Genomic DNA, 48,347 nt, shown 5'->3' on the forward strand with positions numbered 1-48,347 from the left:
CGTCAAATACTACCTCTGCCACAATCAGAGCGTGGAGATTTCACGGACAAACCACAGGCACCGACCTTGCAGGATGAACGCCATGACAGGTACCTTTGCAACACAATTCCTATCAAAGCCCGATGGGGTGGTACATGGCAGACAGCATGGTACAGCAGTATGACTGAACGTTACAAGTGGAGAAAAGGCTATAAGAGGTTTTTGCAGTCAAAGGAGAAAAGAGTCCACAAAGTGCAGTATCTACAGGACAAAAACACTTTAGTTTACCTTGGTTAGCTTTTATATATATGCTAACCTAAAGTAAACTGTATATATGTCTGTTTGAAGCTCGAAAACCGTACGGGTCAGCTTACGTCAGAAACAGAAGCACAGAACCATATAAGAGGTTCAAGAAGTCTTTCTTCCTTTGACTGCAAAATATTATCTTTGCACGAATCATAATGGTCCTGTAGGATTTAATATAATTTAACGCTCTTTGTTGAATGCAAGGAAGGAACAGCTTCAATATACTGAATATCAGTAGTATATCATTGTATTGACCCTTAATCTGTAGAAAAGGATGTTATCATACAAAGTAATGTCCATTTGTACTTTTTCTATATGGTTTTATACTTACATTTGCATATCATTTGTACCTTGCTAACAGTAACTAATTGATTATCAATATACTTTATATTTGAGGAAGTGAAGTAAAGATCGCTGAATATACAATAAATCAAAATAAGAGAGCTGTAGATTAAATGTTTACAGCTCTCTTTTGTTTTATATGTAATGTGATTTATTTGAACCCGGACTTTATTACAGTATTTCTCTAATCTTCTCGCGGTTACCCACAATCCAAACGAGATCTCCTAATTGGAAAGCCGTATCTTTATCCAGAGGGATCAATTCATTATTCCGTTCAATAGCCACAACGATACCGTCGTACTTTTCTCCCAAATGAGACTGTGCAATGGTTTTATTTAAGAAACGGAATTCATCATCTACAGTGAAAGAGTGGAGCGTCATCTTTTTATCTACTGCATCCGTATCTATTGTGTTTTTTACATCTTCAATTCTATTTCTGAACTCCTGCAATTGCATATCCGTACCGACTACAGTCAGTTTATCCTGCGGATAAATAGGTTCAGAACTTTTCGGAATGTATATATTCAAATCACCACGCGTGATTGCAACCACATTCACTCCAAAATTTTGCCTGAATGAAAGTTCTCCTAAAGACTTGCCGATGTAATCGGAATAAGGCGATACCACGACAGACGTCAAATCAAGGTCCTTGTCATTGAACTCGCTATTGAAACTTGTTTTTAGCGGGTGTCGTTTTTTAGCAACCTCTTCCCGTCGGTTAAGATTGGCTAGGAATCTCGTTTCCAATCGTGAATATTGCGTGAGGTCTTCCCTAAGAATAAGAATCAATGCCACAACAGCTATGGCAATAATCACACTTATTCCCCAGTTCAGCTTGAAATAGCTGATAACTACGCTAGTGATAAAGAAAAGAGCAACAGATACCCGGCCTAGAACGAGAGAAACCAGTCGTCCGTGATTGTAATTCTCATCTCTCCATAGCTTCAGGAATAATTCGGAAGAGTTGTATTTGTTGGAGATGAGTGCCCACAAAAAAGGAGTCATAAGCAAAAGGGTACCCAGACACATCACCAGATTAATCCATAGGGTAACAGGAGCAAACATTTCACTGATGGCGGGATAAATGATTTGTATAGACAGCAGCCAGATAGCAGTGAGCAATACGCTATAAATAATAACCCTGCCAATCATGTTTTTTAGTAATTTCTTCCAGTCACTATCGTGGTTCATGGTTTTCTTGCCGGAAGCATAACGATCTAATGTCTCCTGTACTTTAGTAGGCAATATTTTGTAAAGCCATTCGGCAAAAGGGTTGGCTAAACGGATAAAATAAGGAGTCGTGAAAGTGGTGATAACAGATACAGCCACAATAATAGGTGAAATAAACGGATCGAGCACTTTGAGCGAAACACCCAGTCCGGCAATGATGAAAGCAAACTCTCCAATTTGTGCCAGGCTGAATCCGGATTTGATAGAAGTGTTCAGTGGCTCTCCGGATAAGAGTACGCCAAATGAAGAGAAAATGGCTTTACCGATAATGGTAACCAGAGTAATGATGATAACAGGCCAGGCATATTCTACCAATACAGCCGGATTCACCAGCATACCGACTGATACGAAAAAAATAGCTCCGAAGAGGTCTTTTACCGGTTGTATGATATGTTCGATGTGTTCGGCTTCGATGGTTTCGGCAAGGATAGATCCCATGATAAATGCACCTAACGCCGTTGAAAAGCCTGTATAGGTGGCCAATACCACCATTCCCAGACAAAGACCGATCGAAACAATCAAAAGCGTCTCATTATTCATCAGCTTCTTTGCTTTTTTAAGAAAAGCCGGAATAACGAAAATACCGATGAGAAACCACAGGATTAAAAAGAAAACGACTTTGAGAACACTAATCAATAAATCTTCACCCACAAAGTCCTGACTTACCGCCATTGTAGAAAGAAGTACCATCATTAAAATGGCAATTAGGTCTTCCACTACCAGAGTTCCGAATACGATACCCGTGAAACGCTGGTTGCGTAACCCCAAATCATCAAAGGCCTTGATGATAATTGTGGTAGACGACATGGACAACATTCCCCCAAGAAAGATGGAATTCATCGTGCCCCATTCTAATAATTGTCCTACCAGAAAACCTATGAGCAACATACTGACGACTTCGGTGGTGGCCGTAATAAAAGCTGTGGAACCTACATTCATGAGCTTTTTAAAACTAAACTCCAGTCCAAGTGCAAAGAGCAGGAATATAACACCTATTTCCGCCCATATATTGATATTTTCGATATCTCCCACGGTGGGGAAAATATTTATATAAGGCCCCGCTAGTAATCCGGCAATGATGTAACCTAAGACTAAAGGTTGTTTCATCCATTTGAACAGCAAGGTTATTACACTGGCCGATATTAATATCAGCGCAAGGTCGGCAATCAAAGTTGGAAAATGTGACATTTAGTGATGGATTTATTCATTTTTATATTCCTGATAGTTAGACAGAAAAGAGACAAGGGACATGGATGTTCAGCTCTTTTCTTTTGCGAGAGTGTCGGCAGTCAATTATTCATTATATTGTTTTCCTCTACAAAAAGAGGGAAACAATATAATAGATAGCTGCTGCCAAGAGTCCACTGACCGGAATTGTAAGAATCCAGGCAGTCATGAGGCTTTTTGTTATTCCCCAGCGAACGGCAGAGAGGCGTTTGGTTGCACCTACTCCGATGATTGCACCTGTGATAGTATGCGTAGTACTAACGGGGATTTTCAGCATTTCCGTAATGTAGAGAGTGAAAGCACCGGCTGTTTCGGCAATTACTCCTTCCAATGGGGTTACTTTGGTGATTTTGGTTCCCATTGTCTTTACTATTTTCCAACCTCCGGACATGGTGCCGAGTGAGATGGCGGTGAAACACGAAAAAGCAACCCAGTCGGGAAGATCATTGATGCTGTTGATACCCATGCCCAATCCCATAGAATGGGCAGCTATCATGGCAGCGGCAATGATACCCATTACTTTTTGTGAATCATTCAAACCATGTCCGACGCTAAAGAGGGCGGAAGAAACGAGCTGCAACCTCTTAAACCAGACTTCAGCTGTATGAGGATGTGCGCGCCGGCAGATATATAGCACAAACAGAGTGAAACCGAAAGCAATCACCATTCCGATAAAAGGAGCCAGAAAGATGAAAGCTGCAATTTTAAGAATGATATTAAGTTGAATTGCTTCAAACCCGTTTGCCATAATGGCAGCTCCTGCAAATCCTCCGATAAGCGTATGTGAGGATGAAGACGGGATACCTTTCCACCATGTTACCAGGTTCCAGGTGATGGCTGCTATTACTCCTGCCAATATAATAGGTAAAGTGATATATTGTTCTACCACCGTTTTGGATACTGTGTTGGCAATACCGAATCCGCCTATTATGTATTTGGCAATGAAAAAAGCAACGAAATTGAAGAAAGCAGCCCATAGTACAGCTTGAAAGGGCGTAAGCACCCTGGTAGATACGATTGTAGCTATTGAGTTTGCTGCATCGTGAAAGCCGTTGATATAATCGAATATCAGAGCCAGAATAATGATAGTCACTAATAATTCCATGTGTTCCGGCTTACTTTATGCGTACTTTACAATCAGGTTTTTCAGAATCTTGCCTACGTGCTCTGCGGCATCGGTCGTTTTCTCCAGTTCATGCATGATTTCTTTAATTTTGATAAGTTCAATGCAATCCTTTTCTTCTTCAAATAGCTTGGTGATAAAGAATTCATATACGTCATCTGCCTGATTCTCGATTTCATGTAATCTTGAGCAATATTCCCGGAGAAGAGTCGGTTTCTTACGGAATATTTCAAGTTCGTCCATGGCTTTACAGATGTAGGTCGCTTCTTCCTGAATCAAACGGCTCAATTCTTTGCCGTTCTCCGAGATAGGACGGGGATTGTAAATAGAGATTCGTTTGGCACAACTATTTATTCCATCGATGACATCATCCATGCAGGAAGCTAAGTCATGAATATCTTCACGGTCGAAAGGAGTGATGAATGTAGTGCCCAATTCATCAAAAATCCGATGCGTCAGTTTGTCCCCTTCACGTTCCAGCTCTTTGATTTTCTTATAGTAGTCTGCACGTTCTGTAGGTGAGTCATGTTGCAAGCTTTCTGTTAAAACAACGGATGCTTCACAAAGCACTTCTGAAAGTTGTTTCAGCAATGGGAAAAATTTGGGCTCCTTTGGAGTAAACCGGCTAAAAAAAGAATTTTTCATAAGTGTAAAAACTTTAAATTGTTTTTTCTTCTCTATTTATATTAGTAACAAATGAATACAGATTATAGTTTGGCGTTTTAAGACTTTAGTTTGGCTCGTACTACCTCTATGATTGCAGGCAATATAGAGATGAATATGATGGCAACGATCAGCAGTTTCAAGTTCTCTTGTACAAACGGAAGGTCTCCGAAGAAATAACCGGCGTAGCAGAATATGCCAACCCAAGCCGCACCACCCGCTAAATTATACATCATAAAATAGTAATAGTTCATCTTTCCCATTCCTGCTACGAAGGGAGCAAACGTGCGTACTATCGGGACGAATCTGGCAAGAATAATTGTTTTCCCACCATATTTCTTATAAAACTCGTGTGTCTTCTCCAGATGGCTTTGTTTGAATATCTTGGAATTGGGATTATTAAAAAGCTTTCGACCGAAGAAATGTCCGATCATGTAATTGCAGGAATCGCCTAATACGGCAGCGGCAAATAAAATGATAACGAGTATATGCACACTGATAGGCATGTCAGGTAAGGCAGAAATAGCTCCTGCAACGAAGAGCAGAGAATCACCTGGAAGAAAAGGAGTGACCACTAATCCGGTTTCACAGAAGATTATAAAAAACAAAATGGCATACGTCCAGGCATGATAATCACGCACAATCATAACCATATATTGATCGATATGAAGGATGAAATCCAATAAAAAGTCCATTTTATATACTTTGGTTGTTATGGTAAAAAAAGAATGTTATTGGCTTCCAGACCATAGTGAATACTCTTTTCACTCAAATGGAGGATGCAAACCGAAAGTGAGGCATCAAAGACTGGAATAGTCTTATGCCGGAAAAATATAAAATGGCTAAATGAGTATGTGGCCTAATGAATAGATATGATATCTATCAGAATATTTAAAAAGATTGGTATAATATGAAAAACCTGTCCATTGGTTTTGAGGAAGCTGGATCTTCAGAGAGCTTAGTATACGGATAGTGACAGAAGGAATATTGAATCGTAGTATCTTTAAAGGAGAGAGGTGGCGGAAGGAGAATGGATTTAAAACGCCATTATCGTTATTGTAATCTTGCTTTCCGGTGTATTCTTTTGTTTTGACTAGTTTCTGTTCTTTATCCAGCTGTATGATGCTGGTTTTGGAGGTGTATGAATTGGTATAGGTTTGTATGCTGGTACTACCGGTTTCTAACCGGTATGCCTCCTGTGCTTCATCGGAAATCAGATGGAATCCCCAATTCAGAAATACGCCTAATAGTATACAGAATATGTACTTCATCATAACGGTCGCAAAGGTAGAAACTATTTTTATATGAAATACATATTCACAAGCATAATTAACAATTATATCAGTGACTACCGAGAATTATTCTTTGAGGCAACTCATCGTAAATTTCATCGGAGTATAGGTTATCCCGTTGGTACATTGTTTCCCGGCAATCTTGTCGAAACCCAAACTTTGATAAAAAGGAATAGCGTACGTGGATGAATTAACTGTCATTTCATTTACCGGACAGTGATTGATCGCAAAATTGAATAATTGTCTGCCGATACCTTTACGGTGGTATTCATTCCTGATAAAAAACAAGGATAGATGTTTTCCTTCATTCTTTGTCCCCATGATGCCGACCAGATTCTTATCCTCAAAAGCACCGTAAATCACTAATTCATTCATCAGTTGCTCGCTGGAGATAAAGCTTTTGAATAAATTCAAACCTTCTTCATCGAAGTCTTCCGCTCCACATTGTATATATACCTCCAATGCTAACGATGCAGCCAGGGCGTATTCGGTCTTGTCTAATTTGCGTATCATGGCGATTGCTTTTATCATTAATTTGCCGGGAAAATTACTATTAATTTCCGGATATGGTATTGAAATCTGATTTCTTTTTCTTTTTTTTGTAAAAGCTGTAGGGTATTTCCGGTTTGAGCGCTCTTATTAGTAGAAACGCAATTTATTTACCTTTAAAAAGCATCAGTATGAAGAATGTAGAAAAACACTTGGTTGGATGGCTATCAGTTTGTTTGCTGCTTTGTAGCTTTCCAGTGTGGGCGCAAGGAGATGCCGGAGATTATCTTACGATCGTTGGTATGGTGAAAGACAAGCAAAATAAAAAAGCTCTGGAGAACGTAAATGTATCGGTGCATGGTAGCAATATCGGTACTGTGACGAATGCGGAAGGAGAATTTGCTTTGAAGATTAAAAAAACGGAAACCCCGCGTGAACTGGACATTTCACATATCGGCTATGTAAATACTCATATCTCTTTGGAGAAAGAAACAGCCGCTATGTTGACAGTTTGGCTGACGCCTCATTCCAATCTGTTGAATGAAGTGGTGGTATTTGCCGAAAATCCACGTATAATTGTAGAGAAAGCAATCAATAAGATCCCTTTAAATTATAGTGATAAGCGTGATATGCTGACAGGATTTTACCGGGAAACCGTACAGAAAGGGCGTCGATATATCGGTATATCGGAGGCAGTGCTCGATGTATCCAAAACAGCCTATACCAATAGAAATATAAACTATGACAAAGTGCGGGTGGAGAAGGGACGTCGCCTGCTTAGTCAGAAAGCGAGTGACACATTAGCTGTCAAAGTTGTGGGTGGTCCTAATCTGGGCGTCACTTTGGATGTCGTGAAGAACAAGGGAGCGTTACTCGATTTTGAAGAATTGAATAATTACGAATTCTGGATGACAGAATCCATGCTTATAGATAATCGTATGCAGTATGTTATTAATTTCCGCCCGAAAGTCATTCTTATGTACGCTTTATTATACGGTAAATTGTATATCGATCGTGAACGGTTGTCATTCACCCGTATAGAAATGAGTCTGGATATGCAGAATAAATCGAGGCGACCACCGCAATTCTGTATAAGAAACCTCTCGGTTTAAGATTCAAACCGCAAGAACTCTCTTACCTGGTCACTTATAAAGATGTAGATGGAAAAACGTATCTGAACTATATTCGTAATACGATCCGTTTTAAATGTGACTGGAAGCGGAAGTTATTTTCCACAAGCTATACGGTAGCTTCCGAAATGGTAGTGACCGATAGAAAAGAAGGAGTATTGGAGAATATACCCAACAAAGAAGCTTTCAGCCTGAATCAAATATTTTATGATAAAGTAGACGAATACTGGAATCCTGACTTTTGGGGAAACTACAATATCATCGAACCTACGGAATCTTTGGAGCACGCAGTGGATAAATTGAAAAAGCAATCGAATTGAAACAGGGATAGTTTTCTTATATTTGAAGTCAATCATAAAGAAAAGCAAGTATGCTGGATGAACTGCTCATACTAAAAAAGATAAAGGAAGGTGACATAAAAGCGTTTGAGGAACTCTTTCGCCGTTACTATTTTCCTCTTTGCTGTTATGCGGCAGGCATTACCGGGCAGATGGCGGTAGCGGAAGAGATTGTAGAAGAGCTTTTCTATGTACTTTGGAAAGAAAGGGTGCGCTTACAGATTTTCCAGTCCGTTAAAAGCTATCTGTACAGGGCGACTCGCAATCAATCTTTGCAGTATTGTGAACACGAAGAAGTTAGGAATAGATACCGTGAAGCAGTATTGAACACTTCCAATCCGGAGCAGTCGACAGATCCTCATCAACAGATGGAGTATGAGGAATTACAGAAATTCATAAATAACACTCTTGAAAAGCTGCCAGTCCGCAGACGACAGATTTTTGAGATGCATCGTTTGGAGGGGCGGAAATATGTGGAGATAGCGACACAGCTTTCTCTTTCAGTAAAAACAGTAGAAGCTGAAATGACAAAAGCCCTCCGGACATTACGAGAAGAAGTTGAAACTTATATTCACATGAAGTGATGAAAACAGAAATTTATAAAATAAAGACAGATCAGGCATGGAACCGATTGTATAATCGCCTGGACAATGACCGTTTACTTGCGAAAGTTGATGAGAGAAGTCCTATACGCAAACATTCACTATGGATCAGATACGGAGCAGTTGCCGCCGTTTTGATAGGCTTCGTCTGGGGAGCTTTGTATTGGATGACCGGTTCTGAAAGAGAACCGGCACAGAATTTTCTTACACAGGAAAATCAAGGCATTTCCACTTTGGCAACGACTCTTGAAGACGGTTCTGTGGTACTTTTGGCAAAGGAAACCTCCTTATTATATCCGGAGCACTTTATTGCTGATAAACGGGAAGTGAGTTTGCAGGGAAATGCTTTCTTCGACGTAGCAAAGAAGCAGGGACAACCCTTTTGGATTGATACGGAACAAGCTAAAATTGAAGTTTTGGGAACCGCTTTCAGTGTACAGAGCGATGAACATGCTCCGTTCCGCTTATCTGTACAAAGAGGGATTGTGAAAGTTACTCTAAAAAAAGGAAATCAGGAATGTTATGTAAAAGCGGGAGAGGCAGTAGTGGTGCAATCGCAACGATTAGTCGTTCTCGATGCGGATAAAGAGAATGAAGAATGGGGGAGCTTCTTTAAACACATACGTTTTAAAGATGAATCTTTGGCGAACATTCTGAAAGTGATGAACCTGAATTCGGATAGTTTGCAGATTCAAGTGGCTTCACCTGCATTGGGGGAACGCAGACTGACGGTTGAATTTTCTGATGAGTTTTCTGAAGTCGTAGCTACTCTGATAGCTAGCGCACTCGGTCTGCAATGTGTCCGGCAAGGTGATATTCTTTTGTTATCAGAATAAAACTCATTTCAACTTGAGAAAATGAAACAGGCTTATCGCTATCTATCCATTCTATTCATACTCTTTTTCGTAGTCGATACGATGAGAGCGGATGGGGGCGATGTATTGGAACGGATAGTTCGGCTTCCAAAGACAAAAGGCACTGTTTATTCATTATTAGGTAATGTCTCCCAACAGTCGGGATATATGTTTATTTATGACAGTAAAGTTATTGATAATGATGCTGTCGTGAAGATAAAGGGAGGAGAACGATCTATTCGCCAAGCGGTGTACGATATAGTGGGAGATACCGGTTTGGAGTTTCAGGTGATTGGTACTCATATTCTGATTACTCTCCCTTCGGAGAAAAAGATTCATATACAACAGGATTCCATTCCGAAGCAGCCTATTAACTTTTCCATTACCGGCACTTTGCTGGATAAGGAGACGGGTGTGCCCATCTCTTCAGCTACTGTTGGAGTGAGGGGGACATCTATCGGCAGCATAACAAATCAGAATGGAGATTTTAAACTGTCCTTACCCGATTCTTTAAAAAACGATTCGATTACCTTTTCTCATATAGGTTATCTTTCACAAGATATAGAGTTTGCTTTGTTGATTGGACGGCACAATATACTTAGTCTCGAACCTAAAGTGGTTCCTTTGCAGGAAGTAGTGATTCGTCGAAGTGAACCAAAGAAACTTTTGCGGGAAATGATTGAACGGAGGGAACAGAACTATTCGCATACTCCCGTGTATCTGACTACCTTTTATCGTGAAGGAGTTCAGTTGAAAAATAAATTTCAAAACTTGTCGGAAGCAGTGTTCAAGGTTTATAAGACATCCTCACATTCAGCAGTGCCAGATCAAGTGAAGCTGTTGAAAATGAGTCGACTAAGCAATGTGGAAGCGAAAGATAGCTTATTGGTAAAAGTAAAGTCGGGAATCCAGGCTTGTATCCAGATGGATATTATAAAAGATATGCCCGAATTCCTGACTCCCAGTATCGAGAATAGCATTTATACCTATACTTCGGAGGGCGTGACATTTTTAGAAGACCGGTTTGTAAATGTGGTGCATTTTGAACAGAAAAAAGGAATCAGTGAACCTCTTTTTTGCGGAGAACTATTCCTTGATTCTGAAACGAGCGCCTTATTGCAAGCCCGTCTGGAAGTTCATCCTGTATATGTGAAAAATGCGGCAGGTATGTTCGTCGAAAGGCGCGCACGCAACGTACGGATGATTCCTCAAAAAGTGGTATATACCATTTCTTATAAACCGTGGCAAGGAACTTATTACATACATCATATCCGGGGCGATCTTCATTTCAAAGTGAAACGTACAAAAATGCTGTTTGGCAGTCGCGATCTTCATATCTGGTTTGAGATGATTACTTGCAAGGTGGAAACCGGACAGGTAGTCGCGTTTCCCCGTACAGAAAGATTGCCTACTCGTACAATCTTCTCCGACACATATTTCAAATACGATGAGAACTTTTGGAAAGACTTCAATGTGATCCCATTGGAAGAAGAAATCAGCAAACTAATAGAAAAAATCTCTTTGAAGATAGAAGAAATAGGTGATTGATTTGTTTTGCCATTCAACGGGATTGCTGTACCTTTGCACCCGGTTTAAAAGATTGTATGTTATGGAATTACCGAAAGATCCGATGATGTTGTTCAGCGTCATCAATATGAAGTTGCGCGATTGCTATTCTTCACTTGACGAACTTTGTGAAGATATGAATGTGAACAAGGATGAATTAGTGAATCAGTTGAAAGCCGCAGGCTTTGAATATAGTGCGGAACACAATAAGTTCTGGTAATCATCTCCTTGTTTACAGCTTATAAATAGAGTATTTCTACTAAAAACATAGTGACGCTATATGCTCGGGATAGTGACGGCATCATTGTCTCATGCCGTCACTATCCCAAGCATATAGCGTCACTATAATTTTCTACCTTCATCTAAACGTCATCAGGAATCATGTGTTTATTCCTATCGTATATACCGACAATGATTTCCGCCAGTTCTCCCTCTCTTGTTAATAAAAGCAAAATACCAAATCCCATATTTAACTTCGGCAATCTTCCGCGTTCTAACTAATAAAGTTCAGAAAAAGAATTGATGATAAACGAGAATAAAATTCGTGAAGCTTGTGCCTCGAATCGCGAACGGGGATTCAAGATGCTGATGGACTCTTTTCAGGTGCCGATATATAATTATATCCGTAGACTGGTTGTATCTCATGAAGATGCGGAAGATGTGCTTCAGGAAGTCTTTATCCGGGTATTCCGGCATATCGATCAGTTTCGCGAAGAAAGTTCACTGTCAACCTGGATTTACCGGATTGCGACGAATGAGAGTTTACGTTTGCTCAACGGACGTAAAGATGAAGGAGTTGTTTCCGCGGAAGATGTTCAGGAAGAGTTGATGGGCAAGTTGAAGGCTTCCGATTACATTGATTATGAGAATGAGTTGGCAGTAAAGTTTCAGGAAGCTATTTTAAGTCTGCCGGAAAAGCAACGGCTGGTATTCAACTTGCGTTATTACGATGAACTTGAATATGAAGAGATCGCCCGTGTACTGGATAGTAAAGTGGATACACTAAAAGTGAATTACCACTATGCGAAAGAGAAGATAAAGGAATATATATTAAACAGATAGAACGATGAAAAAGGATTTTGATTTTGATGATATTGTAAAACGGACACCTTACCGTACCCCCGATGGATTCTTCGAGGACGTGCAACGAAAGGTGATGGAACGTGCCGGAGTGAAGCAACAGCGGAAGTCTCATACGAAGCTGATTATTTCTACGGTGATTACCATAGCAGCCGTATGGGTCGGATTTCTGTTTGTTCCGTCTTTGCGACAGGCAGATGAGGTGACAACATCTTCTTCGAAAGTATTAGCCAATGGTACGGAACCGGTAGATAAATGGATTAAAGAACTATCAGATGAGGAGTTGGAAGAGCTCGTCAGCTTCTCTGAAAATGATATATTTTTGAATTAAGTAACTCAATTAATTATTTTAAACGTGAAGATTATGAAGACTAAATTTATTTATGTAATTATGGCCGTTCTCCTGATGGGAAGCCAGATGACTTTGTCTGCACAGAATACGGATAACAAACAAAAAAAACAGCGTCCTACACCGGAACAAATGGTGCAGATGCAGACTAAACAAATAGTAAATACGTTGATGTTGGATGATGCAACGGCAGCTAAATTTACTCCGGTATACGAGAAGTATCTGAAAGAATTGCGTGAATGTCGTATGATGACTCATAAGGCGAGAACAGAGAAAACTAAAGCACAAGGCACAGACGCTAATGCTAAGAAAGAACGTCCGTCCATGACTGACGACGAGATTGCAACCATGTTGCGAAACCAGTTTACTCAAAGTCGTAAAATGCTGGATATTCGTGAAAAGTATTACAATGAATTCAGCAAGATACTTTCGCAGAAGCAGATTCTGAAGATTTATCAGCAGGAAAAGATGAATGCTAATAAATTCAGAAAAGAATTTGACCGCAGAAAAGGTCAGAAACCGGGACAGGGACACCACCAAGGACAAAGACCTCGTGCTCCGCGTCAAGACCAGAAATAAAGATTAGGTTTATTTTATTATAGTTTTATTTTACTAAATCAACACAATTTGAACATAGGCAGCCATATTTATTCTTTTCAGTACCGTTTGATTACTTGTTATGTCTTGTTACTGATTAGTTTGACTGTTTTTGCTCAGTCCGGCAAAGAGCGTTTTTCCGGTCGTGTGATTGATACTGAAACCAATCAGCCGGTACCGTTTGCTACGGTCCGGCTTTTGGCTTTACCGGATAGTACCTTACTGGCGGGTGGGGCAACAGATGCACAAGGCAAATTTCAGTTAGCCGTCGTTATTCCTAAAAGTAAATCCATTCTGTTACATATTTCTTATATCGGATATACCCCTGTTTTTCGGACTATATCAGCTTCAACAGATAACAAAACACCGATTTTAGGCGATATTTCTTTAACTCCGGAGAGCATTTCATTAACAGAAACCGTTGTTGTGGGACAAGCACCGATGGTTGTGACCGAAGGAGATACTACTGTCTTTAATGCTTCGGCCTATCGTACTCCTGAAGGTTCTATGCTGGAAGAATTGGTGAAACAACTTCCCGGCGGCGAAATAGACGAGGATGGCAAACTGTTGATTCATGGAAAGGAAGTGAAAAAGATTCTGGTGGATGGGAAGGAGTTCTTTTCCGACGACCCGAAGGCAGCACTTAAAAATCTCCCTGTAGAGATGGTAGAGAAACTGAAAGCTTACGAACGCCAGTCCGATCTTGCCCGTCTTACTGGTATTGATGATGGCGAAGAGGAAATGATTCTCGACCTGTCGGTCAAGAAAAATATGAAACGGGGTTGGATGGAGAATTTCATGGGCGGGTATGGAAGCAAAGACCGTTATGAACTAGCTAATACTTTAAATCGTTTCCGGAGTAACTCTCAATTGACGGTTATCGGGAATCTGAATAATACAAACAATCAGGGCTTTTCGGAGATGCAAGGAGAATCTGCTAGTTCCTCCGGTAATCTTCGCACTCAAAAAGGACTGACCACTTCCCGTTCTTTGGGAGTGAACGTCACTTATGACTGGCAGCGTGTCAAACTCCGGTCGAACATTCAATATGTGGGAACAGACCGGCTGGAGGATAGTCGTACTACAGTCGATAATTATCTTCGTAAAGACAAATCTATTACTGAAAGTACCGGACACAATCGCCAGGGAAATGATAATCTCGTAGCGAATGCTTTTTTAGAATGGAAAATGGACTCCGTTACAACATTGATTTTCCGTCCTCAATATCGTACGGCTGTTAATGACAGAGGTAGTAGTGGCTTTCAGCAAGGGTGGGGCAATGACGTATTGTTGAATGAAAGGAAATCATCCGGAACCACTCATAGCTCTTCTTATAACATGACCATGATGCTTCAGCTTAGCCGGAAACTTAGCCGGATGGGAAGAAACATCGCTTTGAAGGTTGATTATGGAACAAATGCTTCTTCAACCGATAGAACGAATCTTTCTACTACGCATTACTTTAAGAATAACACGAAGAATGTTAAGAATCAGAGGATTGAAGATAAGGTGGACGGCTATAACTACCGACTACAACTGGTGTACGTGGAACCCTTGCCCTGGCTTCATTTTCTTCAGTTTCGTTACAGTTATCAGCATCGGATTAACAATTCCGACCGGTTTGTTTATAACTGGGATAAGAAGGCGGAAGATTTTGCTCCTGATTATGACGAAGACGCAAGTAACTGTTTTGAGAATCAGTACAGCAATCACCTGTTTAATCTTGCTATCCGCACTTCCCGGAAGAAATACAACTATAATATAGGTGCTGACTTTGAACCCCAAAAGTCTGTCAGCCATTCTCTTTTAGAGAAAAAAGAATCGTTGGAAGAACCATTGGAAAAATCAGTCTTTAATGTTTCTCCTACCGTCAATTTCCGCTATAAGTTCTCCAAGCGTACCCGTTTGCAGATTGTATATCGGGGGAAAAGTCGCCAGCCCAATATACGCGATCTTCAACCGATAACAGATCGCACCAATCCGTTAAATATCAAGGTCGGTAATCCTTCATTGAAACCTTCTTATACGAATACGTTTACGCTGAACTTCAATTCATATAATGCCAAGCATCAACGGAATATGGTTGCTGCTGTTTTGGCGGAGAACACCATTAATAGTGTTACCAATCAGGTGACTTATGACAGTGAATCCGGTGTGCGGACCACCACTCCCCTTAATATGAACGGAAACTGGCGTATTATGGGTTCTTTTTCTCTTAATACTCCTTTCAAGAACCGGAATTGGAGGTTCCGTACTTATTCATATTTGCAATGCAGAAATCAGAACGGCTATAGCACAATAAACAAAGAAGCTCCTGTGAAAAGCACAGTGAAACATTTGACAGCCCGCCAACGCCTGCAATTAACTTACCGGACAAAAAAAATGGAAATCAGTGCCCGTGCGGAGTTACTTTATAATAATTCCTATAATAATGTAAAAGAGACACGTACGGAGACTTATGATTATCGTTTCGGAACAGAAATACAGTATTATTTTCCGTGGAACATAGAACTATTCAGTGATCTTACATATTTTCAACGTTCCGGTTATGGTTATAGTGGCTATGCTCGCGAAAACCTGATGTGGAACTGTCAGTTGTCGAAAGCTTTCCTAAAGCGGAAACAAATCCTTCTCCGCTTCAAAATATACGATATTCTTCGTCAGGACGTTTCAATGATACGTACGATTACTGCTACTGCCATTCGCGACACAGATTATAATGCACTGGGTTCATACTTTATGGTACACGCTATACTTCGTCTGAATATGATGGGGCACTGATTTCATCTTCCACAAATGAACTCGGAGTACAACCATAGTATTTCTTGAATGCTGTACTGAAATATTTAGCATTCGGATAACCTGTCAGATAAGCAATCTCTCCAATACTATATTTGTGTTCACGCAAAAGCGTGGCAGCACGTTTCATCTTAATATCACGGATAAACTCCTGTGGATTTTGTCCTGTCAGAGACTTTATTTTTTTAAAAAATACAGACCGGCTCATAGCCATCTCCATAGCTAGTGTATCAATAGAAAAGTCTTCATTCATCATCTTTTCTTCAATGTATTCCACTACCTGTTCCATAAATTGTTTATCCAGTTCGTTTACAAGCAACGACTCATCATTGAAAGCGGACTTGTCGATATATTTCTTTCTGTACAAGCTACGGTTATTGATTATAGAAGCAATTTTACTTTTCAATACCGCAGGATCGAACGGTTTTGTGATATAATCGTCGGCTCCTGCATTCAGCCCCTTGATGATGTCTTCGCGTTCGGCGAGTGACGTCAATAGAATCAATGGGATATGGCAGGTTTCAATATTCGATTTAAGTTGTTTGCAGAGTTCAGTTCCCGAAAGAAGTGGCATCATTACGTCCGAGATGATAAAATCGGGATTTTCCTTGCGTACAACTTCCAAAGCCGCTTGTCCGTCTGCACTTTCTACAATAGAATAATCCTGTTTCAGATAACGGGCGAGGTATTCCCGTAATTCTTCGTTGTCTTCTACTAGCAAGATCTTGATTTTCCCCGCTTCATCTGGTTGTTTCTCTTGTTGTACTTCTTTTTTCGGGTGAAAGTCTTTCTGTATAAGTTCCGTTTTGTTGTAGTCACTCTGTGATACAGGAAGCTGGATGCGGAAAGTCGTTCCGACTCCTTCCGTACTGGAAAAGTCGATGCTGCCTTTATGCAATAACGTCATTTTCTTGGTAAGCAAGAGCCCGATGCCGCTACCGGTTTCTTTGGAGTTGGCAGCGTTTTCAGCACGGTAGAAACGGTTGAACAATTTCTTTTGTGCCTGGGTAGATATACCTATTCCGTCATCTACTACTTCAAGTACTAATTTCCCATCAGTGAGTGAACATTTCACCCATACATTCCCGTGCTGGCACGTATATTTGATTGAGTTAGAAATCAGGTTATCCAAAATAAGAGATACTTTCCGGCGATCGATAAAAATAGGATGTTCTCCTTCGGGGGAGATTTGTGTGTGCAGGCTGATTCCTTTTTCACGTGCAAGCGGTTCGAAGTTGCCTACCGCGCTGCCGATGAAAGCGGACATTTCTGTTTCTTCCACTTGCAGCGTCATCGCTTCGCGCTCTATCTTTTGGAAATCCAACAGTTGAGACACCATATTCAATAACTTCTCCGTGTTGCGTTGTGCCAAGGTAAGAGCGGAATGTCCGTTATCTGTCAAAGGCTCATTTTCGATTTCATTCAGAGGAGCCTTTATGAGTGTCAACGGTGTGCGTATATCATGAGCTATATTGATAAAGAAACGGATCTTTTGATCTGAATCCCGTGCATCCATGCGATCTTTATACGCTTTAATCAGGAAATAGACTAATAGTGCGGTAAGTAAAAGATATAACACCCATGCAAACGGGGTATTCCACCACGGATGAGCAATAGTGATGTGAATACTTCTCTCTTGATAATTCTTTTCATCACCTCCGCTAAACACTTTGACACGGAACGTATAATTGCCCGGAGGGATATTCGTATATACAGCATGATGATGGTCGGTTGGTAAACTCCATGCATGGTCGAAGCCTTCCAAATACCAACTATATAGATTCTTGGATACATTCAAGTATCCTAAATTCAGGAAGCGGAAAGAAAAGGAATGTTGTCCGTGAGTCAGGGCAATCTGTTCGGTGCGGTCAATCACAGTATGCAGGGGAGAACCTTTTGTGTCGGGGCGAACCGGCACATTGAACAGAGCGAATTCTTCAAAACGGAGATTGAAAGAAGTCTCATCCTTTTGGGCAAATTCATCGGGGTTCAGTTCAAAAGCCCCTTCGGGAGTTCCCCATACGATATGGTTATTGCGGAACTGTGAAAAGGAACGGAAGTTGAGGATATTGTCGGGCAGTCCGTCCGCTTCATAAAACACATCGATCCGTCCATGTTTGGGATGCAGGCAGTTCAAACCGTTTTCGGTGCTGACCCAGATACGTCCTTGTCCATCATATTGTATTCCACAAATATTGTTGGAAGAAAGACCGTCCGCTTGTGTGTATTGTTTGGTTGTTCCGTCAGTCAACTGATAACAGAGTACTCCTTTTCCTTCTGTTCCAATCCAAAGTTGCTGTGGGGTGGAAGGGGGAATACAGAGGCTTTGAGTAATAAATTGCATACTCTTCTCTTTTTCTCCGACGGCAGGTAATCACCTTTCTCTGTTTGGATATTGAAGATAATCACTCCTTTGGTAGAAGCAACGAATAGTGTATCTTTTCCGTAAGTAAGAAGTTGGTTAATACCTTTGATGGGATAATAATCCACCTTGTGAGTGGTAGGATTATATCTCATCAGTTCGTTGATGATTCCACCTAACCAAATGTTGCCTTCCTGATCCTGCGTAATGGCATAAATATAATTCTTGGTTGGTTTGCTTCCTTCCTTTTTGGGAAGATCGATGATGTGAATCCGGTCGTTACGGTCGATATTGATTACGTCACTGGCATAGCCTCCTGCCCATACGTTCCCTTCTTTATCCTGACAAAGTGAGAGAATGACGGCATTATCTTTCTGGTCATTCTGAAAAAAATGACGCCATTGACCATCTGTTTGATCATATCGGCTGATACCTTGGTTGGTTCCTATCCATAAGCGGTTGCGGTCGTCCTCCAGTAAACAGTTCACATGATTGTTGGCTAGCGATTGGGAGTTATTTTCTATGTGGTGATAAGTGGTGCTTACCAGTCGGTTTTTATTGTACACAAATACTCCGGCTGTATGTGTGCATACCCAGATAGAGTTTTTATTATCTAAGATATGATAGATCGTATTTGCCTTCAGGTACTTGTATCCGGTGGCATTGTGAGAATATTCTGTTTCACGTTCCCCGGTAAATCTGTTGTATTCATAAATTCCAGCCCCGTCTACTCCTGCCCAGATACGGTCTGTTCCTACGGAGGTGATGCTTCGTACCGGAACAGCTTGGTGAACAGCCTTGTCTGCAATCAGTTCTTTCTGTGGTTTGTTATAGATATAAATGCCGTGAGAAAAAGTACCAATCCATAGATGATGAGTCAATGAGTCGTGATACAATGATTGTATCCGTTTATCGTTGAGTGCGGAAAGATATTTCTCCCTTCTGTAGATAACTTTCATCCTCCTGTTCGACAAGGTGGAAAACCCCTTTGGATGTTCCTGCCCAACCATGTTTTTCTTTTTCGAAAAGCAGGCAGTGAACAGCCACTTTCTGTTTGATGGATTGCAAGGTGGAATCGTTTGTATTGAATCTGTATAAATGTTCAGTAGTACCAATCCATAAATGTCCTGTCGGGTCGAAGGTAATTGCATTAATAGCTTCACGTTGCGTGAGATTGACATTGTTCACTTGGTGAAAAGAGTCCGTTTCATAGGAGAACTTATAGATATTTGCTTCACTAAAAGCATAAATTTCTTTTTGATCGTTGATTAGGATGCCTCTGGGATGCTCTGTTACCTCATTCTCAGCAGATATTGATAAAGTATAATGCACAAAAAACTCTCCATTGTATCTGTCAATCCCAGACCGGGTGGCAAACCATATATACCCGTTATCATCCAAAATTGATTCTTGCACACGACGGTTGCTCAAACCGTTGTCTGTCGATATTTCTTTAAACGGCAGTGCGTTGATTGTATCCGGCATTAATATGAGTGCCAAAAACAGTAGTAGTAGCGTCTGTCTCATGGTTTCAAAATTGGTTTTTGTAGTCATCACTTTCAGACAAAGATAGCGAATTTAAGCATAGTAGGAATACCTCCTGTATAGATAAACCGGAAATGAAACCTATTTTATCGGATATGAAACCTTCCAGTTTGTCCAAATGCCTATCTTTGCCTTACACTTTTCATTTAATACTATTTAATAACAGTAGCACATGGATACTAATTATAAGATGATTTCCAGTTTGTTATTAGCAGGAGTATCTACCTGTGGAATTGCCCGGCAACCCATGCAAAACCCGATGGAGCCGGTGAAGGAAAGGCCCAATATTCTTGTCATTGTTTGTGAGGATATCAGTCCGTACCTGGGATGTTATGGAGATAAAGTTGCAGTAACCCCTAATCTCGATTCTTTTGCGGCTCAAGCTATCTTGCATACTGATATGTATACATGCGTGGGAGTATCTTCTCCCAGCCGTTATTCATTAATAACCGGACGGTATGCTTCAGCTGATGGGGCTAATTATATGCGTTCCAATTATTTTAATAAAGAGTTTGGAGTTGTTCCGCCTGCAGGAGTAAAATGTTATACCGAATTTTTGCGGCAACAAGGATATTATTGTACGAACAATGCAAAAACCGATTATCAGTTCACTTCACCTGTTTCTGCCTGGGATGAGCAAGGAGGAAAGGCACATTGGAAGAAGGCGCCTGCCGACCGACCATTCTTTTCTATCTTTAATTTGAATGTCACACATGAGTCTTTTATATGGAAAAATACAGATTTGCCTTTGGTGGTTTCACCGGAGGATATTGTTTTGCCTCCCTATTACCCTGACACTAAAATAGTGCGTCATGATCATGCCGTTCTTTACTCTAATATAAAAAAGATGGATGAACAATTCCGAAGACTCTTGGAGGAACTGGAGGCAAGCGAGCGTGCAAAAAATACCATTGTCTTATTCTATTCGGACAATGGAGGTCCTCTGCCGCGTGCTAAACGTGAGATTATGGATTCGGGGACTCATGTTCCTTTTATGATTCGTTTCCCGGACAGAAGAGGGGCAGGTACACAGAATACATCTCTGAATATGTTCGTAGATATTCCTCCGACGATATTATCACTTGCAGGAATAGTTCCTCCGTCCTATATGCATGGACAAGCGATGTATGGCCCCTATAAAGCGACTGAAAAAAGAAAATATGTGTTTGGTGCAACCGATCGCTTTGATGAACAGATAGAAAAACGTGCGTCCATTCGTTCGGAACGTTATCTTTATATACGGAATTATATGTCTCAACAGTCGGTTTACCGTCCTGTGAAGTTCCGTTTGGATATGCCGATGATGCAGGAGATGTTACGGCTCCATGAGGAGGGAAAATTAGATACTGTTCAAGAACGTTGGTTCATGTCACCGGCTTTTGAAGAAGAATTATATGATTGTACCGCAGATCCGCATCAGATTCATAATCTGTGTAATGATGCTGGTTATCAAAAGGTATTGAAACAGATGCGCGCTGCCTATCAGAAAGAATGGATAAAGCCGTTCAATATTGATTGGGAGCAGAGAACGGAAGAATATTTCGTGAATAAAATGTGGCCGGAAGGAACGAAACCTTGTTGTGAACGCCCTCATTTGAGAACAGAAAATGGGAAAGTATATGTAGAGAATGATTTGAGTATTTATTCAGCTATTTACCGGATAAAGAATAAAGAAGGTAACTGGCATCTGTATACAAGTCCGGTTTCTCTGAAAGCAGGAGAATGCATTGTCTTGAAGCTGGAACGGATTGGTTATAAGGACTCCGAACCGGTAGAATTCCAATTTATGTAAAGTGAAATAATGATGTGTTAATTTTAAAATAAGTATATGATGAAGAATCTAATACCCTATTCAGTTGCAGTTTCCGCTTTGGCAAGTACTTGTCTGCCTCTTGTAATGAATGCACAAACTGTTATTGATGAAACGCAACTGTCCCGGAAAAATGTATTGTTCATAGCTGTAGATGATCTTAAGCCTTTGCTTGGTTGTTATGGTGATCCCGTGGCACAGACTCCTCATATAGACCGTTTGTCCACAAGAGGAACCGTTTTTATGTCAGCTTATTGTCAGCAGGCCGTGTCGGCAGCAACACGTGCCAGTCTGTTGACAGGAATGTGTCCGGATCGTACCCGTGTGTGGGATCTTAAAACATTGATTCGCTCGCAGAATCCGGATGTTGTCACCCTGCCGCAGTACTTTAAGGAGAACGGGTATAGAGTAGCAGGTATCGGAAAAATCTACGATCCCCGTTCGGTCGATAAACAACAGGATGCCCGTTCCTGGTCGGAAGAATATATGGAACATGCCCAGTTTATAAATGCCGGATTCGAACAACCTGTAATGGCTCAATATCAAAGTCCGGAAATACGTGGACTTTATAATAAATACCATAAAGAAGCGCAGGCGAAAGGTATGGATAAGAAAAATCAAATAGAGAAATACATTCAGAAATATGTGAAACCTACCACAGAGTGTACGGATGTTCCCGACAATGCCTATAATGACGGAGCTATTGCCGACGGAGCCGTTCGTTTTCTGACCAATTGTCATTCGGATAAACCTTTCTTTCTGGCGGTAGGATTCAAAAAGCCTCACTTGCCTTTCTGTGCTCCCAAAAAGTATTGGGATTTATATCATCGTGAAACGATGCCTTTGGCTACCTACCGGAAGAAAGCGGTGGGGAGTCCGGAGTTTGCCTATCATAAATGTGGTGAACTGCAATTGTACACCGATATTCCCTCTCTTATTTCTTTTTCGGATATTGAAAATGTGAAGATTCCCGACGAGAAAGCTCGTGAACTGGTGCATGGTTATTATGCCTGCATTTCTTATATTGATGCTCAAATAGGTAAGATAGTGGAAGCTCTTGAAAAGAGCGGTTGCCTGAATAATACGATTATTGTATTGTGGGGAGATCATGGCTGGCATTTGGGAGATCATGGATTGTGGAATAAACACACCAATTTCGAACAGGCTACTCATGTTCCATTTTTATTGATAGATCCTTCATCTCCTGCACAAAAAGTAACGACTCCGGTAGAGTTTCTTTCCATTTATCCTACCTTGTGCGACTTGGCGGGACTGAAAAAGCCCTTGAATTTGGACGGAGAAAGTTTAGTAGAGGTCGTGAAAGGCAAGAAAGATGTCGTAAACATTAAACCTTATGCAGTGAGCCAATATCCAAGAGTAGGTAAGATGGGATATTCACTGCGAGACGGCCGTTACCGTTATACAGTCTGGCTAAACTGGAAAGATAAGAAAACAGATACGACAAAGATACTTGCGGAAGAACTTTATGATTATGCTAAAGACCCGGATGAAACTGTTAATGTTGCAGCAAATAGTGATTATGCAGACGCATTGCACCAAATGAAGAGGTATTGGGAAGAATATAAAAAGACTCGAATTGTTAGAAATGAAAAATAATCGGAAACCATTAATTGACTACAAATAACTTATGAAACTAACTCTGAAACTCGTAGCGGCAAGCACTGTGATACCTTTTGCGTGCGTGCAGGCTCAAAATACAATGCAGCATCCTAATGTCTTAATGCTTGTGGTGGATGATTGGGGGGCTCACGACCTTTCTCTTACCGGTTCTAAACTATATGAAACAAAGAATATAGATCACCTGGCACAGGAATCCACCAACTTCTCGCAGGCATACGTGGCCTATCCACGAAGTGTACCGTCACGCTATTCGCTCATAACCGGTCGGCATTGTGCCCGTCCGCAGACAGGAGCCAAAACCGATGACCGTAAAGTGGATGCCGACAGCTATTGTATAGCTATGCCTTTTAAGGAAGCCGGATATAACACTTGTATTATAGGCAAATGGCATCTAAGCGACGGTAAAACGATGCCCGAAGACAAAGGTTTTGATTTAAATATCGGTGCAGGAAAAGCCGGTTCTACAGGAACATATTTTGCTCCTTTCAACAAACCGGGAACTTCCAATCCGGATAAACTGATTTACGGTATGGAAGATGCTCAATCGGGTGAATACCTAACGGATTATATGACCCGTAAAATGGTGGATTATCTCAAAACACCACGTTCGCAGCCATTCTTCGCAATATGTAGTTTTTATGCCGTTCATACCCCTTTGGAGGCAAAGCAGGAGATGATAAACCGCTATGAAACGAAGATTGAGAAATTGGGATTGGGAGAAGATCCTATGAAAAAGGAAGAAGCGGGTGACTGCAAGACCCAGCAGGATCATCCTGTCTATGCAGCAATGATTGAATCTGTAGACGAGGGAATAGGAAAGATGATCGAAGCGTTGAAAACCACCGGACAGTATGACCATACAATCATCGTACTCATTTCCGACCACGGCGGACTATCAAACCGGGGAAACAAACGTGAATTGGCTACTACCAATGCGCCTCTGAAGGCTGGTAAAGGGCATCTTTACGAAGGAGGCTTACGTGTCCCAATGCTTGTTCATCTTCCGGGACAGAAGGAAAACAAAACATGTGACTTGCCCGTAATGAGCTTCGACTTACTTCCCACGCTGGCCGATCTTTGCAATGCACCCGTAGACGGGAAAGCCGAACTTGACGGAATGAGTTTAAAACCAGCCTTGACTGGAAAGAATCCACCCGCATTGGCTGCCCGTGACCTTTTTTGGCATAAAGCTTCGCAGCGTCCCACTTCAACAGGTGATTATGTTTCGACTGCTATCCGTAGCGGCCGATATAAACTACTCGACTTCTATCAGCAGAACCGCATTGAGCTTTATGACTTGCAATCTGATCCCGGAGAAAACCATAACCTGGCCATCGAGCAACCGGAAATCACCCGTCAGTTGATGCAAAAGCTGAATGACTGGCGGAAAGAAATGAATGTGAAAATGGCCGACCCTAAGACAATGAACCATAATGATAATAAACTGAATCCTGGAGATAATGCGAATGGAGATAAGAAATACGGAAAGAAAAAACAAACTCTGAAATAATAAATGCCTTATGAAACTATTAACAAAAATAACTCTCGGAGCTTTTGCGCTCCCGGCAATGCAGGTTGTAGCACAAACAACCAAGCCCAATATCATTCTGATAATGACCGATCAGCAATCTTATAATGCCATTAGTGCACACGCTGACATGTATGGCGGTTCCTATTTTTCCACTCCTAATATAGACCGCCTGGCCAAAGAAGGGATTTCGTTTACTCGTACTTATTGTGCTAATCCTGTATCCGTCCCCTCACGTTTTGCTCTTTTCACCGGAATGTTCGGCGGACAATATGGTATTCGTGAGAATCAGTGTGCGGAGGCCGACGAAACCGAAGTCCGTGCGATGCTTGCTCAAAATGGAATGGGAGCAGTATTCAATCGTGGCGGATATGAAACCTATTACGGTGGAAAAGTACATTTGCCTTTCTCCGCCAAAGAGGGCAAGTCTAAATTTGCTGCTCCGGCAGGGTATGGTTTTGAAACTTACTTTACCGATGACGAACGTGACGGCTTGGGAGTGGCTGCCGGCAAACTGATTGAAGAAAAGGCGACACAACCACAAACAGCCGGAAGTAAACCGTTCCTGCTGGTTGCCTCTTTTCTTAATCCTCATGATATCTGCCTGGAATCATCGACCAATCTTTCTTCCGAAGTAATCGGTAAAAAAGAAGGTAAGAAAAGCCTGATAACCCAATGTGTCCGTCAGATGCGTGCCCGTGCTGCCGCAATCGATTCGGTAGAGTTTTACCGTGAACATGCTCCCGCACTTCCTTTTAATTTTGCAAAGACTGACGGTTTTCCTGATATGAAGAAAAGTCCTTATAAAGACTTCCCTGATTGGTATTGGCGCAAATATCGCTGGACTTATGGGCAATTGGTTGCTTTAGTGGATAGCCATATCGGTCATATTTTGGACGCTCTCGATCGGCATCCGGAATTGAAACGCAATACGATCATTGTTTTCACCTCCGATCATGGAGAAATGCAAGGTGCCCACCACACTGTAACCAAGAATCTACCTTATGACGAATGTCAACGGGTACCATTCATCTTCTGTGGCCGTGGAATAGCACATGGTGAACGTGACAATTCACTGGTATGTAACGGAACCGACTTGCTTCCTACCATTTGCCAGTTGGCTGGCATACCTCTTCCCGCTAAAACCGACGGACTTTCATTGGCCGATCGTGTGTTGGGACGTGGTAAAGCTCCCCAGCGCAAAGCTTATATACAGAAGGAGACGGATTCCTGAATGTCATTAGCGGTACAAACAAATATACCCTGTTTGATGGCAAAAACAGCGGGGAAATGTACGTTGATTTAAAGTCGGATAATGGTGAACTAAAAAATATCATCTCCGGCAATGAAGCAAAAGCGCAAACGCTGAAAAGTTTTATCCCGCTTGAAAAACTAAAACCACTTTCAGCGAAAGTAAAGAAGGAGAAAGTAGAAAAAAACGCGAAAAGGACTGAAAAGCAAACCGGCAAAGTACAACGGAAAGGCCATTGATGCGGGCGTATCATGGAGATACGGTCAGATCAGTTCTGTTTCATTAATAACAAACTTCCTTTCCATTACTGGTAAACTTCTATTTGATTAATAGATAACTTGCTTTTGCTTACTGATAAACTATAAACGCAACTTTTGTTTTTATAAATGAAGCTTGCAATTATAAAAACAAAGCTTGCATTTTTATAAACGCAAGTTGCGTTTATAGATTACAATTAGAGAAAAGGAACTTTGCAACAGGTAGGCAACAAGTTTATACTAAGGAACGAACAACTTATCTATTAATAGATTAGATGAAGAGTAAGATAGAATGACCGGATATCAAACCTTATAAAACGGAAAAATAACCTCTTGATACGCTGATAGGCTTACTTTTGCCCTATCATTTTTAATGTAATGCTTATGAAAAAACTAATTCCTGTAATTTATTTGTTGTGCATCCATTGGATCTCTTGTGCACAGGAGATTCCTCAAAAAGTCCCTATTCCGGAAAGTGAATTGATGAGCTTCCCATCAAAGAAATCGTTACCAATTATTATAATGGTAATTTCTATATCGGAACCGCCAATCATGGAAAACTGATAGATGAACTTTCCGGCCGGATAGCCGCCCGTGAGTTTGACTATATGACTCCGGCTAATGACTTTAAGCAGAGTTATATTCATCCTACTTATGATTCCTGGCGGTGGGAATTGCCGGATAACTGGATTACCTATGCCAAAGATAAAAAAATACGGCTTCGTCTACATAGCCCTATCAGTCCGCAATGCTCGAAGTGGGTGAAGGAAGACAATCGTACTCCGGAAGAACTGACCCGTATGTTGGAAGAATACATGACACAACTATGTATCCGATATGCTAACCAACCGAATGTACAATGGATAGATGTAGTGAATGAAACGATTGCGAAAGAAAACGTGAAAGATCCGGTATTCGGCGATCAAAAACGGGGAGAATGGTTTGGCGCCCGCCAAGGAACATCCCTTTGGGAGAATCCCTGGACAATTATCGGTTTCGATGAAGAAAGTGAAATCCGTACTCCTCTTTATATTAATAAGGCATTCGAGATAGCCACTCAATATGCGCCTTCAGGGGTGAAACTAATCATTAACCAACACGGAAACTTTGAAGAAGTAGTGTGGGAGCGTATGAAAAAGCTAGTCAGTTATCTTCGCGAGAAAGGCTACCGGGTGGACGGACTGGGTTGGCAGGCACATATTGATACCGGCTGGGAGAAAATACCCGGCAATGTGGAACGACTGGACAAATTTATTTCCTGGTGTCATCAACATTCGCTGGAGTTTCATATTACAGAAATGAACGTATGGATTAAAGACGGTGATACAACACGTGAAACCGAACAGGCAGAAACGTATGGAAAAGTGACATCTACCTTGCTGAAACACGTACATGAAGGAGTAGTCGGTATCAGCTTTTGGAATGTACGTGATGAAGATACACCCAATGAAAAATGGATGGGCTGCCTATGGGATAATGCAGGACGAGCCCGTCCCGGATACGAGCGTATCAAACAAGAACTTATAAATCATATCACACAATAAATCTGAAAACTTATGAAAACAAAATTTTTGCTCTTGATTGTCTTACTTCTGCAAACGGCTCTGGCTTTGGCTATCAAAGTGGAGGGTACAGTGCTGGACGAAATGAAGCAACCCGTCATTGGTGCAACAGTTCAAGTGAAAGGTGCTGCCAGTGGGACTATTACAGACTTGAACGGGAAATTCACCTTGAAAGTTGACCGTGTGAAAGAAGATATACTTGTCGTTTCTTATGTAGGCTATAAAACCAAGCATGTAGCTTTAAAGGGACGTTCTATATTAACTATTGAACTGGAACCGGAAGTTACGGAACTCAATGAAGTAATTGTAGTGGGCTACGGTTCGATGCGTAAAAGTGACCTGACAGGTTCGGTCACTTCCGTAAAGGCCAGCGCTGAAGAAGCTGCCCGTGCCACTTCATTCGACAAAATGCTTCAGGGAAAAGCTGCTGGTGTAATGGTTTCTACTGGCAGTGCCGCTCCAGGCGGTTCGGTAAGTGTACGCATTCGTGGAACCAGTTCTTTGCGTGGTAACAATTCTCCACTGTATGTAGTAGATGGAAATATAATCTCCGATTTGGGAGATACGGCTGATCCGATGTCTGCCGGTACCGGAGGAGGTAATTCGCGTGCGGATGCACAAAATCCGTTAGCAGCTATCAGTCCGCAGGATATTGAAAATATCGAGATTCTTAAAGACGCTTCTGCTACGGCTATCTACGGTTCGCAGGGAGCCAACGGTGTGGTGCTTATCACTACCAAACAGGGAAAAACAGGGAAACCGAGCGTAACTGTAAGTGCCAATGTTACTTTCTCTACATTAGCGCGTGAAATTCCAATGTTGGGCACTAAAGACTATATTGATTTCCGTAATGCCAAAGAATTCATAGGCGAAGACGGCACTCCGATGACGATGGACGGTATACTCCCGGTCAATTGGCAGAATGAGGCTACCCGCACGGCTGTCTCGCAGAATTATCGTGCCAGCGTCAGTGGGAAGAGTCAGAAAACGACTTATTATCTCGCTCTCGGTTATTCTGACCAGCAAGGAGTCATTCGTAAAACCGGAGTTGACAAGTACGACATCCGCCTCAATCTCGACCAGGAGATTAATGACCGTATCAGCCTGAAGACTACTTCTGCATTTAGTTCTATCAACACATCAATGACTTCGGGTACGGACAAGCTCGCAAACACACGTACAAGTATTGTTCGCCACATGATTTCATTCAAACCTTATAAAGGAGTGTCTTCCGGTGATGACTATGCCAATTACGATGAAGACCTGACCTCTCCCGAAGCATGGTTTACTGATTATGACGATGATAGTAAGGAGAATACATTTAATACGAACGTCTCATTGGATGTGAAAACATTCAAATGGTTAACGTTCAGAGTGAAAGGCGGATTGGTGTATCGAAATAAGGAACGTGCCATGTGGTTCGGCAAATTGACTTCTAATGGCTCACAAACAAATGGAAAAGCCGGTATTGCCGGATTGACAACCTATTCGTATAACACCGAAGCACTGATGATGTTTAATCATTCCTTTACAAAGAAGCATAATTTGAACGGAACGTTAGGAGTAGTCTACAATAATAAGCAAGTGAAACAAACCAGTGTGACGGGAGAGGACTTTTTTACTGAAGACCTTCGTGCTGACGGAATTTCACAGGCTGCGAGACAATACCCTTATCAGTTGACGAAAACAGGTGAACAACTCTTTTCGGTTTTGGCGCGTGGTGTGTACAATTATGCCAATCGTTATGTCGCAACTGCTACTTTCCGTGCCGATGGCTCTAGTAAGTTCGATAAGAAAAACCGCTTCTCCTATTTTCCTTCTTTTGCATTGGCATGGCGAATCAATCAGGAAGAGTGGATGAAGGAGTTCGATAAAGTATCTAATCTGAAGTTACGCTTGGGTTGGGGACAGGTGGGCAATCAGGCCATCTCTCCTTATCAAACTTTGGCAAGCTATAACAGCAATAGTTCAGCGAAACCTGATGGAAGCTTGGAACCCGGCATTGTTCCTTCACGTATTCCAAATGCGGATTTGAAGTGGGAAACCTCCGAACAATATAATATAGGAGTCGACCTCGGCTTGTTCAACCAACGTCTGACGTTTACAGCGGACGCTTATATTAAAAAGACAAAAGATTTGCTTCAGCAGATAGCCTTGCCTTATGCCAGTGGTTACAACTCTATGTGGGTCAACAATGGAAAGATCGAAAACAAGGGACTTGAATTTGCGATAGAAGGAACTCCCGTTGCTACTAAATCATGGAACTGGACAATCGGAGGAAATATAGCTTTTGTAAAGAATACGATTAAAGAACTGGGAATGTCGCCTGCTGATTTCGGCGTATTGAAGAATATGCGTGGTTACTGGGGCGAAAATGTAGGGAATAATACATATACCAAATTCCCGGCAAACGTATTTCTGGTAGGAAAGTCTATTGGCCTGTTTATGGGATATCAGACTGCCGGTATTATGCAGGAAGAAGAATATAACAGTGCGGAGAATCAGCAGCATCCGCTCACGATGAAAGGTACGGAAATGCTTCCCGGTGATGTGCGGTATGTTGATCAAAACGGCGACCGTGTGATTGATGATAAAGATCGGGTGATAATCGGTAATCCCAATCCGGACTTTACGTATGCATTGAATACGACTCTGAATTATAAACAATGGACTTTGGATATGGCGTTCAACGGAGTGGTAGGCAATGATATCATCAATGCCAATCTGATAGACGAAACGGATGTAAAGAATGCTAATAAGAATGTACGGAAAGATGCTTTCTTTCAGGCGTGGACTGCCGAAAATAAGAGCCATACATATCCCCGTCTCGGATACGAACCGAAAGGTGTGTTGAGCGACCGCTATATCGAGAGTGGATCTTATCTGAAGTTATCCCACATCTCATTAAGCTATCTGCTTAAATTGAAGAAAGTGAAAACAATACAGAGCCTTACTTTCAACTTTACGGCTTCCAATGTATTCACGATTACCTCATACAGTGGTTATGATCCGGATGTGAATACGTTTGCCAATGATGCAGACCGTATTGGTATTGACTTGACTTCCTATCCGTCTGCCCGTAATTTCACTTTTGGTGTGATAGCTAATTTCTAAATGTATATCTTAAAAAGTAGTATAAGATGAAAACACTTAAATATATTCTTTTGTCATGCGTGGTGCTCGGTGCAGTAGCATGTGATGATTTTCTGGTGGAAACACCGGATACATCCGTCGAAAAATCAGGTGTCTACAATTCGTTGAGTTCAGCAAAGGCCGCTCTTGCCGGGTGTTATGGAAATATGGCGGGGTATAACGGCTATGCATTCAACTATTTTCATGTGTTGAGTGTCACTTCCGGTATGGGAGTCAGCATCAAGGCGAATGACGTAAATCTGACCACCATGAACATTCTTCCTTCGGACGTAAATATGACCAATGCTTATAATGGAATGTATGAAACCGTCCGTATAGCTAATGATATTATTGATGGAATGAAATCCAGTACGATCAGCGTTGAATCGGAAAAGAACCGGATTACAGGAGAGGCACATTTTATTCGTGGACTTACTTATTTCAATCTCGTACGTCTTTTTGGTAAAGTGTCTCTTGTGACGCAACCTGTACTTGATTATAATGAAGCACAGGCTCCTCGTGCCGATGTTTCCGCAGTATATACTCTGATTATTAATGATTTGAAAGCTGCGTATGGGATGTTGCCTTTACCGGCTGATAAGGTAGAAGGACATCCGCACAGATATGCTGCACAGGCTTTATTGGCCAAAGTATATCTGACGCTGGCGGGCAATACAGAAGGTTCGGAATACTGGCAAAAGGCTTATGACGCTGCCAAAGATGTGTACGATCATGGAGAGTACAAACTGGTTCGTCCGTATGCAAAACTCTTTGGCAGTGCCAACAAGAACAATGCAGAATCTATTTTTGAAATTCAGTTTGCTTCGGCTGTCAATAGCGGACGCCTGACGGAGACCACTTTCCCTGTCGGTCACGAATTAATGAGCAACATAGCAACTGAAGGAAAAAGCTGGGGAAAGACGCGTCCTTCGCAGCGTGCTTTCGATCAGTTTGACGAGGGTGACCCACGCAGGGAAGCTAGTTTCGTGTACGGACGCTATACTAATATCTTTATCGCAGATGCCAAAAAGAAAAATATCCTGCTTTATCCTACTACCAAAAAGGCGGGAACAAGTGGCACAGGAGATAATAAACTAGTCTATAAACAGGGTGACTCGGAATATCCGGCATGGAAGAAGTATTACGACCCGATGATGACTGCTTCTGCTTCTAATGCAAACTTTGTATATTACCGTTATGCGGATTTGTTGATGGTACTGGCCGAAGCTGCCAATGAAATAGGTTCGTCTGATGCTGCCGATTATTTGAATGAGGTGCTCGATCGTGCACGTGATGCGGATGGTAATGGCGTAATTGATCCGGCAACGGAAGTCTATCCGCTTGCCGTATCTCCCGGGGAAAAAGCTGACAAGGCTTTGTTTCGTGAACGAATCTTCCGTGAGCGTTTGAAAGAATTGACCGGAGAGTGTGATGAATGGTACACGATCCGCCGCCGCGGAACGGAATATTTAAGAAAAATAATGGAAGAACATAATACACAAGTGGAAGCGTGGTATGCAGCACAGAAGCTAGAACCTGCCAATGTGAAGTTTGTATATACGTATAAGATTACAGATGAAACAGTGAAGAAGAATCTACTGATGCCATTCCCCGCAGACGAGATTATTCGTAATGAAAATATTAGCCAGGAAGAACAAAACTACGGATACTAAAATTAAAAACGATGAATATCAATAGGTTTAGTTTATTTATAGTCCCTTCTTTACTGTGTGGGCATGCAAATGTAATGCATGCCCAGGCAGAGAAGGGCGAACAGAAGAAAAATGTACTGTTTCTGATTATGGACGACATGCGTACGGAACTCAACTGTTACGGTGCAAAGTACATGAAAACACCTAATATGGATGCTTTGGCATCCCAAGGAGTGATGTTTGAAAACGCATATTGTAATGTACCTGTTTCCGGTGCGTCGCGTGCTTCGCTTTTTTCCGGCTTACGTCCAGGGCAGACTCGCTTTTGGGATGTAAATGCCGAAATCGACAGAGAAGCACCGGGTACGGTGACTCTGCCGCAGTATTTTAGGGAAAACGGATATGTCACGATTTCCAATAGCAAGGTAATACATGGCAAGAATGATGCGAAAGAGCGTTCCTGGACGGAAGTCTGGATGCCGGAAGGCAAATCGGAAACATGGAGGGATTATTTGGGAGATGAGAACCTGTCAGTAGAAAAGCAGAGAGGTGGTCCCGAACCTTTTGAATGTCTGGATGTGGCGGACAACGCTTATTTTGATGGAAAGACTGCGGATAAAACGATGGAAGATTTGCGTCGGTTGAAGAAGAGTGGCCAACCTTTTTTCCTGGCTGTTGGTATTCTGAAACCTCATCTACCTTTCAATGCGCCTAAGAAGTATTGGGATTTGTATGACCCGAAACAGATTCGTGTTCCCGAAACTTTTGATTTCAATCGGGAGGGATTCCCGGATATGGCTTTTCATGCTTACAATGAGATACGTTATTATAAAAACATTCCCGCTAAGAGTGATATTCCGAAGGAGGAAGCGTTGAAGCTGATTCGTGGATATCGTGCCTGTGTCAGCTATGCGGATGCGCAGGTGGGTAAGATAATGGCAGAACTGAAAAAGTTGGGATTGGACAAAAATACAGTTGTCGTTTTGTTGGGCGATCATGGCTGGAGTTTGGGCGATCATAATCAGTGGTGTAAACATTCAAACTTCAATATTGTGAATAATGCTCCTTTAATTATCAAAGTGCCGGGTAATCAAAAGAAAGGGGCGGAACCTAAAGTGGTTGAGTTCGTCGATGTGTATCCCACTCTTTGTGAAGCGGTCGGATTGCCTGTTCCTCATCATACGGAAGGAGAAAGCATGATGAAGTTGATGACTGGCGAGGATAAATCATGGAAGGATTGTGCTATTATCAAATGGCATAGCGGGGTGACTTATTTCGACCGCGATTATGGCTATACTCAATGGAATGACAAAGCGGGGAATTTCCAAGGGCACATGCTGTTCCTGTATCGTAACGACCATTTGGAAACGAAGAATGTAGCGGATGCACCGGAGAATAAGGAGATTGTCGCACAGCTTCAGAAGGAGATATTGGCCCGCCGGGGAAAAGACTTTATGAAACAAGTGCCGAAAGCGGATAAACCTGAAAGGAAAGGCACACAGGCACACAAGAGAAAGTGATAATATTCTTATAATTAGTAAAATAATAAATACAATGAAAAATAAACAGTTATTGTCTCTGCTGGGGTGTAGCTTGGCTGCTTTGCCTTCTATGGTCGTAGCCCAGCAGAAGGTGGATAAACGTCCTAATATTCTTTTTATTCTGTCGGATGACCATGCACGTACGGCAGTCAGTGCTTATGGTGGGATTAATGCAAAACTGGCGCCGACTCCTAACATTGACGCGATTGGACATAATGGTGCGATTATGGAGAATATGCTTTGCACCAATTCTATTTCCGGTCCGAGCCGTGCTTGTCTGTTGACCGGAAAGTATAGCACCACTCATGGATTCTATCAGAATGAGGGAGGAATCGTTTTTGATAATACACAGCAACAGTATCAAAAGATATTGAGAGAGAATGGATATACGACAGCTTTGTTTGGTAAATGGCATTTGTTCTCTGACCCTGCCGGATTCGATTATTACAAAATTCATGCTAATCCAAGTCAGCAGGGCACGTATTGGGATCCTGTTTACAGTACAAACGGAAAGAAGAAAAAAGAGAAAGGCTATGCTACCCGGCTAACCACCAATTATGCACTGGAATGGTTGGAAAGCCAGCGTGACAAAGATAAACCGTTTTGTATGATGCTGCATTACAAAGCACCGCATCGTCCATGGGAACCTGATTCCTGTTATCTCGATTTATTCAAAGATGTGGAGTTTCCATATCCTGCAACTTTCGACGATGATTACCGTACCCGCGAAAAGACCATTGGCGAGTCAATGGCTACCATTGAAAACCACTTGTCGAGAGGGGATTTGAAACAGATTCCTCCTACAGGACTTTCGCAGAAAGAAAAGAATAAATGGCTGTGGTGGGGAGGTTCCGGCAAGAATCAGTATTGGACACCGGATGCAAACCTGAAAGGGGAAGATTTAAAGAAATGGAAGTTTCAGACTTATTTGAAGAATTATCTGCGAGTGGTGCGTTCGGTGGACGATCAGGTAGGGCGTGTAGTGGAATATCTGAAGAAAAATGGACTTTACGAGAACACGATAATTGTTTATATGGGCGATCAGGGGTTCTTCCTGGGAGAGCATGGCTTGTATGATAAACGCTGGATGTATGAAGAGTCTTTGCAGATGCCGTGCCTTATCAGCTATCCGGGGCATATCCCGGAAGGACAGCGCTTGAAGAATCTTACTTTAAATGTGGATATTGCTCCTACATTGCTCAATTATGCTGGTGTGAAGATTCCTTCTGATATGCAAGGTGTCAGTATGAAAGGATTACTGGAAGGTGATAAATCGGTGGAAAAGAACTGGCGCAAGTCTGCTTATTACCAGTATTTTGAGTATCCGAAGTGGCATAATGTGCAGCCACACTATGGAGTCCGTACAGACCGCTATAAATTGATTCATTTCTATTATAATATCGACCAATGGGAATTTTATGATATGCAGGCGGATCCGAACGAGCTTACTAATCAGTATGATAATCCGGCGTATGCAAGATTATCAGAGAACTTAAAAAAGAGATCGTAAAATTGCAGAAGGAGTATAATGATACGATGTCTTTGGAAGAAAGAAGAAAACTGACAGATAAATATATGCTTAAATATGAGGAATAAACTGACAATGAAAGTTTGGATGATGATGGCAATGCTTACGTTTACATTGCTTGGTAAGGCACAGCAACCAATATATAAGGAGCCCGGTCAACCTGTTGAACGACGGGTGACGGACCTGATGGGGCGTATGACTTTAGAGGAGAAAGTTGCACAGATGTGCCAGTATGTCGGCCCCGGACATATTCGTGAAACACAAAAACGTTTTAAGGGGCAGAAGATAGCAAAAGGAGATGATGCTAATGGATTTTATCCGAATCTTTCGGTCAATCAGTTGTTGGAACTGACGGAAAAAGGATTGGTAGGGTCTTTCCTGCATGTAGTGACGGCTAAAGAAAGTAATGATTTGCAGAAGCTGGCTATGAAAAGTCGTTTGCAGATACCTTTACTTATTGGCATTGATGCCATACATGGCAATGCTTTAGTCAGTGGGGCTACTGTATATCCCACGCCTATCGGTCAGGCTGCCAGCTTTCATCCGGAGCTGGTAGAACGAATCAGCCGTGAAGCGGCATTGGAAGTCCGTGCAACAGGAGCTCATTGGACATTTACTCCGAATATTGATGTAGCGCGTGATGCCCGTTGGGGGCGTGTAGGTGAAACTTTTGGAGAAGACCCGTATCTGGTGACCCGCATGGGTGTGGCTACCATCAAGGGATTTCAGGGGAAAGACTGTCAAGGAACGGAAGTGGCTTTGGCTTGTGCCAAGCATCTTATTGCAGGTAGCGAACCTCGAACGGAACAAATGCAGCTCCGATGGATGTATCGGAACGTACATTGCGTGAGGTGTATCTTCCACCATATAAAGCTGCGATTGAGGAAGCGAATGTTTTTACGCTGATGGCTGCTCACAACGAACTGAATGGGATCCCTTGTCATGCGGATCGGTGGATGATGACGGATATAATGCGTGGGGAGTATGGATTTAACGGGTTTATTGTAAGTGACTGGATGGACGTGGATAGAATCCATGACCTACATCATGCGGCGCCTACTTTAAAGGATGCCTTTTATGAAACGATCGATGCAGGATTGGATATGCGTATGCACGGACCTGATTTTTTGGAGAAGGTTGTAGAATTAGTAAAAGAGGGAAAACTCTCGGAAGCGCAGATTGATCGCGCCTGTTCTAAAATCCTCGAAGCAAAGTTCCGTCTCGGATTGTTCGAAAATCCTTTTGTCAGTTTGGAGAAGACCGCTCAAACTCTATCTAATAAGGAGCACCTGCAGAGTGCTCTTGAAATGGCGGAGGAATCTATCGTTTTGTTGAAGAACGAAAATAATTTGTTGCCGCTTGATTTCTCTGACTATAAGAATATTTTAGTGACAGGGCCGAATGCGAATAATCATACTATTTTAGGAGATTGGACACTTCAACAACCGGATGCTAATGTGGTGACTATTTTAGATGGTATCAGGGAAATTGCTGGTAGTGCAAAAGTGAATTATTACGATTATGGTGATGATGTCCGCCAAAATTCTATGGATAAAGTGAACGAGGCGGCTGCAATAGCAAAGAAGTCGGATTTGGCTATTGTAGTGGTAGGGGAGAATCCGTTACGTTATCAGAAAAGCAAGACTTGTGGCGAGAATATTGATCGTATGGGACTTGATTTATTGGGTACACAGAATCAATTGGTGCAAAAGATACACGAAACCGGTGTGCCAACAATCGTTGTCTTGGTTGGCGGACGTCCGTTAAGTGTAAATTGGATTGCGCAAAATGTGCAGGCATTGGTTCAAGCATGGGAACCGGGGGCTTTAGGAGGGTGTGCTTTAGCCAATATCCTGGCCGGGAAGGTGAATCCGTCGGCAAAACTTCCTATTAGTATTCCCCGTCATAGTGGACAGATTCAGATGATTTACAATCATAAACCGTCGCAATACTTCCATAAGTATATCGATGGTCCGAGTACTCCTCTTTACCCGTTTGGTTTTGGCTTGTCCTATACCCGTTTTGCTTATTCCAGCCTGAAACTTTCTCATACTAGGATTTCAGATAAAGATTCGTTTACCGCAAGTATTGAACTGACGAATGTAGGAGACCGTGAAGGTACTGAAGTTGTGCAACTTTATATTCGTGATATTTATAGTTCCGCTACTCGTCCGGTGAAGGAATTGAAGGATTTTGCCCGGGTTACTTTAAAACCGGGGGAAAAGAAAACGGTTACTTTTACAGTTACTCCCGATAAACTGGCTTACTGGAATCGAAATATGCAGTATGGAGTAGAGAAAGGGGAATTTGAAATTATGATTGGTTCTTCTTCGCAAGATAAAGATTTGAAGAAAGTGAAAATGGAGGTTCTTTAGATAAGGCACATTCCGCATGTAAATTAGGCACGATTTCATAGATTACACGGCTTTTATTTAGTTAGAACCGCGTATATCGTGAAATCCGTGCCTAATTTATTGTAATTTCGGGAACCTCGGCAGGGTTTGCATTGTTGTATGTCGTGCATAGAAATAATGAAAACTTTGTCGGATGTTTGATTTCTTTGGTAAATTGAAGGATAAGGGTCGTTGGCGAATCTTTAAATTGAAGTTAATTGATGCACGACTTTACTTTGTCAGTATCTTCGTAGGATTACTGACGGGACTCGTTGCCGTGCCTTATCATTACCTGTTACAGTTCTTCTTTAATCTCCGCCATGATTTTTTTGATTCTCATCCCAAGTGGTATTGGTATATCCCTCTTTTCCTGTTGATGTGGGGAATACTTGTATTCGTATCCTGGCTGGTGAAGAAAATGCCGCTTATTACCGGCGGGGGGATTCCGCAAACACGTGGGGTTATTAATGGGAGGGTTGATTATAAGCATCCTTTTCTGGAATTGGTTGCGAAGTTTGTGGGTGGGATACTTGCATTAAGTACCGGATTGTCTTTGGGGCGTGAAGGACCTTCCGTACAGATAGGTTCGTATGTCGGATATTTGGTATCAAAATGGGGGAGGGTGCTTAGTGGCGAACGGAAACAATTATTGTCTGCCGGTGCAGGTGCCGGATTGGCGGCTGCTTTTGCTGCCCCATTAGCTTCCTCATTGTTGGTTATCGAATCTATCGAGCGGTTCGATGCACCTAAAACGGCCATTACCACGCTTTTGGCAGGAGTCGTGGCAGGCGGGGTTGCCAGTTGGATTTTCCCTATCAATCCCTATTTTCATATTGATGCCATTGTGCCTGGAATGACTTTTTGGGGACAGGTGAAACTATTTCTTTTGTTAGCGGCAGTAGTTTCTGTTTTTGGAAAATTCTTTTCTGTCACTACTCTTCAGATGAAACGTATTTATCCCGCTATTAAGCATCCGGAATACGTGAAGATGCTGTATTTGCTTTTTATTGCTTTTCTGATTTCTATGGCCGAGTTTAATCTGACGGGAGGAGGGGAACAGTTCTTGCTATCACAGGCCATGCATCCGGATACACATATTCTTTGGATTGTCGGCATGATGTTGCTGCATTTCGTTTTTAGTACCTTTTCTTTTTCTTCGGGTTTACCGGGAGGAAGTTTTATCCCTACACTGGTGACAGGAGGACTTTTGGGGCAAATAGTGGGATTGATTATGGTTCAACAGGGTGTGATTGCTTATGAGAATATCAGTTATATCATGTTGATTTGTATGTCGGCATTTCTTGTAGCAGTCATTCGTACACCTCTGACGGCTATTGTCTTAATAACCGAGATTACGGGACATTTGGAAGTCTTTTATCCTTCCATTGTTGTAGGTGGATTAACCTATTACTTTACGGAAATGCTTCAGATTAAACCGTTCAATGTAATTTTATATGATGATATGATTCATTCACCTGCCTTTAAGGAAGAGCCCCGTTATACATTGTCTGTAGAAGTAATGAGCGGGTCTTATTTAGATGGCAAGATTGTGGATGAACTTCGTTTACCGGAACGTTGCGTAATTATAAATGTGCATCGTGACCGTAAGAATTGGCCTCCCAAAGGACAGAAATTAATGCCTGGAGATCAGGTCCAAATAGAGATGGACTCACAGGATATAGAGAAACTGTATGAACCTTTAGTGAGTATGGCGAATATTTATTGAGTATAGGTGTTGGCAGTATAAATTTAGAACAGTCTAAAAAAGAATGAAACGGTGCAGAAATGAACGAAAGTTTTTCCTACTATAAAGTTGAAAAACATAAAAACATCTGCCACCTGCAACGAAACGCGTGTAATACACTAGTTAATAAGTAGTTGGAACGTTGCAGATACCTGCGGCAGATAGGTTGCAGATAAAGTATCTGCAACACGTTATATAATCAAAGAAAAAGCCTTGATTCCTTTATGTAAAGCTATGGGATAATTGGGGTGACTCTATGGAGAAATGATAGTGTCTCTACGGGGAAACGACAGTATCCTTACGTAGAAACTGTCGTTTCCTGCCTTAGAAACTCTCGTTTCCTACCGTGGAAACTGTAATTTCTAATGCCGGAAACGACAGTTTCCCGCCTAGAAACGGGAAGTTAATGTATACAATAAACTTTTGCCTTCCTGGAGAATTGGCTTATGCAAGGCTTATACTGTGTTGCAGATAGGTTGCAGATCAAAGTATCTGCAACCTATCTGCAACAGTATCTGCCACGCTCCAACTATCTATCAACTAGTGCATTACACGCGTTTGGTTGCAGGTGGCAGATGTTTTCATGTTTTTTCAACTTTATGGAGGAGGATTACGCATTAAAATTAGGGTCACAAGCGTAAGTCATAAACTAAATTCACCTCTGTGTCCTCCGTGTCCTCTGTGGTGAAAACATTATTCCATGCTCTTTAGCCATGCAATTTCTTCTTTCCATTTACTTTCATCCGGTGTTTCGAGTATCAGCGGCATATTATCGAATCTCGAATCTTGCATCAATCTTTCAAAAAATGCTTTTCCGATCAATCCTTCACCAATACTATCGTGACGGTCTACATGGGTGCCCACTGCTTTTTTTGAATCATTCAAGTGCATACCTCGAAGGTAGTTGAATCCCACTTCCTTGTCAAACTCATCAAATACCTTATCATATTCATTGACAATATCATAACCGGCCGTATAAGTATGGCAGGTATCGAGGCAAACACCCACCCGGCTCTTGTCGTTTACCCGGTCGATGATATATTTCAGTTGCCAGAATTCGCTACCTAGATTACTTCCTTGTCCGGCAGTGTTCTCAATAACGGCTGTTACGCCTTTTGTTTTTTCTAAAGCGATATTAATGCTTTCTGCGATGAGCGACAAGCAATCCTCTATTGAAATTTTGTTGAGAGAACTGCGGGATGGAAATTTAAAAGTTTCAATCCAAGCAGTTCGCAACGTTGCATTTCATCCAGAAAAGCGGCACGGCTTTTTTGAAGTCCCTCTTCTTCCGGGTGTCCCAAGTTGATAAGATAACTGTCATGTGGCAGGATATATTCCGGCTGAAAACCGTATTTCTCGCAATTCTCTTTAAAGAGACTGATACTTTCTTCTGTTAAAGGTTTGCTTACCCATTGGCGTTGATTCTTGGTGAATAACGCAAAAGCATTTGCTCCTATTTCATGCGCATTAACGGGGGCGAACTCTACGCCCCCGGACGCGCTTACATGTGCTCCGATATATTTCATGGTTACTTCTTTATTTAATATTACTCTGCAAATATAACGTTTTTATAGGAGTATATGTTTCTTCATTTAAAGCGGGGAGAAATTAAATCTCAAAATCCGGTAAATAGTCTATCAGGACTTTAGTAACCTGTTTGCCTTTTACCTGATCTGTGACTATCGTTGCACCTTCCTTTTTACCGGCATCATAGTTTAAAGAAACCTTTTCCGTTTTATTGCTTACATAGATGGCAGCTTTCCCTTTTTCTGTCAGGTTACAAGTAATAGTCCAGTCGCCTATCTGAATGGTATTACCTTTGCGAACTACCTGCATATCCGGGCGGTTCTTTCCATGCGTATCCATCACTGTCAGGAAACGGGTGGTTTTACACGGAACTGTTGTAGAAGAGAAATGCCAGTGATTAGGATATTTCAACGCTTTCCCTTGTGCGTTCGTCACATTTTTCCAGTTGGTTGGCGCACAGAAGAAAGTATCTACCATCGCTTGTTCCGTTTTTGCCGAACTGAAAAGATGGGCAACAGAGACACCCCCGGCTTTATTCTTACCAATAACTTTCACTTCATCCGTCAGTTCCTGTATTTCCATAGGCAGTTCTACGGTATGTAAAAGATAACTCCATGTTACGGGTTCTTTTCCTTCCAATTCATCATAAATCACAAAAACTCCGGTAGTTCCCAATTGGATGATATGACGACGGAACATATCCAGCTTGTTCTCATCCCATCCTTTTTCGGGCGTATATTGCGTACCGGATAATTCGCCACGTTTCAACCATAGGGGAGAAGTCACTTTACCATAAGCATTGGAAGCGTCTCCTACCATGTAAGCGATTTTCTCTCCTTCATACCACCGTGGAATCCAGCCATATCCTTCCGTCCCGATCTTCTGCGTCATTCCATTCACCAAAATACTGTTGTGCGCACGAGTATTACGGTAAGAATACATACAATGATCGTCTGTAAAACCAGTGCGATGTCCGCTACTGTAAAAAATGGCTTTACCTCCGTAGAATGTATTGAAAGCATTTTGATTGGCTAGTGCATGGGAAGTGGAACCGTAGGAACTGGAACGGAACGACAGCATTGCATTCTTGTCTGTATCTCCCAAAGAAGTATTCATCGTACCGATTCCCGTTTCATTGAATACTTTTGCCATCGGTAATTCTGCAAGAGTAGGATCTTCTTTGGGAAGTGCTTTCTTTGTTATACAGCGATACCAGGTCAAGTCTCCGGATTTTCCGAGGAAAGTCTTTTCCATGATATCCGGTTCTTTCTGCAAAATAGTGCGTACATAAGCGGCTGCCCATGGATTGTTACATTCGCGTGCCAAGGCATCTGCATACCCTACTCGTGTACCGTTTGGCTTCAGCTTACTTTCATGTGAGTTTCCTTGCCCGGCGGATTTCGAGAATGGAGGCTGTTGATAGATGACGTAGAACGCATTGTTGTTATACCAGGGATCAGCAAAGAAATCGAATCCGCTGATACGGGAATAAAAAGCAGGAACTTCAATCAATGTGCGGAGATTGACTTGGAAATAAGAATCGCCATTGTGCCATCCTCCATCCGTGTTGAGGCCCGGCAGACGGGATACCCACTCATTGTAGCAATAATCCACCCAGGTGGAAGCCATCGGCAGTTCGCCATACGTAGCAAACGCAGCCATATTCAGGATACGGAAAGTCATTTGCCAAACATGGTTATCAGCGATACGGTTTTCTAAGTGATTGACATATTCATGATAGAATTTCTTTCCATTTTCACGAATCGTTCTTAAGAGTAGTTTCTTTTCATCCGGAGTCAGCAGGTTATACCATGCGTCATACGCGGAAGTACTCATAGACAAAATGGTGGAACGGTTGAAATCTCCCGCGAAGTACTTACTGTTCTTCCATGAAAGAATTTCGGAAAGACGCTTTATACCTTCTTTGTAGTATACCTCGTCTTTCGTTAGCAAGTAAGCACGTACCATGGCTTCGATATTCGCTTCTTCCCGGTCTACAATCTTACGACTTTCCCGAATCAGAGCGGAACGATATTGAACGATGTTTGTCAGCTTGACAACCTGGGTCGTATCAATTTCTTCTTCCAAATGTTTCAGCGGATGATTCAGACATTTATCGGCTTTCCGGATGTAAGCCTGTGCTTCCGGATTGTTTTTATTCCGTTCGATGATATTGTCCCAATCTTTGGCATCAAGCAAGATGCGGGGATGCGTCTTGGGTAATTTAGCTAACACCTCTTGTAGAGAAGGCGGGTTGAATGTACGTATATGCTCGTCTATATAAAAATGAGAAACGGGCGACCATTCTTCTTTTCCATCCTTGTCAACGTAGGCATATTGCCAATACCATTTTCCTTTTTCAAACAGTTTGAATGGGTTGAAAAAGGCCCATTTCCTTTCAGCGGTTATCACTTCCGATTTGAATTCCGGGTCGCGTGCGATCCGGATGCGGTAAGTCACTTCCGGTTTGTAGTCTTCTTCTTCCACTCCGTCCAATACGGCCCCCAAGTGAGGGAATTTGTCCGGCCACATGAAACGAGGAGGATTGACAGTGATATGCTGTCCGTCCAGTGGTGAAGGCGTTTCGCGTACCTCGTGCATCAAAGTCTGTTGAGTCAGGCGCATGATTCCTTTTTGCGCATACCCGTTGGCGGATAGCAGAATGGTGAACAAGAGAAAAATAGATATTCGTTGTTTCATCATATAACTTTGCATTTTTTTATTCGTCGTTTGTTGTTCAGCGTTCAACGTTGTTTGAACAAGTCTTTCAGACGAACAGTCTTGTTATTAATCAGTGGGCGTGCCCAAAAACCGATAAAGGTGATGTATCCTACGAAAACAAGGATAAACAGCATACCTGTGCGGAGTGATGTTGCATCTGCCAACGTACTCACAATCATCGGACCACCGGCACCACCGACAATTGCCGAACATAAAATACCAGCGAATGAACCGTGATGCTGTGAAGCGGAGTTCAAAGCCAATGAGAATACGATGGAATACATCATGGAAATACTGAATCCGACAGCAGGGAAAGCGATCATAGATACTTCCTTGCTTCCGAATAATGCCGATAATAATAGGATGATGGTCAAGATTCCGGAGATTTGCAGCAATCGCTTGCTGTCAATCAACTTGAGTAGAATCATACCTACGAGACAGCCGGCTGTCATCAATCCCCAGAAATAGCTCACGGCTTGCGCACCGTCAGTTTGCGGATTGACTCCGTGGTATTGTTCCAGAAAGGTGCTCATAAAGATAGAAGTTCCCTGTTCCGTGCTTACGTAGCAGAAAATTCCCAGGAAAAACAGCCATACATATTTCTGTTTGAATAAAGCCAGATATGAATCTTTAGACCCGCTTTTCTCATCTTCTTTCAGTTCGATCTTGGGAAAGCGGGAGACACCGACAGCAATCAGCATGACTAACAACAGATGGTAAATACCCAGTAAAGAGATACCCATGGCATTTCCCGTGGGGTGATATCGGCCAACAAGTCGATAAAGAAACCTTTCCCGGCTGTATAGGTTGCCGGGTCAAGTTCACGAATCAGATAAGTATATACCAGAGGGCTTAGGAAAGAAGCGATGCCAAACATGAATTGTGCCAGTTCGGCTATAAATGCATAGTTTTCTTCTCCTCCTACAGTACGCTGGAGCGGATTCAATACAGTTTGCAACATGGCCATTCCTAATCCGATGATGAAAGAAGAAGCTAATAACATCGGATACGTATGCATACAGGCAAACAGGATGGTGCCGATGAACGGCATCAGGAAGCCACCGAATAATACCGGTTTTTCACCGAAACGGTCAATAAGTAATCCGGCAGGGATAGACATGATGGCGTATGCCAGGAAGAAAGAGGTCGGGATAAATCCCGCCATCGCCAGGTCACTTAGATTGAAGTTGTGGATAATGTCCGGAATGAGTGGTCCCAGAATATTAGTAATAAACGAAATGGTGAACCAGAACGCCATAATCAGCGCCAACATTCCTAAATTCTTTCTCATAATTTAATCAGGTTTGGAGCAGATAATTGAGTAAATACAAGTGACGCAGCTCCAATACTTCCGGCCTTGTTTCCAAGAGCGGCAGCTATGATTTGAGTATTCACAGCACAGTCGGGGATGGCATAACTACGTGCTTTTTCGCTTACTTTCTGAATGTAAAAGTCTCCTGCTTCGGAGAGTCCTCCACCAATCACAATCTTTTGCGGACTGAAGATATTGATAAAGCCTGCAATTCCGTGTCCCAAAAAGTCACAGTGTTCTTCCAATGATATTTTTGCAATCGGATCTCCTTGTTTATAAAGGCGGACAATCAATTCTCCGTTAATCTCTTCATTCGGGTAGGAGATACCTGCGTCTATTATTCGTTGACTGAAGCGGCGTACCAAAGCAGAAGTGGAAGCATAGTGTTCCAGACAGCCGACAGAACCGCAAGCACACGGTTCGCCATTGGCAATGAGAGGCACGTGTCCCAGCTCCGTTCCCCGGTTGGCATAACCGTTGAACAATTTGCCGTCAATGACTACTGCACCGCCAATACCCGTTCCTACCGTCAAGAAAACAACATGAGTGGCTCCCTGACCGGCTCCGTACATTGTTTCTCCCAGTCCCATCAGATTGGCATCATTTCCCAATAAAGCCGGAAGTCCGGTTTCCGTTTCAATACGGTCTGCCAAGTGAATGTTTTCCCAGCCGTTGATATTTTCTGCACCTCCTAAAACAATACGGTTCGTACAATCCACAATGCCCGGTGTTCCGATGCCTATACCATCAATTTTATAATCTTTCTCCTGTGCAAAGGCTTTCACTTCATTGATAGCAGTAACCAACTGTCCGATGACAGCTTCTGCTGATACATCGGCTTTCGACGGTAACTTCCCTTGAAAGTAAAATACGCCTTCATTATCAATAAGGGCGTATTTTACAGAAGTTCCGCCAAGGTCAATTCCTATAGCGTATTCTTTCTCCATACCACGTTAATACTTAATACTTGATACTTAATACTTAAAAATTACACTCTTTCCGCCCAAATCGGTGAACTCCAAGCCCATTGTCCGTCACGTTGGCGAACGCGTACATAGTAATAATCCGTATCTCGCTGCGGCTCTTTATCTTCCATGTAATGTTCCAGAGTGAAACAGCTTTCCGGCATGGCACGATTGAAGAGAATAGCCTCGCTCAACCAACCGATCATGAAGTGTGAACGTGAACCTTCAAGCAACTCGCCCAACGTATGTTCAAACTTCTTGCCATTGAATTCGGCAATGACCTTACCGTCTTTTGGCATTTCCACATCAAGGATTACAGCTTGCATGGCTGCTGTAGTCGTATTCGGATTCTTGCTGCTGTACATATCCAGTTCGGTTTCCTTGTCGCCAACGGATACAATACGGTTGACATGTGTGTGGAATTCAGTTTCACCTTCTTGCGGAGAAGTGAATGCTGCGCCACGGAAACAAGGAGTTACACTATGAATCTGTCCTTTGTCTACCGACAGTTTGCCCTGCCAATGTACGTATTTCTCTTCACGATTCCAACCAAAATCAACTTTAACTTTGCAACGTACCGTATCACCTTCCGGAGCAACGGGAGTCAACGGACCACTCATGCGAGCTAAAATCTGCCCGTTCTTTACAATATCTACGTAGTCGATACAGCTTTCACCTGTGACATTCAGATAGATACGACGGCTGTTACCGCGAACTACATCACCCATGAAAGCGTCGTTGAGGCGGAAGTCGATAATAATCTTATCACCGGTTGCAGCACATACGTGACGGGTACGTAGAGCTTCCCAAATGGCATCGCGAGTCAGTGACGGAGCCAAAACACCGATGCGTCCGTCACCATAGCTTCCCGGATAACCGGAATGCTGGTCGGTGGAAGCCATGATACCAAACTTATTGCCCAATTCAAGACCATATTGAATGGTTCCTTCCCATTGGCGTGGTCCCATATCATGCAAATAGGGGTAGTCTCCCTGATCGCTTTCTGCCAGACCGTGACGGGAATACATTTCTACGAATGGAGTAATATCTCCTTCGGTAAAGCATTTCCAGTTGTAACCGCGATAACCACCCTGATAACCCATGTGGTGCGGGGTAACGAATACCTTATGTCCTTTTGCTTTTTCTTTCCAGTCCTCGATTGAAGTACATTCTACAAGTGGTGCGTCCAAATCATAGTTCAGCGCAACATGATCTCCATGTTCCATGCTATGAGCTTCGTATCCTACAAAAGTCAGGAATTCACCTTCCTTGTTATACTCATTTGTCATTTTTACGTACTTCTCATAACCGCCTTCACGCAAACGCTTGAAAGCTCCCGTGTGGTAATCGATTACCCATTTCAGGCGGGGATCATCTGCTCCGGGAATATCCGGCCACATAGCATGAGGAGTAACACTAACAAAATCCAATTGTCCTTTCGCTGCTTCAAAAGCATCGCGCATGTCGCCGTGTCCGTATGTGATGTTACAGTGGTTGTGTAAGTCGCCCCAATACATTTTGAGGTTGCTGGCTGATGGCATAATTTTCTTAGCCTCTTTGCTTCCTGCTGCGCAAGAACCGAGCAAGCTGCCCGAAGCTGCCAGTCCGAGGAAAGACCAGCCTGTGTTTTTTAAAAACTTTCTTCTATCCATGATATAATTGTTTTTGGTTAATCTTTATTTATATAAATGGGAATTTATCGGTTAAATGAGAATTTATCGGTTAAATAAGAATTTATCGGTTCTTACAATTATATATTTATTGGGGGTGCCCTGAAAGGGCTTAATTATATAGCGTAGGGCAACGCCCTACGAAAAAAGCACACCAGCCACAAGCCCTGAAAGGGCGGAACTGTATACAATTATGCCCTTTCAGGGCGCAAATTCAGATTGTCGTTTTTACGTAGGGC

The 48,347-nt window shown here is 42.2% G+C and carries 35 protein-coding genes and 3 pseudogenes; 24 read left to right on the forward strand and 14 right to left on the reverse strand.

Going from position 1 to position 48,347, the window contains the following annotated elements:
• Positions 1–276, forward strand: a 276-nt coding sequence (locus DXA05_RS20625; RefSeq protein WP_128859579.1) for a hypothetical protein, incomplete at its 5' end; no start/stop codon positions are given.
• A gap of 522 nt (positions 277–798) precedes the next feature.
• Here DXA05_RS20625 and DXA05_RS20630 read toward each other — a convergent pair.
• From DXA05_RS20630 to DXA05_RS20655, 6 genes are all read right to left on the reverse strand, one after another.
• On the reverse strand, positions 799–3,045 hold the full coding sequence (locus DXA05_RS20630; protein ID WP_128859580.1) for a cation:proton antiporter: 2,247 nt from the start codon (positions 3,043–3,045) through the stop codon (positions 799–801).
• A gap of 127 nt (positions 3,046–3,172) precedes the next feature.
• Positions 3,173–4,189 (reverse strand): inorganic phosphate transporter, encoded by a 1,017-nt coding sequence (locus DXA05_RS20635; RefSeq protein ID WP_008644519.1) that lies wholly within the window; start codon positions 4,187–4,189, stop codon positions 3,173–3,175.
• Between the two features lie 15 nt (positions 4,190–4,204).
• Positions 4,205–4,852 (reverse strand): DUF47 family protein, encoded by a 648-nt coding sequence (locus tag DXA05_RS20640; protein WP_087321811.1) that lies wholly within the window; start codon positions 4,850–4,852, stop codon positions 4,205–4,207.
• A 77-nt stretch (positions 4,853–4,929) separates the two neighbouring features.
• On the reverse strand, positions 4,930–5,565 hold the full coding sequence (locus tag DXA05_RS20645; RefSeq protein ID WP_004316898.1) for a DedA family protein: 636 nt from the start codon (positions 5,563–5,565) through the stop codon (positions 4,930–4,932).
• A 147-nt stretch (positions 5,566–5,712) separates the two neighbouring features.
• Positions 5,713–6,144, reverse strand: coding sequence for a hypothetical protein (locus tag DXA05_RS20650; RefSeq protein WP_004316897.1), 432 nt, complete (start codon positions 6,142–6,144; stop codon positions 5,713–5,715).
• Between the two features lie 84 nt (positions 6,145–6,228).
• A complete protein-coding gene (locus DXA05_RS20655) occupies positions 6,229–6,675 on the reverse strand; it encodes a GNAT family N-acetyltransferase (protein ID WP_128859581.1) in 447 nt (148 codons plus the stop codon).
• 167 nt (positions 6,676–6,842) lie between these two features.
• Between DXA05_RS20655 and DXA05_RS20660 the strand changes: the two are divergent.
• The 9 genes and pseudogenes from DXA05_RS20660 (at position 6,843) to DXA05_RS20700 (ending at position 15,948) form a co-directional block, all read left to right on the forward strand.
• Positions 6,843–8,101 (forward strand): annotated as a pseudogene (locus DXA05_RS20660) (carboxypeptidase-like regulatory domain-containing protein).
• A gap of 50 nt (positions 8,102–8,151) precedes the next feature.
• Positions 8,152–8,703, forward strand: a complete 552-nt coding sequence (locus DXA05_RS20665; protein WP_008021410.1) for an RNA polymerase sigma-70 factor — start codon at positions 8,152–8,154, stop codon at positions 8,701–8,703.
• The gene (locus DXA05_RS20670) at positions 8,703–9,557 is read left to right on the forward strand and encodes a FecR domain-containing protein (protein ID WP_128859582.1); all 855 of its coding nucleotides are present in this window, start codon (positions 8,703–8,705) and stop codon (positions 9,555–9,557) included. The genes DXA05_RS20665 and DXA05_RS20670 overlap by 1 nt, the downstream gene beginning before the upstream one ends.
• Positions 9,558–9,578: 21 nt before the next feature.
• A complete protein-coding gene (locus DXA05_RS20675; RefSeq protein ID WP_120144197.1) occupies positions 9,579–11,123 on the forward strand; it encodes a carboxypeptidase-like regulatory domain-containing protein in 1,545 nt (514 codons plus the stop codon).
• 61 nt (positions 11,124–11,184) lie between these two features.
• Positions 11,185–11,361 carry a DUF4250 domain-containing protein gene (locus DXA05_RS20680; protein ID WP_004316890.1) on the forward strand — a complete coding sequence of 59 codons (177 nt, stop codon included), beginning with the start codon at positions 11,185–11,187 and terminating at the stop codon, positions 11,359–11,361.
• Between the two features lie 302 nt (positions 11,362–11,663).
• On the forward strand, positions 11,664–12,203 hold the full coding sequence (locus tag DXA05_RS20685; protein ID WP_004302175.1) for a sigma-70 family RNA polymerase sigma factor: 540 nt from the start codon (positions 11,664–11,666) through the stop codon (positions 12,201–12,203).
• A gap of 4 nt (positions 12,204–12,207) precedes the next feature.
• Positions 12,208–12,552, forward strand: coding sequence for a hypothetical protein (locus tag DXA05_RS20690; protein WP_128859583.1), 345 nt, complete (start codon positions 12,208–12,210; stop codon positions 12,550–12,552).
• A 33-nt stretch (positions 12,553–12,585) separates the two neighbouring features.
• Positions 12,586–13,149 carry a hypothetical protein gene (locus tag DXA05_RS20695; protein WP_128859584.1) on the forward strand — a complete coding sequence of 188 codons (564 nt, stop codon included), beginning with the start codon at positions 12,586–12,588 and terminating at the stop codon, positions 13,147–13,149.
• Positions 13,150–13,197: 48 nt separating this feature from the next.
• Positions 13,198–15,948 carry a TonB-dependent receptor gene (locus DXA05_RS20700; RefSeq protein WP_128859585.1) on the forward strand — a complete coding sequence of 917 codons (2,751 nt, stop codon included), beginning with the start codon at positions 13,198–13,200 and terminating at the stop codon, positions 15,946–15,948.
• Here DXA05_RS20700 and DXA05_RS20705 read toward each other — a convergent pair.
• From DXA05_RS20705 to DXA05_RS20715, 3 genes are read right to left on the reverse strand one after another with little or no spacing between them, the layout of a single operon-like run.
• A complete protein-coding gene (locus DXA05_RS20705) occupies positions 15,917–18,310 on the reverse strand; it encodes a response regulator (protein WP_128859586.1) in 2,394 nt (797 codons plus the stop codon). The two genes, DXA05_RS20700 and DXA05_RS20705, sit on opposite strands and share 32 nt — an antisense overlap.
• Positions 18,214–19,287 carry a two-component regulator propeller domain-containing protein gene (locus DXA05_RS20710; protein WP_165861542.1) on the reverse strand — a complete coding sequence of 358 codons (1,074 nt, stop codon included), beginning with the start codon at positions 19,285–19,287 and terminating at the stop codon, positions 18,214–18,216. Before DXA05_RS20710 ends, DXA05_RS20705 begins: the two co-directional genes overlap by 97 nt.
• Positions 19,238–19,882, reverse strand: a complete 645-nt coding sequence (locus DXA05_RS20715) for a two-component regulator propeller domain-containing protein (RefSeq protein ID WP_128859588.1) — start codon at positions 19,880–19,882, stop codon at positions 19,238–19,240. Before DXA05_RS20715 ends, DXA05_RS20710 begins: the two co-directional genes overlap by 50 nt.
• Positions 19,883–20,045: 163 nt before the next feature.
• Here DXA05_RS20715 and DXA05_RS20720 point away from each other — a divergent pair, with 163 nt between their 5' ends.
• The 14 genes from DXA05_RS20720 to DXA05_RS20780 all read left to right on the forward strand — a co-directional run bounded on the left by DXA05_RS20720 (position 20,046) and on the right by DXA05_RS20780 (position 39,895).
• On the forward strand, positions 20,046–21,665 hold the full coding sequence (locus tag DXA05_RS20720) for a sulfatase (protein ID WP_225450365.1): 1,620 nt from the start codon (positions 20,046–20,048) through the stop codon (positions 21,663–21,665).
• 36 nt (positions 21,666–21,701) lie between these two features.
• The gene (locus DXA05_RS20725) at positions 21,702–23,300 is read left to right on the forward strand and encodes a sulfatase (protein WP_128859589.1); all 1,599 of its coding nucleotides are present in this window, start codon (positions 21,702–21,704) and stop codon (positions 23,298–23,300) included.
• A gap of 31 nt (positions 23,301–23,331) precedes the next feature.
• Positions 23,332–24,834, forward strand: a complete 1,503-nt coding sequence (locus DXA05_RS20730; protein WP_128859590.1) for a sulfatase — start codon at positions 23,332–23,334, stop codon at positions 24,832–24,834.
• Positions 24,835–24,844: 10 nt separating this feature from the next.
• On the forward strand, positions 24,845–26,086 hold the full coding sequence (locus DXA05_RS20735) for a sulfatase-like hydrolase/transferase (protein ID WP_128859591.1): 1,242 nt from the start codon (positions 24,845–24,847) through the stop codon (positions 26,084–26,086).
• A 56-nt stretch (positions 26,087–26,142) separates the two neighbouring features.
• Entirely contained in the window at positions 26,143–26,343 is a 201-nt protein-coding gene (locus DXA05_RS20740) for a hypothetical protein (RefSeq protein ID WP_128859592.1), read from the forward strand.
• 402 nt (positions 26,344–26,745) lie between these two features.
• Complete coding sequence (locus tag DXA05_RS20745) at positions 26,746–26,925, forward strand: hypothetical protein (protein WP_128859593.1); 180 nt, start codon at positions 26,746–26,748, stop codon at positions 26,923–26,925.
• Positions 26,925–27,905, forward strand: coding sequence for an endo-1,4-beta-xylanase (locus DXA05_RS20750; protein ID WP_284515646.1), 981 nt, complete (start codon positions 26,925–26,927; stop codon positions 27,903–27,905). Before DXA05_RS20745 ends, DXA05_RS20750 begins: the two co-directional genes overlap by 1 nt.
• A 12-nt stretch (positions 27,906–27,917) precedes the next feature.
• Entirely contained in the window at positions 27,918–31,037 is a 3,120-nt protein-coding gene (locus DXA05_RS20755) for a TonB-dependent receptor (protein ID WP_128859595.1), read from the forward strand.
• 26 nt (positions 31,038–31,063) lie between these two features.
• Positions 31,064–32,728, forward strand: a complete 1,665-nt coding sequence (locus DXA05_RS20760; protein ID WP_128859596.1) for a RagB/SusD family nutrient uptake outer membrane protein — start codon at positions 31,064–31,066, stop codon at positions 32,726–32,728.
• 11 nt (positions 32,729–32,739) lie between these two features.
• Complete coding sequence (locus tag DXA05_RS20765) at positions 32,740–34,227, forward strand: sulfatase (protein WP_118194736.1); 1,488 nt, start codon at positions 32,740–32,742, stop codon at positions 34,225–34,227.
• Positions 34,228–34,261: 34 nt separating this feature from the next.
• Entirely contained in the window at positions 34,262–35,758 is a 1,497-nt protein-coding gene (locus DXA05_RS20770) for a sulfatase (protein ID WP_128859597.1), read from the forward strand.
• 75 nt (positions 35,759–35,833) lie between these two features.
• The gene (locus DXA05_RS27980; protein WP_284515644.1) at positions 35,834–36,682 is read left to right on the forward strand and encodes a glycoside hydrolase family 3 N-terminal domain-containing protein; all 849 of its coding nucleotides are present in this window, start codon (positions 35,834–35,836) and stop codon (positions 36,680–36,682) included.
• The gene (locus tag DXA05_RS20775) at positions 36,598–38,151 is read left to right on the forward strand and encodes a glycoside hydrolase family 3 C-terminal domain-containing protein (RefSeq protein ID WP_284515645.1); all 1,554 of its coding nucleotides are present in this window, start codon (positions 36,598–36,600) and stop codon (positions 38,149–38,151) included. The genes DXA05_RS27980 and DXA05_RS20775 overlap by 85 nt, the downstream gene beginning before the upstream one ends.
• Positions 38,152–38,323: 172 nt before the next feature.
• On the forward strand, positions 38,324–39,895 hold the full coding sequence (locus DXA05_RS20780) for a ClC family H(+)/Cl(-) exchange transporter (RefSeq protein ID WP_128859598.1): 1,572 nt from the start codon (positions 38,324–38,326) through the stop codon (positions 39,893–39,895).
• A gap of 711 nt (positions 39,896–40,606) precedes the next feature.
• Here DXA05_RS20780 and nfo read toward each other — a convergent pair.
• The 5 genes and pseudogenes from nfo to DXA05_RS20810 all read right to left on the reverse strand — a co-directional run bounded on the left by nfo (position 40,607) and on the right by DXA05_RS20810 (position 48,090).
• Positions 40,607–41,439, reverse strand: a pseudogene (gene nfo / locus DXA05_RS20790) (deoxyribonuclease IV).
• Between the two features lie 82 nt (positions 41,440–41,521).
• Positions 41,522–44,143 carry a DUF4962 domain-containing protein gene (locus tag DXA05_RS20795; RefSeq protein ID WP_165861544.1) on the reverse strand — a complete coding sequence of 874 codons (2,622 nt, stop codon included), beginning with the start codon at positions 44,141–44,143 and terminating at the stop codon, positions 41,522–41,524.
• 41 nt (positions 44,144–44,184) lie between these two features.
• Positions 44,185–45,452 (reverse strand): annotated as a pseudogene (locus DXA05_RS20800) (sugar MFS transporter).
• Positions 45,449–46,420 carry an ROK family protein gene (locus DXA05_RS20805; RefSeq protein WP_015532595.1) on the reverse strand — a complete coding sequence of 324 codons (972 nt, stop codon included), beginning with the start codon at positions 46,418–46,420 and terminating at the stop codon, positions 45,449–45,451. The pseudogene DXA05_RS20800 and the gene DXA05_RS20805 overlap by 4 nt, the downstream one beginning before the upstream one ends.
• A 41-nt stretch (positions 46,421–46,461) precedes the next feature.
• Positions 46,462–48,090 (reverse strand): Tat pathway signal sequence, encoded by a 1,629-nt coding sequence (locus tag DXA05_RS20810; RefSeq protein ID WP_165861545.1) that lies wholly within the window; start codon positions 48,088–48,090, stop codon positions 46,462–46,464.
• Between the last annotated feature and the right edge of the window lie 257 nt (positions 48,091–48,347).

This window comes from Bacteroides sp. AM54-2NS, from assembly GCF_003602935.1.
Classification (GTDB): Bacteria; Bacteroidota; Bacteroidia; order Bacteroidales; family Bacteroidaceae; genus Bacteroides; species Bacteroides xylanisolvens.

What these genes read in the sequence shown, in the direction of transcription:
- DXA05_RS20630 (WP_128859580.1), bottom strand. Translation starts at nt 3,045, where the DNA reads ATGTCACATTTTCCAACTTTGATTGCCGACCTTGCGCTGATATTAATA.
- DXA05_RS20635 (WP_008644519.1), bottom strand. Translation starts at nt 4,189, where the DNA reads ATGGAATTATTAGTGACTATCATTATTCTGGCTCTGATATTCGATTAT.
- DXA05_RS20640 (WP_087321811.1), bottom strand. Translation starts at nt 4,852, where the DNA reads ATGAAAAATTCTTTTTTTAGCCGGTTTACTCCAAAGGAGCCCAAATTT.
- DXA05_RS20645 (WP_004316898.1), bottom strand. Translation starts at nt 5,565, where the DNA reads ATGGACTTTTTATTGGATTTCATCCTTCATATCGATCAATATATGGTT.
- DXA05_RS20650 (WP_004316897.1), bottom strand. Translation starts at nt 6,144, where the DNA reads ATGATGAAGTACATATTCTGTATACTATTAGGCGTATTTCTGAATTGG.
- DXA05_RS20655 (WP_128859581.1), bottom strand. Translation starts at nt 6,675, where the DNA reads ATGATACGCAAATTAGACAAGACCGAATACGCCCTGGCTGCATCGTTA.
- DXA05_RS20665 (WP_008021410.1), top strand. Translation starts at nt 8,152, where the DNA reads ATGCTGGATGAACTGCTCATACTAAAAAAGATAAAGGAAGGTGACATA.
- DXA05_RS20670 (WP_128859582.1), top strand. Translation starts at nt 8,703, where the DNA reads ATGAAAACAGAAATTTATAAAATAAAGACAGATCAGGCATGGAACCGA.
- DXA05_RS20675 (WP_120144197.1), top strand. Translation starts at nt 9,579, where the DNA reads ATGAAACAGGCTTATCGCTATCTATCCATTCTATTCATACTCTTTTTC.
- DXA05_RS20680 (WP_004316890.1), top strand. Translation starts at nt 11,185, where the DNA reads ATGGAATTACCGAAAGATCCGATGATGTTGTTCAGCGTCATCAATATG.
- DXA05_RS20685 (WP_004302175.1), top strand. Translation starts at nt 11,664, where the DNA reads ATGATAAACGAGAATAAAATTCGTGAAGCTTGTGCCTCGAATCGCGAA.
- DXA05_RS20690 (WP_128859583.1), top strand. Translation starts at nt 12,208, where the DNA reads ATGAAAAAGGATTTTGATTTTGATGATATTGTAAAACGGACACCTTAC.
- DXA05_RS20695 (WP_128859584.1), top strand. Translation starts at nt 12,586, where the DNA reads ATGAAGACTAAATTTATTTATGTAATTATGGCCGTTCTCCTGATGGGA.
- DXA05_RS20705 (WP_128859586.1), bottom strand. Translation starts at nt 18,310, where the DNA reads ATGCAATTTATTACTCAAAGCCTCTGTATTCCCCCTTCCACCCCACAG.
- DXA05_RS20710 (WP_165861542.1), bottom strand. Translation starts at nt 19,287, where the DNA reads ATGAAAGTTATCTACAGAAGGGAGAAATATCTTTCCGCACTCAACGAT.
- DXA05_RS20715 (WP_128859588.1), bottom strand. Translation starts at nt 19,882, where the DNA reads ATGACTACAAAAACCAATTTTGAAACCATGAGACAGACGCTACTACTA.
- DXA05_RS20720 (WP_225450365.1), top strand. Translation starts at nt 20,046, where the DNA reads ATGGATACTAATTATAAGATGATTTCCAGTTTGTTATTAGCAGGAGTA.
- DXA05_RS20725 (WP_128859589.1), top strand. Translation starts at nt 21,702, where the DNA reads ATGATGAAGAATCTAATACCCTATTCAGTTGCAGTTTCCGCTTTGGCA.
- DXA05_RS20730 (WP_128859590.1), top strand. Translation starts at nt 23,332, where the DNA reads ATGAAACTAACTCTGAAACTCGTAGCGGCAAGCACTGTGATACCTTTT.
- DXA05_RS20735 (WP_128859591.1), top strand. Translation starts at nt 24,845, where the DNA reads ATGAAACTATTAACAAAAATAACTCTCGGAGCTTTTGCGCTCCCGGCA.
- DXA05_RS20740 (WP_128859592.1), top strand. Translation starts at nt 26,143, where the DNA reads ATGTACGTTGATTTAAAGTCGGATAATGGTGAACTAAAAAATATCATC.
- DXA05_RS20745 (WP_128859593.1), top strand. Translation starts at nt 26,746, where the DNA reads ATGAAAAAACTAATTCCTGTAATTTATTTGTTGTGCATCCATTGGATC.
- DXA05_RS20755 (WP_128859595.1), top strand. Translation starts at nt 27,918, where the DNA reads ATGAAAACAAAATTTTTGCTCTTGATTGTCTTACTTCTGCAAACGGCT.
- DXA05_RS20760 (WP_128859596.1), top strand. Translation starts at nt 31,064, where the DNA reads ATGAAAACACTTAAATATATTCTTTTGTCATGCGTGGTGCTCGGTGCA.
- DXA05_RS20765 (WP_118194736.1), top strand. Translation starts at nt 32,740, where the DNA reads ATGAATATCAATAGGTTTAGTTTATTTATAGTCCCTTCTTTACTGTGT.
- DXA05_RS20770 (WP_128859597.1), top strand. Translation starts at nt 34,262, where the DNA reads ATGAAAAATAAACAGTTATTGTCTCTGCTGGGGTGTAGCTTGGCTGCT.
- DXA05_RS27980 (WP_284515644.1), top strand. Translation starts at nt 35,834, where the DNA reads ATGAGGAATAAACTGACAATGAAAGTTTGGATGATGATGGCAATGCTT.
- DXA05_RS20775 (WP_284515645.1), top strand. Translation starts at nt 36,598, where the DNA reads ATGGATGTATCGGAACGTACATTGCGTGAGGTGTATCTTCCACCATAT.
- DXA05_RS20780 (WP_128859598.1), top strand. Translation starts at nt 38,324, where the DNA reads ATGTTTGATTTCTTTGGTAAATTGAAGGATAAGGGTCGTTGGCGAATC.
- DXA05_RS20795 (WP_165861544.1), bottom strand. Translation starts at nt 44,143, where the DNA reads ATGATGAAACAACGAATATCTATTTTTCTCTTGTTCACCATTCTGCTA.
- DXA05_RS20805 (WP_015532595.1), bottom strand. Translation starts at nt 46,420, where the DNA reads ATGGAGAAAGAATACGCTATAGGAATTGACCTTGGCGGAACTTCTGTA.
- DXA05_RS20810 (WP_165861545.1), bottom strand. Translation starts at nt 48,090, where the DNA reads ATGGATAGAAGAAAGTTTTTAAAAAACACAGGCTGGTCTTTCCTCGGA.